The sequence below is a fragment of the Rhizobium sp. EC-SD404 genome, assembly GCF_902498825.1.
Lineage (GTDB): Bacteria > Pseudomonadota > Alphaproteobacteria > Rhizobiales > Rhizobiaceae > Georhizobium.
Map to the genome: position 1 here is coordinate 3,587,692 of NZ_LR701459.1, position 56,858 is coordinate 3,644,549.

Genomic DNA, 56,858 nt, shown 5'->3' on the forward strand with positions numbered 1-56,858 from the left:
AGGAGCGCCAAGGGTTCCAAATTTTGCGGATCTGTTTTACCCGTGTGGGTAACGTTACCCGTGTGAGTAATCACTCGATAAAACGAGCGTCGCAAGGCAGCAAAACGCCGGTAAAAACCGCCTCACGGATACCCGTGCCGCAGTTGTAGGTAACGAGGAAAGCGTCTTCGGGGAGCTGTTCGAAGCTGACGATGAGGTCGTTCCGGACCCATAATTCGACGCGCTCGGGCAATTCCTCGCGATCTACTTCACAGTGCAGAAGCAAGGATGTGAGAACATGGAAGCTCTCCCCTAGATGATGTCATGTATATCGCCTGGCTCGACTATCTCGTAGCCCAATTTGCGAGCCATTCCGGATGCGTCATTACGGGTCCACCATGTACCTGACTTCCCAAGGGCGCGGCGTTGCTTTCGCTCTTTTGTCCAACCAGACGCTCCGACCAGAGCCTTATTGATCTGCTGGTACAGCTGTTGGGTCGTCAGGCAACGCTCCGACTGCCCGAGAAACACCTTGGCCACGTCCGAGGTTCGGAAGACGGTGCGACGCACCATGATCTTGGACTTGGTTTCTTCCTCCTCATCGGGGAAGGCGGCCCTAAGGCGGACGTATTCCGCTTTAAGAGCTTGTTGCGTCAGCGGCTCGTTGGCCCAAAGCTGGATCTGCTCGCGAATCTCCTCGTGCAGGTCATTGAAGCGGTCATCCGCTTGCTTCAACTTGAACGCTGCGAGTGCGGCCCCGGTGAGCGTCAGCGACAAGACGCCTTCCGGCTGCGCCGCGCGCATCTGCAGCGATCCGACCGATAGCTGGTTGCGCTCGGGGCGCCGGCCGTCTAGGTCCATCCAGTCGACCACGAAACGCTCGATCGCAGCTGCGATGTCGTAGGCGCGGCAGAAGTCGCCGACGACGCAACGTCTCGCAAGCGGGTCTTCGACCTTATCGGCGCGCTTGCGAATTTCATCTTCTTCGCCACTCTTCGGCAGGTTGTTGAGGTCGGTCCAAACGCCGAAGCGCTTGGTGATTTTCTCCAAGGCGTCGTCAACGTCGAACAGCTCGCCGTCATTGTCATGAAATAAGAAGTGCTTCTCGTCGTCCTTCGAGCATGTCGGTAGTAGCATCATCTGCGCCGGCCGGTAGGATGCCGGATCGACCAGCTTCATTTCCTCGTCCATCAACCAGCCGATATAGCGGATGATGGCTACATACTCGACGACGGAGACCTGACGAGAGAGTGGGATAAAGAAATGGAGGCGCGGGTCTTCGGGCGTGTGCCTGCGCGACGAGTGGCAAAGGAATTTGTAGTCGGACATCCCGAAAACGCCCTGCTGAACCCTCATCGGCAAAGCCGGACCGGCGTAGTTGACGTCGATCGTCGCGAGATCGCGTAGCTTGATGATGCGCTCGTTCCTCCACACGCTTTCGCACTGTGCGCCTGAAATCCATCCAGCCTTTGATTTGAGTTTGCCTCGTTCGGCCTTCGACATCCTGTCGAAAGCTCTTCGGTTCTCGCCTGTGACGAGCGGCTGGCGCACCAGATCTTTCAACTGCGCGTAAGTGCCGAACTTGTTGGTCGCTCTGGCAAAGTTTCGGTCTGAGCCAACGGCCCATGAAAGTTTAAAATCGTCGTGCTGAGCCACGGCTTACCTGTTCTTCGGATTCTGGTTTAAAAGTTAGCCTTGCAATGACGCGCAGAAGGTCCTCGCTGCATTGCGGCGCCAGTCGTTGCTATTCTGGCCGCTCGGCTAATGATCGTCAGCGGCCGGGCCCGGCCTTGCTTCATCTAGATGCGCAACCCATTCCTTCAGATCGACCAGCCTGTATCGGCATGCCCGCCCAATGCGGACGACGCGCGGCGTACCGGGCGTGTTGAAGAAACGCCATTTCTCAAGAGTTGACACGCTGAGACCGAGAATGGCTGCAGCCTCCTTTGTCTCGACCAACAGTGGAGCGAGAGGATAGGCGGGAGTCGCTGCGTCAGCCGTTTTTAACGGCTGGCGGGCCTGTGACGGACTGGGTTTCATTGGATGGCTCCGTTCGTGATGGAGCCGTATTGTGACGGATCGTCCGATAGTATCGAGCGCCCTGCCGGCAGACGCATAATTTTCCAGCGGACGCATTTTCTTTGCGACGTCGTCAGTCGATGCTCCGTTAAATGCGCGAAGACTGATGCACCGCGTGCAGAGGCTAAACCAGAGCGAATCCAGACGAGCGTTGAGGGATAGGCTTGATCGGTCAATTCCGCGTCGCCGCCTCTGCTGAATGACAAGCTATTCAGCCAAGAACGTGCTGATCAGGAAGAGACGCGTCTGTTGCTTCAGTGTTCGCGTCCTTGTTGGCACTTCAAGAATTTAGGACAAGGAATGTTGCGCAGCGATATGGCACCGCCACTCAGCCACCGCTCTCGACTGCCGCGGACGACCCATTTTTCAAAATAGAACTTGCGGGCGACCGCCCTACTTTTTGCTCATTTCGACCAGGTTTTTATAAAATGAACTTTTCGAAACAGTCTTCTCTATTGTCTCGACAGTAAACATATTTTTTTTATATGGATTTATTGGGAGGTCTTGACACTCCGCAATAGAGTTTGCAATTTTTCGAGGCGAAAGCTTGCCGGATTTGAAGCAGAATTTGCTGATATCGCCAGTAGCAATCCTTCGCTCCAGAAAATTGTCAATAAACGGGATCAACTCGTGAACCGTCCGCTCGTATCGGGCAACGCCACCTAAACGAGCGATTTCTCGTGGATCTTTGTGTGGGGGTTCCTCCGGCTTGTCCGGCGTCATTTCAGGCAGATAAGAAGAGAGTTCCGGGTCGTGTTCTGCCGTTTCTAGCCAATGCGGCTTCAAACCTGCTGCCTTAGCTTTGCTGATGAGCGTGGCGACGCTCAAAGTACTCAGATCATTTATCGTCGACAGCCGTGCCTTCGCTTTTTCGACTGCATCTTTGCGCTCAGAATAAAAATCAATCAGTCTTTGCTCACCCTGCGGCATGTCCAGACCTGGCAAGCAGCGAAGCTCTATTCCGTCCTCTCGCGTCGCGTTGTCGACTGGAAACTCCGGATCAAGTCCTGACAAAATATGAGCCGCCTCGTTCAGGCTCCAGTTGCCTCGCTCGAGATAGAGCTGCAGCCGAAAAAGCCTGAACCGCAACTGCTTTTGGCGTCGTCGCTCTTGCGAGTTTCTGCCGTCAACGACACTGAAGATGTCGAATTCATCCGAGAACTGATCGATCAAATCGTCAGTCATGCCGACCTCCTCAGCTGGACGACCTTGGCGTTAGCGTTGAGCGATGTCTCAATCGATCCGGCAATGGCATTGGCTGCCTGACGCAGCGGATCCGTCGCCAGATGGGCGTATCGCGCAGTTGTCTTCGGATCTGAATGACCCAACAGTCCGCCGATCAAAGGCAAGCCCAAACCACCGCCAGCACCGAAGGACGCGAAGGAATGGCGCAGGTCATGAAGGCGCAGCCCGTCCAGCTCTGCGCGGGTCGTGACGAGTTTCCAGGGTTTTTTCAGATCAGCGCGCGGCCGTTCGTCAGGAGCGCCGGCGCTGTCCGAGGCGATGACATACCGGCCGATGCGAGGCAGGCCCAGGATGAGATCGAATGCTGCATCAGAGAGCACAACCGCCTTTTTGCCGGTTTTGGAATCGGGCAGAAGCAAAATCCGACGGTCCCGGTCGACATGCGTCCACTCCAGATTGAGTACCTCGCGCAGACGCATGCCGGTAAAGATGAGCAGCCGAAGGGCGCCGGCAACATGGGGTGTAATGAATGTGCGGCGCTGCTTCGGGATATGTTTGGCGGTGGGTTTGGTTTCATCGACGACCCATTCGATGCCGACGGTCTCGGCCTCAGTGATCGCCGCGCCGAGCCGCCCCAACTCCTCGCGTGACAGGAAGCGTTCGCGCCCGACCTCTTCGAATTTCTCGATGCGCGTCACGGGATTGCGATGATCTTCCGGGACGAAGCCCGTGTCTGCCGCCCAGTTGAAGACGGACGAAAGAATCCGGATGGCCTGGTTGGCGACATAGGTGCCGCCACGCACCGTCGACGACGAGGCCCGCTTCTTCGCACCTGACCGGCGCGGTTCGCGGGCCTTCTCTGCGATGTCGCTGTGCATCCGCGCAATATCCTGACGTGTCAGCGAGACGGCCCGTTTTGATGCGATCCGTGGATAGACATGCGTTTCCAGCACCTGCCGGTAATGGGCAGCAGTGCTGGCCTTTCGCTTGGCCAGAATGTGCCGCTTGAACCAGGCTTCAGCGACATCCTTGAGGGTGTCGCCCGCCCGCTCTTCGGCGCGCTCCGCCGCCGGGTCAGCACCTAGCCGGACACGGGCGAGAATGTCTTTTGCATAAGACCGTGCAATTTCTGGCGTCATGGTCTCGTCGGCGGTCCCGAGTGTCAGGCGGCGCTTTGCAGCACCGCGCCCACCTGCACCGGCACGATACTCGCAGATCCACGACGCTTTTCCCGACGGAAAGACCCTGAGGCCAAAACCACCCAGCTCCGTGTCCCAGTAGGTCGTGACTTTTTCGACCGGCCCGATCGCGGCAACATGACGACGGCTCAGTTTCAGTGTCGGCATTTCAGAACATCTCCCGTCTGCTGCGCGGTGCTCGAGTCACCACCGAGTCACCACCGTGCATTGAATTGGGAGAATAGGCGGTCAAATTCAATATGGGAATATGCAAATTAAATCAGTTGGTTAATGCAAGATCAGGCAACTAGGTGAAAGGCCATGAAAGGCCAAAAATCAAGCTACGAATCTGGGGGTCAGAGGTTCGAATCCTTTCGGGCGCGCCATTCAACAGCCTTTCCACTTATGTGTGTTTCGGCGTGCAGCGTTGAATTGGCCGACGCATGCCATCCTGACAGATGTTCTCGTGGTGAGAGCGATAGCTGTGCTCTTTGTGCTTTCAAACGACTTCGCTTCATCGTAGATCGGCACGCGTTGCGCGATGGGCAGACGGCGAAGCTGCCTTCCGAGCATCCGGACAATCGAGAGCTGACGCATGCGACCGGTGAAGGCATTTATCGACAGCCGGCTCTCAGGGGTTGCCCGTATCGAGACCGTGTTCTGGCGCGACATGCTGCTGACGGGAACGAGCGTGACACTCGCGACATTCGTCGCCGCCATGATGCTGCTGGCGCAGGACTACCCGACGCCTCTGATCCTCGTGATCTACTTCATCGCCATGCCTTATAACATCTTCATCACGATCTCCGTCTGGAGAGGCGCGGTTCAGGCGGGTGCAGCAAGGCAAACATTTTATCGCACGATCGCCGCGCTCTGGCTTGTCATCACGACGCTGCTGTGACTTGAGCGCCAAGGGTTCGCTCAGCGTAACGGCTGAGGGGCCGCCTCTTGCAGCAGCATTTTCTCCAGTTCCATCGTCGCGCGGGTACGGTGGCGGTCGCTGTGGCGGATGACGAAGAATTGACGTTCCGCGCCTTCGAGCGGAAGCATCACCACGAGGCCGGCTGCGGATGCTGCCATGGCTGCGCGTTCGGACAGGACGGTCGCACTGCGCCCCGCTATGATCGCCGCTAGAACCGCTTCGTTGGAGGGCAAATCGAGCGTCACCCTGAGTTCGTCGAGCGCGCTGCCCCTGTCCTCCAGCCAGTCCTCGAATTCGGCGCGCGTGCCCGAGCCGCGCTCGCGCAGGATCCAGTCGCTTTCCTTCAACTTTGCGATGGGCGCCTTGCCGGCGGTCGCGAATGGATGGCCAGGCGCAACCACGACGACGAGTTGATCGGTCGCCACCACCTCAGTGGTCAGATGCGGCCGCGCGACGGATGATTCGACAACGCCCAAATCTGCCTTGCCCTCCATCACCGCGAGGGCGACCTGCGTCGTGTTGGCGACGGTCAGTTCGATCGCCACGCCCGGATATCGTTCATGAAAGCGCACCAGCCGCTCCGGCAGCCAGTAGCTCGCGACCGTCTGACTGGAATGAATACGAACCCGGCCCGTCGTGGTGTCGGCGACGTCGGCCAGCATCAACGCTGCAGTGTCGGCCGCGGCCAGCACTGCCTCTGCCTGCGGCACCAGCAGGCGGCCCGTTTCCGTCAGCTCGATGCGGCGTCCGACACGATCGAAGAGCCGAACGTCGTGGCGCGTCTCGAGCGCGGCGATCGCGGCGGAAACGGCCGATTGCGTCAGGTGAAGCGTCTCTGCGGCGCGCGTTACGTGCTGATGGGTGGCGACCGCCAGGAAAATACGCAGCTGCTCGAGTGTCATGTGATTTCTCCCAACAGCAGCATTAACAAATAAAATCGAACGAACATACAAACACTATTCGATGGATCGATCGAATGCTGCGGGTGGATAAGGGGCGATCGCTACACCGAGACCAAGCGCCTTCATGTCCATTGCACCTCAGCCCGCACCTGTCGTTTCCAGCCAGCGCAAGGATGGCATCGCCGGACGCGACAGATTGGCGGGGCCAAAGCGCATCCTGCCTGGGCTGGCATTGAGCTTCGGGATCGCGGCGCTGGCTTACGGACTCGTCGCCGCTTCCGGGCTGTCGTTTCTCAGCCCTCTGATCGTGGCCATCGTGCTCGGCATAAGCATCCGCCTCGTCATCCAGCAGCCCATCGCGGCGGAACCGGGGCTTCAGTTTGCTCTTCGGCCAGTGCTCCGCTTCGCGATCGTGTTGCTGGGTCTGCAGCTGACGATCGCACAAGTCGTCTCCGTGGGAGGACGCGGCGTTCTCATCATCCTGGCCACGGTGATTGCCTGCTTTCTCTTCACGCGCATGGCCGGACGCCTGCTCGGTGTCGACCGCAGACTGGCCGAACTGATCGCCGCCGGCACGTCCATCTGCGGCGCCTCGGCCATTCTCGCCACGAACACAGTGACGCGCGGCACCGATGAGGACGTCGCTTACGCGGTTGCCTGCGTGACGCTCTTCGGATCACTGTCGATGATCCTGTTTCCGATGGTCGCTGCTTTGAGCGGGATGGGAAGCGACGATTACGGGCTCTGGACCGGAGCGGCGATCCATGAGGTGGCGCAAGTTCTCGCCGCGGCGTTCCAGGGCGGCGAACAAGCGCTGGAAAGCGGCACGATCGCCAAGCTCAGCCGCGTGATGCTTCTGGCGCCACTGGTGCTTTCGCTCGGCTACTGGGCCGCTTGGCGCGATGGTGAACGGCGGGACGTCGACGGCGGGGTAGAAGCCGGACAGGCACGGGTGCCTATGCCCTGGTTCGTGCTGGGCTTCCTGGCGATGGTGGTGCTGAACAGCGCAATCTCAGTGCCCGCGGCCGTGACCACCGGCGCTTCGGCAGCGACATCGATGCTGCTCGCTGCAGCGATGGCAGCGATGGGTCTGATGACCGACATCGGCAAACTGAAAGCCAAGGGACTACGCCCGCTTGCGCTGGGCGCGGTCTCCTGGGTTTTCATCTCGGTGACGGCGTTCGTCTTGATCGCAATCTGATGTTCAGTCTGACGCTCAGGCCGGGGTGGTTTCGCCAGGCTTGAACACGAGCGCGACGCCGTTCAGGCAATGCCGCTTGCCGGTCGGCTGAGGACCATCGTCGAAGATATGGCCGAAATGACCGCCGCAGCGGCGGCAGTGGCATTCCGTGCGGGTCATGAACAGCGAATTGTCGGCCTTCGTGCCGATAGCATCCGGCAATGCATCCCAGAAGCTCGGCCAACCGGTTCCGCTGTCGTACTTCGTCGTGGACGAATAGACGGGAAGATCGCAGCCGGCGCAGTGGAAGAGGCCCGCGCGCTTTTCTTCGTTCAGCGGGCTGGTGAATGGCCGCTCGGTCGCCTCTTCGCGCAGCACGGAATACTGCTCGGGGCTGAGCATCGCGCGCCACTCCTCTTCTGTCCGCGTCAGCTCGAAAGTGCCTTCAGGGGCAGCATGGGCTTCCATGCGCCGTGTGATCGAAAATCCGATGCCGGAGGCAATTGCCAGCGCGGCTCCCGAAAGCAGAAAATTGCGTCGCGTCATCATGATCACTCCTCTGCGGGCCCAAATCGCAACCGCTGTCTTGAAACGAATATACGCACTGGCCAGACGGAAGGCGAATTACGCTTCTTCAACTGCGCGTGACGAGCGTTTCGCATTCCTGGGGCGCGAAGGTCCCCTCCGCCATGCGTTGGAGTGCGTTGGGTGCTCACATGACGGAGGGTGCAGGCCGCGCCGCATCCGGACAGCATGGCAGCGGCGGACCTGATGGGGTTCGCGCTTCGATGTACGGGGGCGGTTCTCAGAAAGTTTCAGCCGCGTGCAGCAAATTTTTCAAGGGCCACAGCAATCGACAAAGGAACCCTATCAGGGACGCCGGACTTCGCCGCTTGCGATCACCGGGCCGGTCGGCTGTCCCGTCGGCGAGCCACCCTGCGGCTCGAGGCTGACGGCCAGCACGGCGCCTTCGGAAAGCCGCGCGCGCATCGGCGCCTCGATAACCATCACGCCTTCGCCATCCTGCCCGACGACGCCGAGCGAAACGGGCGCAGCATCGGCGGTCTCGATCAGCCACAGTTCCATCACGCGGGCATCGTCGGCGCTGAGCGAGGCAGCCATCAGCTGCATGCGCCCGGATGTACCGTCATACTGGGCGACGAGATCGACCGGCGCATCGCCGACCGCGGACAGTTCCGCAATCAGGGCGTTCGGCGCCTGTGCCGACCAGCTTCCCTGCCAGAGCATCGCGCCAAGCGCGAGCACGGCGATCAGCGAGGCTGCGGCAAGTCCTTGCCATAGTCCAACGGATTGCCAGAGAGACGCGAAACGTCCGGGCCGTGCGGCTGGAACACCGAATATCCGGCCTTCTATGCGAGCAAAAAGTTCGCGTGGCGGGGAAGACGCAGGAAGAGCCTCGTCGATGGCAGCGAAGTCCGTCTGCCAGCGCGCGACAAGTTCGGCAAACGCCGGATCGCGCGCGATGCGAGACTCGAGTTCCTTGCGCAGCGCCAAATCCTGGACGCCGAGGGCGTATTCGCCGGCGAGTGTCTCGTCGTCGCCATCCCACATATCCGTGTCGTCGTCACCGGCCGCGTTCATCGTTCCAGGCATTCTCTCAGCTTCATGAGCGACCTGCGCAGCCAGGTTCGCATCGTGTTCAGCGGCACGCCATAATGGCGCGCCAGTTCTTCGTAACTCAAGCCCTCCACATAGGCCTTGAGCACCGCTTGGGCCCTGTCCTCCGGCAGCTCCTGCAGACAGTCCTCGATCCGCCGTCCCTCGCTTGCAGCCAGGGCCGCCTCTTCGGGATTACGGGACGGATCGGCGACGGCAATGGCATCGTCAATGTCGCGTGCAATCGGCTTGCGCGCCCTGATAACGTCGATGGCGTGATTGCGGGCGATCGCCGACAACCACGTCATGGCGCCAGCACGGCCGCTCGCAAACCGATCAGCCCGCTGCCAAACCTTCACGTAAACTTCCTGCAGTGCCTCTTCGGCCTCAGCCCGATCAACCAGAATACGCAGGCAGACCGCAAAAAGTTTCGGACTGGTTTTGCGGTAGAGTTCGGCAAAGGCTGATCGGTCGCCCAGGGCGACTCGAGCGATCAACGCTTCCATGTCCTGCGTCATTGCCTTGCCAGTTCCGTTTGCGCGCTCTTCTGATGTAGCGCAGATGCAAGTCAATAACAGCCACGTCCTGGCCCGGCGGCCGGTACAGCACATTGCGGCGCGGGGGCAATCCGTCTAAAAGCCGGCAAACCTCAAGGGGACCCGAGAGCACGACATGGCAGACGGCGAGAACAATAGCCAGATCAAAGCGGAACTGCTGTCGCAGGCACTCCCCTACATGCAGCGCTACGAGAACCGCACGATCGTCGTCAAATATGGCGGACATGCGATGGGCGACGCTGCGCTGGGCCAGGCTTTCGCCCGCGACATCGCGCTTTTGAAGCAGTCCGGCGTCAATCCCATCGTCGTCCATGGTGGTGGACCGCAGATCGGCGCGATGCTGACGAAGATGGGCATCGAATCGAAATTCGAAGGCGGTCTGCGCGTCACTGACCAGAAGACGGTCGAGATCGTTGAGATGGTGCTGGCAGGGTCCATCAACAAGGAAATCGTCGCGCTCATCAACGCCGAGGGCGAGTGGGCGATCGGTCTCTGCGGCAAGGACGGGAACATGGTGTTCGCCGAGAAGGCCAAGAAGACCATCATCGATCCGGACAGCAATATCGAGCGGGTTCTCGATCTCGGATTTGTCGGCGAAGTGGTCGAGGTCGACCGTACGCTTCTCGACCTTCTGGCGAAATCGGAAATGATCCCCGTGATCGCCCCCGTCGCTCCGGGCCGCGACGGGCACACCTACAACATCAATGCCGATACCTTTGCCGGCGCCATCGCAGGCTCGCTCAACGCGACGCGCCTCTTGTTTCTCACCGACGTTCCGGGCGTGCTCGACAAATCCGGCGAGCTGATCAAGGAACTGTCGGTCGCCCAGGCGCGCGCGCTGATAGCCGACGGCACGATTTCCGGCGGCATGATCCCGAAGGTCGAGACCTGCATCCAGGCTATCGAAGCGGGCGTCGAAGGCGTCGTCATCCTGAACGGCAAGGTCGCCCATTCGGTGCTGCTCGAGCTTTACACCGAGCATGGCGCCGGGACGCTGATCGTCCGCTAGACCCCACTTCTCGCCAAGGTCAGTTTCGGCCCGGCAGCACCCTGTCGGGCGGGCGGTGGCCATCGACGAAGGCGCGGATGTTGATGATGACCTTCTCGCCCATGTCGATGCGGCCTTCGACCGTCGCCGAACTCATGTGGGGCAGGAGCACGACGCGTCCGCTTTCTGCGAGCTTGATCAGTTTTGGGTCGACCGCCGGTTCGTGCTCGAACACGTCCAGCCCGGCGCCCGCGATCGCGCCGTCCTTCAGCGCCTGGATCAAGGCGGCCTCGTCGATGATCCCGCCACGGGCCGTGTTGACGATATAGGCCCCCGGCTTCATCAGCGCGATTCGCCGCGCAGATAGGAGATGGAACGTCGCCGGCGTCGACGGGCAATTGACGGACACGATGTCGACCCGTGCCAGCATCTGATCGAGACTGTCCCAATAGGTCGCCTCGAGTTGATCTTCGGTCTGCTGGCTGACGCGCCGGCGGTTGTGATAGTGGATCGACAGGCCGAACGCCTTCGCGCGGCGCGCCACTGCAGTGCCGATTCGGCCCATGCCGACGATGCCGAGACGCTTGCCCCAGATGCGGTGGCCGAGCATCCAGGTGGGCGACCAGCCCTGCCAGGATCCATCGTCGGCCGTCAAAATCTGCGCGCCTTCGGTCAGGCGACGGGGCACAGCCAAAATTAGGGCCATGGTCATGTCGGCCGTGTCTTCGGACAAGACGTTCGGCGTGTTGGTCACGGTAATGCCGCGCTTGGCCGCAGCGTCGATGTCGATGTTGTCGACACCATTGCCGAAATTGGCGATCAGTTTCAGGTTTTCGCCGGCCTGTTCGATGATCGCCGCATCGATGCGGTCGGTCACCGTCGGCACGAGCACGTCGCTCTCGCGCATGGCGGCGACGAGCTCGGGCTGGGTGAGCGGGCGGTCCTCGATGTTGAGATGCGCATCGAACAATTCGCGCATGCGCGTTTCGACCGGGTCGGGGAGTTTGCGCGTAATGAAGACCTTAGGCCGCTTCCGGTTCGCCATCTTGTATCAGGCCCCTTCTTGTTGAGAGCGCGTTAACCAAACTCAGCGACACTTTCTCCCTGGAACCTCGCTTCTACCAGACAGCCCGGCGATGACAAACAAAAGTCGGAGCGGTCTCGCGCTCTGACTGCAACGTCGGAGCAGGTTGGAAGCGCAAGGCTCGATCGGCACCCTTGGGAGTTGAAAATCTTGCGTAAGTCGATGATTGCAAAACTTCTGCCCACGCTCGTGCTCACGCTGGCGATGACAGCAGGGGCGACGCTTGCGCAGGCGCAATCGACCAACCGTGGAGCCAGCGGCCTGCCGCTGCCGCGGTTCGTCAGCCTCAAGGCGGCGAAGGTCAACATGCGTATCGGGCCGGGGATCGATTACGCCATCTCATGGCGCTACACCCGCTCCGGCATGCCCATGGAAGTCATTCAGGAATACGACAACTGGCGCAAGGTCCGCGACGCGGAAGGCGCCGAAGGCTGGATCAACCAGGCGCTGCTTTCGGGCGAGCGCACCGCGATCGCTGCGCCGTGGATGCGCAATCGGGGCGAGGATGTCTACGTCGAGATGTATGGCGACCGCGAAACCCGCGGACGCCTCGTCGCCAAGCTCGCGCCCGGCGTCGTTCTGCACGTTAATGGATGCGATGGAAACTGGTGCGAAAGCACGGTCGATGGTGCATCTGGATGGGTCTCCCAACAGGAGATCTGGGGCGCCTATCCGGGCGAAGCCTTCCGCTGAAACGAAAAAGGATCGGCGCTTCGCGACGATCCCTGCAACCGATTACCCTGTCGGAATGGACTAGGTCTTTTTCCGCAGCCGGATGATCACGTCCACATGGGCGATTTCCATGCCCTCGGGTGGCTCGGGCAGATTGCCGACCTCGACGTCGCCCGTATCGATGTCGAGCACTTCGCTGTCGCCTTCGACGAAGAAATGGTGATGGTCCGACGTGTTGGTGTCGAAGTAGGTCTTGGCCGTTTCGACCGCGAGAACGCGCAGCATGCCCGCTTCGGTGAACTGATGGAGCGTGTTGTAGACGGTCGCGAGCGAGACCTGGACGCCGGCGCGAACCGCTTCCTCGTGAAGGTCCTCAGCGGTCAGATGCCGGTCGCCCTTGGCAAACAGCAGCCCGCCCAGCGCAATGCGCTGCCGCGTCGGTCGCAGACCTGCGTCGCGCAGGCGGACATCGATCGAGCGCGTCGGGCAAGATATGGCTTCCATGGCATTCGGCGTCGCGGTCATGGCACTCTTTATCAAGGACAATCCTTGCTACGGATATAACTTTTCCGGCAAGCGCATGCAATAGAGCCCACTTTCACGCGCATCGACACCCGGCCCGAGCGCCTCGCGCACTGGTGCTTGGGATAAAGTTCGGTTAAGCGGTGAGCGCGAATTGCCGAGGGTTCAATCCCGCGGCAACGGTATGATAGGTTCGGCCGCTCCTCTCGAACTGACGTAGGGGAAGATTTCGAGCGAGCGGCACGCCGAGGAGATGCAAGCCTTCATGGATAAGAAATCCAGTTACGATTACGAGGACATCCTGCGATGCGGCCGTGGGGAGCTGTTCGGACAGGGCAACGCGCAGCTTCCGCTGCCGCCGATGCTGATGTTCGACAGGATCACCGAGATATCGGAAACGGGTGGTGAGTTCGGCAAAGGCTTCGTGCGCGCGGAGTTCGACATCAAGCCGGATCTCTGGTTCTTTCCGTGCCACTTCCAGGGCGACCCTGTCATGCCCGGCTGCCTCGGCCTCGACGCCATGTGGCAGTTGACCGGCTTTTTCCTCGGCTGGCTCGGTGAGCCCGGCCGTGGACGGGCGATCTCCACCGGCGAAGTGAAGTTCACCGGCATGGTCACGCCCGAGACGAAGCTCGTCGAATACGGCATCGACTTCAAGCGCGTGCTGCGCGGCCGCCTCGTGCTCGGTATCGCCGAAGGCTGGCTGAAGGCGGATGGCGAGACCATCTATAAGGCCAGCGACCTCAGAGTCGGCTTGTTCAAGGACAAGACCGCCTGAGACCAAAGCTTGGCGCGGGTGGGACTGGCCCGACGATGCGGCCAGTCTACCGAACGGATGACAGAAGGAATTTCCAGATGAGACGTGTGGTTGTGACCGGGATCGGCATCGTGTCCTCGATCGGCAACGATCAGGAGGCGGTCACGCAGTCGCTTCGGGACGCCCGTTCGGGCATCTCCCGCTCCGAGGACTTTGCCGAACACGGCTTCCGCTGCCAGGTCTGGGGTTCGCCCAAGATCGATACGAGCGAGCTGGTGGATCGTCGTGCAGCCCGCTTCCTTTCGCAGGGCGGCGCCTGGAACCACGTCGCCATGCAGCAGGCGATCGACGATGCCGGGCTCGATCAGGGCGACATCACCAACGAGATGACCGGCATCGTGATGGGCTCGGGCGGCCCGTCGACCCGCACCATCGTGGAAGCGGCCGACATCACCCTCAAGAACGGCAGCCCTAAGCGCATCGGACCGTTCGCGGTGCCGAAGGCCATGTCGTCCACCGCTTCGGCGACGCTCGCCACCTGGTTCAAGATCCACGGCGTCAACTATTCGATCTCGTCGGCATGCTCGACGTCGGCGCATTGCATCGGCAACGCGGCCGAGCTCATCCAGCTCGGCAAGCAGGACATCGTCTTTGCCGGCGGCCACGAGGACCTGCACTGGTCCATGTCGAACCTCTTCGACGCGATGGGCGCGATGTCGTCCAAGTACAACGACACGCCGGAATCCGCCTCGCGCGCCTATGATGCCAATCGCGACGGTTTCGTCATCGCCGGCGGCGCCGCCGTTCTCGTGATGGAAGAGCTGGAACACGCCAAGGCCCGCGGCGCGAAGATCTACGCAGAACTCGTCGGCTACGGCGCAACATCGGACGGTTACGACATGGTCGCGCCATCCGGCGAAGGTGCCGTGCGCTGCATGCGCCAGGCGCTGAAGACGGTCGACGGCGCGGTCGACTACATCAACACCCACGGTACGTCGACGCCCGTCGGCGACAGCAAGGAAGTCGGCGCGATTCGCGAAGTCTTCGGGGACAAGATCCCCTTCATCTCGTCGACCAAATCGCTCACGGGCCATTCGCTCGGCGCCGCCGGCGCACAGGAGGCGATCTACTCGCTCCTGATGATGCAGGCGGGTTTCCTCGGAAAGAGCGCCCATATCGAGACGCTCGATCCCGAGTTCGAAGGCATGCCGATCCTGACAGAACGCAAGGACGATTTGCAGATCGATCGGGTTCTTTCGAACTCCTTCGGCTTCGGCGGAACCAACGCGACGCTGGTCTTCCAGCGTTACGAAGCGTGAGGGCAGGATCGATCGCATGAAGACCGACATCATGAACGGAAAGCGCGGCCTCATCATGGGGGTCGCCAACAACCATTCCATCGCCTGGGGCATCGCCAAAGCGCTGCGCGCCGCCGGCGCCGAACTCGCCTTCACCTATCAGGGCGATGCTTTCGGCAAGCGCGTGAAACCGCTCGCCGCCGAACTCGGCTCCGATATTCTTTTGCCCTGCGACGTTGAGCAGATCGAAACGGTCGATGCCGTGTTCGATACGCTGAAGGAAAAATGGGGCACGCTCGACTTCGTCGTGCACGCTATCGGCTTTTCGGACCGCAACGAACTGAAGGGGCTCTATGCCGACACCTCTCGGGAGAATTTCTCCCGCACCATGGTGATCTCGTGCTTCTCCTTCACCGAAGTTGCCAAGCGCGCTGCCGCGATGATGACGGAGGGCGGTTCGCTGCTTACGCTCACCTATGCCGGCTCGACCCGCGTCATGCCCAACTACAACGTCATGGGCGTCGCCAAGGCTGCGCTGGAAGCCAGCGTTCGCTATCTTGCCGCCGACTACGGTCCGAAGCAGATCCGCGTCAACGCGATCTCGGCGGGCCCCGTTCGCACGCTGGCAGGCGCCGGCATTGCCGATGCGCGGGTCATGTTCAGCTACCAGGCGCGCAATTCGCCTATGCGGCGCACCGTGACGATCGATGATGTCGGCTCGTCGTCGCTCTACCTTCTCTCCGACATGTCTCGCGGCGTGACGGGCGAGGTTCACTTCGTCGATTCGGGCTACCACATCACGTCGATGCCGGTGCTCGACGAACTGAAGCGGCAGGACCCCGAAGAGGGCGAATAAGGAACGGTTCGAAGAGCAGGCAAGTAACGCGTAGTAAGCGGCAAACGTTCACGCACACGTTACCAATTTGTAATCTTCGTCATCCTTGAATCGCCATATTCCCAGAGCCAAATCTACGTCATCGGCAACACGAAATTTGCCGCTGTCCGGCTCTACTGGCTTGTCCCCCGCCACTGCCGGACACAGGGACAAAGGCCTCATCCCCCCTCTCCGGGCCTTTGTCCGATTTATAGGAAGCCGTCGCGACACCGCCCCCCGTCGCGGCGGCTTTTCTTTTGGCCCGACGCGGCTATGGTCCCACGCAAATCAGTTGTCTGAAATTCTGCGAGGATCCGTCCCATGTCCCTTTCCGCACCTGCGCTTGAGCGCGCCGACGCCAACCTTCCCGCAAGCCTGGAGCGTCTGTTCGACCTCATCCGCATTCGCTCCATTTCCACTGATCCCGCCTATAAGGACGAATGCCGCAAGGCAGCGACCTGGCTGGTCGCGGAACTGTCGGCGATCGGCTTCGAGGCATCGGTGCGCGACACACCGGGCCATCCGATGGTGGTGGCGCACAACGACGAAGCGGGCACGGATGCGCCGCACGTCCTCTTCTATGGCCATTACGACGTCCAGCCCGTCGACCCGCTGAGCCTGTGGGAGAACGATCCGTTCGAACCTGCCGTGCGCGAAGCAAAGTCCGGCCGCAAGGTCATCACCGGCCGCGGCTCCGCCGACGACAAGGGCCAATTGATGACCTTCGTCGAAGCCTGCCGCGCCGTGCGCGAAACCGCCGGAAAGCTGCCGGTCCGTGTCACGATCCTGTTCGAAGGCGAGGAAGAATCCGGTTCGCCTTCGCTCAAGCCGTTCCTCGAAGCCAATGCGGCCGAGCTCAAGGCCGATTTCGCGCTCGTCTGCGACACCAACATGTGGGACGCGGAAACACCGGCAATCTCGGCTGGCCTGCGAGGGCTCGTCGGCGAGGAAATCACCATCACCGCGGCCGACCGCGACCTGCATTCGGGCTATTTCGGTGGGGCGGCCGCCAATCCGATCCACATCCTCGCATCGATCCTCGCCGAAATGCGCGATGCGGACGGCCGGATCACGATCCCCGGCTTCTACGACGGCGTCGAGGAAACCCCGGACGAGATCAAGGCGATCTGGGACAAGCTCGGGCGTTCGGCCGAAGACTTTCTCGGCGAAGTCGGGCTGAAGCAGCTTGCCGGCGAAAAAGGCCGATCCGTGCACGAACTCACCTGGGCGCGACCGACCGCGGAGGTGAACGGCATCTGGGGCGGCTATACGGGCGAAGGCTTCAAGACCGTCATCGCGGCGGAAGCTTCGGCAAAGGTCTCGTTCCGCCTCGTCGGCGCACAGGATCCGGCAAAGGTGCGTGCCGCTTTCCGGAATTTCGTCCAAGAGCGCATTCCGGCTGACTGCTCCGTCAGCTTCCACGAGCATGGGGGCTCGCCGGCGATCCAGCTCCCTTACGATTCACCGCTTTTGAACACGGCCAAGGATGCGCTTTCGGGCGAGTGGCCGAAGCCTGCCGTGATGATCGGCATGGGCGGCTCGATTCCGATCGTCGGCGATTTCCAGAAGCTGCTCGGCATGGATTCGCTGCTGGTCGGCTTCGGTCTCGCCGACGACCGCATTCACTCGCCGAACGAGAAATACGAGCTGACATCCTTCCACAAGGGCATCCGGTCCTGGATCCGGATCATGGAAGCGCTGGCGACGAAGCAGGCCTGAGGCGGCCTAAGTCGGCCTGAGCCGGCTCCCGTCCTATTCGCCGGGAACCATGCGGTCGGCTTTTTGCCGGCCGCCATTATCCGAAAGCCTCGCCCAAGAAGGCCGTTCGAACAGGAAGCGGCCCCAGCCGGTCCACTGGACGATCATGTAAAAGACGATTGGGCCGCTGACCGCCGCGATCCAGACGAGCAGCGATATCGTGCCGACGTCGTCGATGATTCCGAGACGGATCAATATGACGCGGGCGATCGCCATCGGCAGGAAGAAGGCGAGATAGATCACGATCGAATGTGCCCCGATCCAGCGCAGACCGTTCGACCATGAGACACGGGCGAGCAGGCCGGACATCGCCACTACGGCGAGCGTGCCCAGCGCGCCGGCCAACAGCGAGATGCCGGGCAGGTCGGCCCATTTCGCCGCCTTGTCCTCCCAGGTGAAGGCCTGCGCGTAGCCTGTGAGCGCAGACGGGGCGACCCCGAAGGCCAGCGCCGTGTTGACCAAGGCCCAGACGCCAAGCGCGCCGGCGGTCAGTGCCCCGTTGCGCGCCGTCCAGCCTTCGAAGGCAAAGACCCGCGCCGCAAGCGCGTAACCTGCGAAGAAATAGACATAGCGCGCGGCAAATTCGTCGAAAATGACGCTGCCGGTGGCGATCGGCATGATTTCCATGACCGCCGCCCAGGCGAGCACGAGCCAGACCGGCAAGCCTTTCACGAGCCGCGTGAACAGAAAGAAAACCGGCAGGATATAGATGAACCACAACGTACCGAAGGGCTGAAGGAATGCCGTGAGGTACGCGCCGAGCGCAGCGCCCGCCCCTTCTTCCATGGCGATGCCCGGTCCCTTGAATGCAAACTGGATCGTGAGCCACAGCACGTAGAAATAGGCGAAGTGCACGACCTTCCGGTCGATATAGCGGCCCCACGGCGCATCGATGGTGCGCGCGAGGAACAGCCCCGAGATCAGGAAGAAGGCCGGCATACGGAACGGCCGGCAGAATTCGACGACCGGATGCAGCCAGCCGGGAACGCCCATGGCCGCCTCGACACCGAGCACGGAGTGCATCATCACGACCAGCAGGATGGAAATGCCCTTGGCATGGTCCACCCAATCGACACGGGCGGGCCAATCGACGCGGGCGAGGTCGTGCGGTGCATGGATCGTCATGTCGGTCGTCTCCAATCTATGGAGCGACACTAACCCCGGGTCTCTTGGCAATTGCTAAAGGCGGGCGCCACGCGGCCCATCAACGATCTGTGTGGTTAAGGCGCCGTTGCGGGGGTCGGGCGAATTGGAGCGGTCGTTTGAGGCCGCGGTGCTGCTGGGGTCTCTGAAGGGCCAGTCGCAGCCGGCGCTGCGGCCCGCGTTCGGGCAGCGGCACCCGAAGGCGGCATGGGAGGCCCAACGACTGGCGCGGGCTCGGATGTCCCGGTCGGACGAGTCGTGGCCGGCGCGGGGTTGCGGCGCACGCCTGCCGGCTGTTGCGGTGACGACGCTGCCGCTGCGTCAGCCGGCGTGGCCGGGGCCGCTGGGGCGATCCCAGGCGTGTTCGCGGCTGGATAGTCTGGGGTGGCAGGCATCAGCGCAGCGGGGGTGGTCGGCGCCGTGGTGACCGGCGGGATCGTGGCTGGCCTGGTTCGGACCTGGCCCGGTGGCGGTGCGACCTCGCCGGGCGGCACCGGCGGCTCGTCTTCCTGGCCATCGAACCAAGCGCGCGCCCATTCCGGCACCGCGCATTCGTAGAGATAAGTGACCATCGAGGTTGCCTGGGCTTCGTTGTCGATCTCGGACACGAAGCGGCGCACGCCCCAGCGATAGCCGGCGCCGAGCGCATACTGGCCGACGCAGCGATAGACGCGCGTCTGGACCGAGAAGCTCTCGCGATACTCCCACAGGAAGCCGGCAAGGCGCACGGCGAGACCATAGCAGCCGGCAGTCGGGCCACAGGCCGTACTGAGCGAGGTTCCAAGCCGCTCCATGATGCCAGCCCGCTCGGCAGCCGGCAGGTTTTCCGGCTCGGTTTCGCCGGTCGAGGCACAAGCGGAAAGGGCGATACTGGTCGCCAGAAGCAAGGGTAGGGCAATCAAACGCACGGCAGGGCCTCGGGGCAAGGGCATGGTTCGAAGCGCGACGGCACGCAACCATTGCACCCTCCTTGCCTGCGAATGGTGGCCATCGCGTGATCGCGCAACACCGATCTTGCCAAGGGCGACAAAATCGGCACGCTGGAAGGCCGGCCGATGAGGGGCCCATGTACTTGCTCGCAACGCTGCTCTAGTCCACCCCATGCTTCAAATTCGTCGGACCTTCCTTCACGCCCCCTGCTCCACGGGCCTCATCGTCGGCACGCTGTTCTTCGCAGCTTCGCTGACACCAAGCCTGTTGCCGCGCGACTTCGTCATGCAGGGCATTCTCTCCGGCTGCTCCATGGCGGCCGGATACGGGATCGGAAGCTTCGGGAGATGGCTCTGGTCCTATCTTGAAATGCCGGAGCTCGACGAGGCCGGCACACGGCGGGCGCTGCGCGTCGTCTCGGTCCTTTGCGGCATCTTCGCCTTCATTTACCTCTGGCTCGCCTCAGATTGGCAGAACGCCATACGCCGGCTGATGGAATTGCCACCGGTCGACACGGTCCAGCCCTTTCGCGTGGGCCTCATCGCGCTCGCGATCTTCGCGTTGTTGTTGCTGATCGCGCGCGTCTTCAAGACGGTGAATCACGTCTTCGCGCAAAAGCTGAAAACCTTCATCCCGCGGCGGGTCTCGAACGTGCTCGGCCTCATTCTGGCGGCGGCCGTGTTCTGGGCGCTGGTCGACGGCGTGCTTTTCCGTTTTGGCTTGCGCGCCGCTGATGCCTCGTTCCAGCAAATCGATGCCCTCGTCGACGATGCGCTTGCGCGCCCGCAGCTCGCCCTCAAGACCGGCAGCCAAGCATCGCTGGTCAGCTGGGAGGATCTTGGAAACCGGGGCCGCGAATTCGTCGCGACCGGGCCGAGTGCCGAGGAGATCACGGAGTTCACCGGCGATAGCGCCATCGAAGAGCCCATCCGCGTCTTCGTCGGGCTGAATTCTGCCGAGACGATCGAGGAGCGGGCCCAGCTGGCACTCGACGAACTGATCCGCGTCGACGCCTTCGAGCGCACCAACCTCGTCATCATCACGCCGACGGGCACTGGCTGGGTGGATCCCGCCGCCATGGATACGCTCGAATATCTGCTGCGCGGCGACGTGGCGAGCGTTGCCGTCCAGTATTCCTACCTGACGAGTTGGCTGTCTCTGCTTTTCGAGCCGGGGTACGGCGCCGATACGGCAAGCGCGCTCTTCGATCTCGTCTACGACTACTGGCGCGAGCTGCCGAGCGACCAGCGGCCCAATCTCTATCTCTATGGCCTGAGCCTCGGCGCGCTGAACTCGAACCTCTCCGTCGATTTCTACGACGTGATCGGCGACCCGTTCCAGGGCGCGCTCTGGAGCGGGCCTCCGTTTTCCACGCAAACCTGGCGTGATCTGACGGCCGATCGCAATCCCGGGAGTCCGGCCTGGTTGCCTCGGTTCAGAGATGGCTCGATCGTGCGCTTCACAAACCAGACCAATACGCTCGACGAGGCACAAGCGCCCTGGGGGCCTCTGCGTATCGTCTATCTACAATATGCCAGCGACCCGGTAACGTTCTTCGATCCGCCGAGCGTCTACCGCGAGCCGGCCTGGATGCAGGAGCCGCGCGGTCCGGACGTCGCCGACGAATTCCGCTGGTTTCCGGTCATCACTTTCCTGCAGCTGACCGTCGATCTCATGGCCGCAACGACCGCCCCGATCGGCTACGGCCACGTCTATGCGCACGAACATTATATCGATGGCTGGATGGAAGTGACCGAGCCGCAGGGCTGGACGCCGTCGGACGTCGACCGGCTGAAGGCGTTCTTCATCGACAAGAGGCAAAGCACCGGCACCTGAAATCCGGGCAAGAAAAAAGCGGGGTCTTTCTAGAACCCCGCTTCCTCAACGATCAGCCGTGGCTGCCAGTACATCCGTGGTCAACCCGTGCGGATCGTCAGCCGCGCACTCGACACCACCCAAAACCCGGCCCGAAGGCCGTACCCAAGTGGTGGAGCGCGCGGCGTTGGACCTGAGATGGGAAGAGGTGCGCAGTTTTGCAAGGGGCAGCTTAGGCGGTCCGTCTTCACCCCCAACGCAGCCACGTCTATTTCCTTGGATCGGCTGCCAGTTGATACCGCTCGAAGCCGATCACCACCCCAAGCGCAAGGATCAGCGGAATAATGAGGTAGAGCAGTCGAAAGACAACAAGCGCGGCCAATACGGCCACAGGATCCATCTCTGGCAGGCCGGTGATGAAAACAAGCTCCAACACGCCCATGCCACCCGGCGCATGCGAGATCAGCGCGGCGGAAAAGGAGACGAGGAAGATGCCGAGGATGATGAGGTAACCGGGATTTCCTTCCGCCGGCAGCGCAAAGTAGATGATCGCGGCTGCCGCAGCCAGCTCGACCGGAGCGACCAACAGCTGTCTCCAGACGACCGGAAGTCGTGGATAGAGAAGCTCGAACGAACCGATGCGCAGCGGGCGCAGGCCGAACCAGCTGCCCGCAACATAGACCGCGACCAGACCGAGCAGGATGGCGCCCGTCGTGGTGGAGGCCGTCACCGGAAGCACATCGACGAATCGCTCCGTCAGCGAAGGCTCCAGCAAAAGCACGATGCCGGCGAGCAGGATGGTGCCGAGCGCGAAGGTGAACGAACAAAAGGCGACGAGCACGCCGATCTCGGACGTCGTCAGCCCGCGGGAAGAATAGGCACGGTACCGCACGACCGCGCCTGATATGACCGAAGCACCGATATTGTGCGACAGTGCATAGGTGGTGAAGGAGCACACCGTGATGAAACGCCACGGCACCGAACGCTTCAGATGCATGAGTGCCAGATGGTCGTACCAGGCGAGCGCAAGGTAGGCGGCAAACGTCGCGCAGATCGCCAACATCCAGTCCAGCCCTGAAATCGCAGCGATGGTGTCGCCAAACTCGGCGAATGAGAGCCCGCGCAACTCCTTCGATAAGAGCCAGATGGAAAATATCACAGCGGCGAGACCGATTACCGCCCAAATCTTGTTCTTCAACGATCTTTCCCTGATTTCGCCCGGAAGGAGACGCCGGGATCATCACTCAATCATCGGGCGGCCACGGGCACGCCATGCCGATGATTATGGATAGCGCTGGATGCATGATCATCGTGGCCACGGCGTGACTCGTCATGAGCGCGGGACGGTTGAAGCCGCCTGGTTGGCTCGCGGCACCATCCTTAACCGCACCTTAAATCGCCTCAATTAGAATTCACAGGCCTATTTCTGCATGAAACAAAGAGTTGCTTACTGATGGCCCCAATACGCAGCACCGGCAGGCGGATCGAGCCTTCGCTCGACGGCGCTCGGGCGGCCGGCAACAACGATTTTCGCGTCGAACGCAACGACCGCGTGAGTGGTGGCGGCCGAACTGCCGCAACGGGCAAGCGCAGCACCGGATCATCCAGCCGCAGAGCCGGTGGTGGCAGTGGCGGCAATGGCGGTGGCGGGCGGCGCGGGCGTAAGCAGCGGCGCGGCCTTTTCGGCATGATGCGCACGCTGGTCTACTGGTGCTTCGTTCTCGGCATCTGGGGAGCGCTCGGCGTCGGCGGCATCGTCGCCTATTACGCCGCGCAGATGCCGAACGCATCGACCTGGAGCATTCCCGACCGACCGCCCAATGTCCGCATCGTCTCGGTCGGCGGCGACGTTCTGGGCAATCGGGGCGCGACAGGCGGCGAACAACGCGGGCTCTCGGAAATCTCGCCCTATATCCCGCAAGCGGTGATGGCCATCGAGGATCGACGCTTCCAGAGCCATTTCGGCATCGACCCGATCGGACTGGCACGCGCCATGATCACCAACTTGGCGGCAGGCGATGTCGTCCAGGGTGGTTCGACCGTCACGCAGCAGCTGGCCAAGAACCTGTTTCTGACGCCCGAGCGCACGGTCGAACGTAAGGTGCAGGAAGTGCTTCTGGCGCTTTGGCTCGAGCATGAATTCACCAAGGATCAGATCATGGAAATGTATCTGAACCGGGTCTATTTCGGCTCCGGCGCCTATGGTGTCGAGGCCGCCGCGCGGCGCTATTTCGACAAGACCGCCGACGAGGTCACGCTTGCCGAAGCCGCTCTTCTCGCCGGGCTCTTGAAGGCACCTTCGCGGCTTTCGCCCGCGCGCGATCCGCAGGCTGCCGAAGAGCGCGCCCAGGTGGTGCTGCAAGCCATGCGCGATTCCGGCTATGTGACCGACGCCGAAGTCACCACCGCCATGACGCAATCACCGACACGCGCGCCGAGCTTCTGGACGGGTGCCGAGCACTATGTCGCCGATGCCGTGATGGACCAGCTGACCGAAGTGATCGGGGCGGTCGAAACGGATCTCATCGTCACCACCACGATCGATTCGCAGCTGCAGGAGCTCGCCGAAGACGCGGTCGTCGACGCGATTTCCACGCGTGGCACGGAGCTCGTCGTGAGCCAGGGCGCGCTGATCTCGCTCGACGCGACGGGCGCAGTGCGCGCCATGGTCGGCGGCTACGACTATGCGAAAAGCCAGTTCAACCGCGTGACGGATGCGCGCCGCCAGCCGGGTTCGGCCTTCAAGCCGTTCGTCTATGCCAGCGCGCTGGAAATGGGCTTCGGGCCCTATTCGGTCCGCCAGGATGCGCCGATCCAGATCGGCAACTGGTCGCCGGAGAACTACGATCAGAAGTTTCACGGGCCGCTGACACTCGCCCAGGCGCTCGCCCGCTCGACGAACACCATCGCTGCGCAGCTCGTCATGGAAACGGGACCGGAAAATGTCGTTGCGCTCGCCAATCGGCTCGGCATCAAGTCCACGCTGACGCCGAACGCATCGATTTCGCTCGGCACGTCAGAAGTCACCCTGCAGGAGCTGACCGCCGCCTACACACCGATGATGAACGGCGGGTACAAGGCCGATCCCTACATGATCGAGCGCGTCGAGACGCTGGACGGCGAACTGCTCTATCAGCGCACCGCCACGCAGCCCGAACGGGTGCTGGACGGCGATGTCGCGGCCATGATGAACGCGATGATGGCCGAAGTGGTGCGCTCGGGAACCGGGAGAAACGCCCAGATCGACGGCTGGCTGCCGGCCGGCAAGACCGGCACGACGCAATCTTTCCGCGACGCGCTGTTCGTCGGCTACACGAGCAATCTCGTCACCGGCGTCTGGTTCGGCAATGACGACGGCACGTCCATGAACCGGGTCACCGGCGGCGGTTTGCCCGCCGAAACCTGGCAGGCGTTCATGAGCGGCGCTCATCGCGGCGTGCCGCCTGCTCACCTGCCCGGCGTTCGTCCCGATGGCGTGATCGACCAGGGTCCAGGCTTCGGCCCCGTGCCGCCCGACGGCGTCGGCGACATCATCGCGGGAGAGGACGATCCTTCCGGCTGGGGCATCGACATCCTCGGTGGATCGGCACGCGTCACCTCGCCCCGAATCAACGAGGGAGCGCCGGTGCCACCGGCTTCCGTCGGCGAAGGCAACTGGGACGCACAGCCGACAGGTGCCACGCAACCGCGCACCACGACGCTGCTGGACCTGATCCTCGGCAATTGAGCCCGCGAAACCGCTGATCGACCGGCGCCTCGGTGCCGGTTTGGTGTGCGTGCGTCTCATGGCTCGTCCAGTGCCTTGCAGTCTAAAAATCCCGTTCTTATATACGCCGAAACCTGCTTGGCTCTGCTGCTGACGCCAGGCTCGCCACAACCGAACACCAATCCCGCTAGGGGCCGTCGCACGGAACGCCACAGAGGGTCCGGACGGCTCGCTTCAAGGAGAGAGAAGAACAATGGCTAAAGTTATCGGTATTGACCTCGGAACCACGAACTCCTGCGTCGCCGTCATGGACGGCAAGGACGCCAAGGTGATCGAAAACGCGGAAGGCGCGCGCACGACGCCGTCTATGGTTGCTTTTTCCGATGATGGCGAGCGCCTCGTCGGCCAGCCGGCAAAGCGCCAGGCGGTCACGAACCCCGAAAACACGCTTTTTGCGATCAAGCGCCTGATCGGCCGGACCTTCCAGGATCCGACGACGCAAAAAGACAAGGACATGGTGCCTTACAAGATCGTCAAGGCTGACAATGGCGACGCCTGGGTCGAAGCATCCGGCACGACCTATTCGCCTTCGCAGATCTCCGCGATGATCCTTCAGAAGATGAAGGAAACCGCTGAAAGCTATCTCGGCGAAAAGGTAGAAAAAGCCGTCATCACGGTTCCCGCCTACTTCAACGACGCCCAGCGCCAGGCCACCAAGGATGCAGGCAAGATCGCCGGCCTGGAAGTGCTGCGCATCATCAACGAGCCGACCGCTGCTGCGCTCGCCTACGGCCTCGACAAGAAGGACGGCAAGACGATCGCCGTCTATGACCTTGGCGGCGGCACGTTCGACGTTTCCATTCTCGAAATCGGCGACGGCGTCTTCGAGGTGAAGTCGACGAACGGCGACACGTTCCTGGGCGGCGAAGACTTCGACATGCGCCTCGTCGAGTACCTCGCAGCCGAGTTCAAGAAGGAACAGGGCATCGACCTGAAGAACGACAAGCTTGCCCTGCAGCGCCTCAAGGAAGCTGCCGAAAAGGCGAAGATCGAGCTGTCGTCCTCGTCGCAGACCGAAATCAACCTGCCGTTCATCACGGCCGACCAGTCGGGCCCCAAGCACCTGACGATGAAGCTTTCGCGCGCCAAGTTCGAAAGCCTGGTCGACGACCTCATCCAGCGCACCGTGGCTCCCTGCCGCGCCGCGCTCAAGGATGCCGGCATGCAGGCAGCCGAGATCGACGAAGTCGTTCTCGTCGGCGGCATGACGCGCATGCCGAAGGTGCAGGAAGTCGTGAAGTCGTTCTTCGGCAAGGAGCCGCACAAGGGCGTCAATCCGGATGAAGTCGTCGCGCTCGGCGCTGCCATCCAGGCCGGCGTTCTGCAGGGCGACGTCAAGGACGTCCTGCTGCTCGACGTGACGCCGCTGTCGCTCGGCATCGAGACGCTCGGTGGCGTCTTCACGCGCCTGATCGACCGCAACACGACGATCCCGACGAAGAAGTCGCAGACCTTCTCGACGGCCGAAGACAGCCAGAACGCCGTTACCATCCGCGTCAGCCAAGGCGAGCGTGAAATGGCGGCGGACAACAAGCTGCTCGGCCAGTTCGACCTGGTCGGCATTCCGCCGGCGCCGCGTGGCGTGCCGCAGATCGAAGTCACCTTCGACATCGACGCCAACGGCATCGTCAACGTTTCGGCCAAGGACAAGGGCACCGGCAAGGAGCACCAGATCCGCATCCAGGCATCTGGCGGTCTTTCCGACGCCGATATCGAGCAGATGGTGAAGGACGCCGAAGCCAACGCCGAAAGCGACAAGAAGCGCCGCGAAGGCGTCGAGGCGAAGAACCAGGCCGAAAGCCTGCTGCATTCGTCCGAAAAGTCGCTCAAGGATTATGGCGACAAGGTCTCTGCCGAAGACCGGAAGGCCATCGAGGACGCGATCGCGGATCTGCGGTCGGCTCTCGACGCTTCCGAGCCGGACGCCGAAGCCATCAAGGCGAAGTCGCAGACCCTTGCGGAAGTGTCGATGAAGCTCGGCCAGGCCATGTACGAGGCCAGCCAGGCTGATGCGGCCGCCAACGATGCCCAGCGCGATGCGGCGCAAGATGGGGATAACGTCGTCGATGCGGACTTCGAAGAGGTCAATGACGACGACGACAAGAAAAAGTCGGCTTAACTTCAACTGAGAGATCCCGGCAGCCAGCAAGGCGGCCGGGATCGTCAGACGTGTGGGGCTGGCATTAAATGGCGAAAGCAGATTTCTACGAGACGCTCGGGGTCCAAAAAGGGGCCGACGAGAAAGAGCTGAAAAGCGCCTATCGCAAACTTGCTATGAAGTACCACCCCGATCGCAATCCCGGCGATGCGGAGGCGGAGCGCAAGTTCAAGGAAGTCGGCGAAGCCTATGAAACGCTGAAGGACCCGCAGAAGCGGGCCGCCTATGATCGCTTCGGCCATGCCGCCTTCGAGCAGGGCGGTCCCGGTGGCTTCGGCGGCGGCGGTTTTGGCGGTGCGGGCGCCGGCGGCTTCTCCGATATCTTCGAAGACATTTTCGGCGAGATGATGGGTGGCGGCGGTCGCCAGCGTCGCTCCGGTGGCGGCGGAAGCGGCCGCGAGCGCGGTGCCGATCTTCGCTACAACATGGAAATCAGCCTCGAAGAGGCGTTCCACGGCAAGACCGCGCAGATCCGCGTTCCCTCCTCCATTCAGTGCGACAATTGCTCGGGTTCCGGCGCCAAGCCAGGCACGCATCCGACCACCTGCACCACCTGTTCGGGCAGCGGCCGCGTGCGGGCAGCGCAGGGGTTCTTCTCGATCGAGCGCACCTGCCCCACCTGCCAGGGCCGCGGACAGACGATCAACGATCCTTGCCCAAAATGCTCTGGCCAAGGACGCGTGACGGAAGACCGGTCACTGTCGGTCAACATTCCCGCGGGCATAGAGGACGGAACCCGGATCCGGCTTGCCGGTGAAGGCGAAGCGGGGCTCCGCGGCGGGCCGTCCGGCGATCTTTACATCTTCCTGTCGGTGAAGCCGCACGAGTTCTTCCAGCGCGACGGGGCCGACCTTTACTGCGCCGTGCCAATTTCGATGACGACCGCCGCGCTCGGTGGTCAGTTCGATGTCGTGACGCTCGATGGCACCAAGACGCGGGTCAAGGTTCCGGAAGGCACGCAGTCGGGCAAGCAGTTTCGCCTTCGCTCCAAGGGTATGCCGGTGCTGCGGTCGCAGCAGGCCGGAGACCTTTACATCCAGGTTGCGATCGAGACGCCGCAGAACCTGTCGAAGCGGCAGCGAGAGTTGCTCACCGAGTTCGAGCAGCTGTCGTCGAAGGAAAATAGCCCGGAATCTTCAGGCTTTTTCTCGCGCATGAAGGATTTCTTCGATACGCTCAGCAATTGATTGTCGGCTGCTTCCAGCAGTCGGTCATCCGTTGCGGGCCTTTCGGCTCGTTGTTGCACGGGGCATGAGCTTCCCTTAGGGAAGTCTGCTTCGCTTTAAGGAGAGGCGATCCTTGGCTCTCCGCCAACGGAAGAGGATATCGCCATGGTCGGCACTTTGACACGCAAGCTGTCCAAGCGCTTCGACGACGAGATCCGGTTTTTCAAAGGCTGGATGGATGGTCCGAAGGCCGTCGGATCGATCGTTCCCACTTCGGCCGTCACCTCCAAGCGCATGGCGAGCGTCGTCGACACGACCTCTGGACTGCCCGTTCTCGAACTCGGCCCTGGCACGGGCGTGGTCACCAAGGCCATCCTCGAACGCGGCATTTCTCCCAGCCAGCTCGTCTGCGTCGAATACTCCGACGATTTCGTCAGCCATGTTCAGCGGCTCTTCCCGGGCGTCAACGTGATCCAGGGCGATGCCTTCGATCTCGACACCACGCTTGGCCCGCTCGCCGATCAGACATTCGATTGCGTCGTGTCCGGCATCCCGCTCCTCAATTTTCCGATGCCCGAGCGCATCGCGCTGATCGAGGACCTTCTCGGCCGCATTCCAGCCGGTCGACCGGTCGTCCAGATCACCTACGGCCCCCGCTCGCCCGTTGCGCCCGGGCGCGGCAACTACGTGGTCGAGAAGCTGGATTTCGTGGTGCGTAACATTCCGCCCGCCCATCTCTGGCTCTACCGCCGCCCGATCTGACCCCATCACCTGCCTTTGCGATGACCCCCAAGATCCTCGTTTTCCCCGGCTCCAACCGAGAAGGCTCGTTCAATGCGAGCCTCGCCGCCGCTGCAGCCCACGTCCTGATGGCGAAAGGGGCCGACGTGACGCGCATCTCGCTGGCCGACTATCCCCTTCCGATCATGGACGAAGACCTTCAGAAGCGTGACGGTGTGCCCGAGAACGCGTTGAAGCTCGCTCGGCTCATCGCTTCGCAAGACGGGCTGTTCCTCGCCTGCCCGGAATACAATTCATCGATCCCGCCTCTGTTGAAGAACACGATCGACTGGGTCAGCCGCGTGTCCACTGACGCCGGGCGGCCGATGCGCGCCTGGCGCGGCCGGGTCGTCGCACTCGGCTCGGCATCCGACGGTCAGTTTGCAGGCATTCGCGGCCTTTACCATGTGCGGTCGGTGTTGATGAATGTCGGCGCGCAGATCGTCACTGAGCAGTGCTCGGTCTCGCGGGCTTCCACCGCCTTCACCGAAGACGGTCAGCTTGGCGACGAGCGCAACGCCCGCATGCTGGACGCCGCCTGCCAATCGCTCGTCGATCATTGCCGGGCGATCGCAAGCCGCTAGAGCCTTGCAGGGCAAGGCAACGCATGCCAGTAGAAGCCCAGAAAATTGCACGGCGAAATGGGCCAAGCGCGATGTCAGGACCCCGCACGAACCTCTCGACCGGCCCGGCCATCGCCGATCCGCGTGACAGGTTGATTGTCGGCCTCGATGTGCCGACGCTTCGAGACGCGGAAGCTATGGTCGCGGCGCTCGGCGACACGGTGTCCTTCTACAAGATCGGCTACCAGCTGGTCTTCGCCGGCGGCCTTTCCTTCGCCAGGGAACTCGCCGCGTCGGGCAAGTCGATCTTCCTCGACATGAAGCTTCACGACATCGACAACACCGTTGCCAAAGGCGTCGAGAACATCGCCCAGATGGGCATGACGATGTTGACCGTGCATGCCTATCCGAAGGTGATGCGCGCCGCCGTGCATGCTGCCAAGGGCTCCGGCCTCTGCATTCTCGGCGTAACGGTGCTGACGTCCATGGACGACACCGACACAAAGGAAGCCGGCTATGCATTGTCGCCGGCAGACCTCGTCAGCCGCCGGGCACAGCAGGCCGTCGACGCCGGTATGGGCGGTATCGTCTGCTCACCCGCGGAAGCAGAAGCCGTGCGTGCCATCATCGGCCCCGACATGGCGCTGGTGACCCCCGGCATCCGGCCACTCGGCGCCGACGCCGGCGACCAGAAGCGGATCACGACGCCGGCCGACGCCATCCGGGCTGGATCGAGCCATCTCGTGGTCGCCCGCCCCATCATCAAGGCAGACGATCCCAAGGCAGCGGCAAGCGCGATCATCGCGGAAATTGCCGCCGCCAACAGGCAGCACTGAAAAACGATCAGCATTCAACGAGGAGGAAAAGACCATGGCCAAGGCTTACTGGATTGCACGCGTGGATGTGCGTGATGCTGAGCGCTACAAGGACTACGTTTCGACCGCCAAGCCGGCTTTCGAGCGCTATGGCGCCAAGTTCCTGGTGCGCGGCGGCGATACCCATGTTCTGGAAGGCGGCGCACGCGCTCGCAACGTCATTATCGAGTTTCCTTCCGTCGCCGACGCGAAGGCGTGCTATGAAAGCCCGGAATATCAGGCAGCCGTAGCCATCCGTCAGGAAGTTGCCGATGCTGACATGATCGTCGTCGAAGGCTATGAAGGCTGATCGGCCGACCTAATTAAACCTCATCATCGCATTCACGGGAACGCGCTCACATGACGACGATAATGCCCCATCCCAAGCTGGTTACCGTGTTCGGCGGCAACGGATTCGTCGGGCGGCACGTCGTCAGGGCGCTGGCCAAGCGCGGCTACCGCGTGCGCGTCGCCTGCCGTCGCCCGGATCTTGCCGGCCACCTGCAGCCGCTCGGCGCAGTCGGCCAGATCATGGCCATGCAGGCCAATCTGCGCAATCGCCCGTCGATCGACCGTGCCGTCGAAGGCGCCGATCACGTGATCAATCTGGTCGGCATCCTGCATGAGACCGGCCGCAACATGTTCGATCCCGTACAGGAGTTCGGCGCACGAGCGGTTGCCGAAGCCGCCCGCGCCGCCGGCATTCCTCTGAGTCACATGTCGGCGATCGGCGCGGATTCGAAGTACTGGTCCGACTATGCCCGCACCAAGGGCAAGGCGGAGGAGGCCATTCGCGAGATCAAGCCGGACGCCCTCATCGTCCGCCCGTCGATCATCTTCGGGCCCGAGGACAATTTCTTCAACAAGTTCGCGGATATGGCGCGTCTTTCGCCGTTCCTGCCGCTGATCGGCGGCGGCCATACCAAATTTCAGCCGGTTTACGTCGCGGACGTCGCCGAAGTCTTTGCGCGCCACGTCGACGGCGCGATCGAAGGCGGCCGGACGCTGGAACTCGGCGGCCCGGAAGTGCTGACGTTCCGCGAATGTCTCGAGACGATGCTCAAGGTGATTCAACGCAAGCGCCGCTTCATCACCATCCCCTGGTATCCCGCATCGGTGCTGGGCGGCATCTTCAGCTACGTTCCGCTGATTACGCCCCCCTTCACGCAGGATCAGGTGACGCTTCTGAAGCGCGACAACGTGGTTTCGGAAGCGGCGAAGAGCGAGGGGCGGACGCTCGAGGGCGTCGGCATCAAGCCGACCCTGCTCGAAGTCATCCTGCCGACCTATCTCACCCGCTTCCGCGTCCAGGGCCAGTTCACCAAGCCCGACGGGCCGACGGCGCAGAACAGCAACTAGCGCTTGAGAGAGCGGATCCCGCAGATCCTCGAGATAGTCGCGACCTAGGCCGCCCACCAGAGGGCGGCCAGGCCAACCGTGCCGACAAAAATGCGCCAATAAGCGAAAGGCGCATAGCCGTGGCGCGATACGAAGTCGAGAAGCGAACGCACGACGACCACAGCCGAAACGAAGGCCGCCAGGAACCCTACGGCGATGATGGTGAAATCATCGGCATTGAGGATGTCGCGGTTCTTGATGAGGTCCAGCGTGAAGGCGCCGGCCATAGTCGGCATCGCCAGGAAGAACGAGAATTCCGCGGCCGAGCGCTTGTCGGCGCCGTTCAGCAGCGCTCCGACGATCGTGGCGCCCGAGCGCGACGTTCCGGGCACCATGGCGAGGCATTGGAAAAAGCCGATCTTCAGCGCCAGCGAAGCAGGAAACTGGGCGACGTCGGTGTAGCGAGGCGTCAATGCCATGCGGTCCACCCACAACAGGATGAAGCCGCCGACGATCAGCGACACGCAGATCACGACAGGCGTCTCGAACAGGACGGTCTTGATGAAATCATGGGCAAGAAAGCCGATACCAGCTGCCGGCAGGAAACCGAGCAGCACGATTGCGACGAATCGGCGTGATTCGTCGCTGGTCGGCAGCGACCGCGCGAGCCACCACAGCCGGTGGAAGTAGACGGTAAGAATAGCGAGGATCGCCCCCACCTGGATGAGAACTTCGAAGCTGTTGCCCGTGGAACTAAAGCCGATGGCACGGCCTGCGAGCAGCAGATGTCCGGTCGACGATACGGGAATGAACTCCGTCAGGCCTTCCAAAAGGCCAAGCAGAAGCGCTCCGATAATCGTTTGTTCACCCATGCAACTGTCCTGTGTTTTTCTTTGCCAAGCGTGGCGGAAGAGGCGCCGGCTTGTCTTCGATGGAGCGAGCCCCTATAGCTGCTTCGTCGGAAGCGTAGCCAGAAAAACATTAAAATTCGGGCATACCGACCGTTTCATGAGCTTTTGAAAGCCGTTTGCGTAATGCCGACACTCTACCACCATCCGATGTCGTCCGCTTCCCGGTTCATCCGTCTGGTGCTTGGCGAATACGGTTTCGAGTATGATCTGGTCGAAGAGCAGCCCTGGGAGGGCCGGCGCGAATTTCTTGCGCTCAACCCAGCGGGCACGCTGCCGGTTTTTCTGGACGATTCCATGCGGTCGCTCTGCGGCGCGGTCGTCATTTCCGAATATCTCGACGAAACGCATGGCGCGCTGAAGCGCGACAGGCGGCTTCTGGCCGAAAACAGCTTCCAGCGCGCCGAAATCCGGCGACTGGTGGAATGGTTCCTGGTCAAGATGGAGCAGGACGTGACGCGGCACCTCGCCCGCGAGCGTGTCTTCAAGCTTCAGATGCCGACGGCGCAAGGCGGCGGCGCACCCGATTCGAAGCTGATGCGCGCGGCACGCGGCAACATCCGCCAGCACATGAAATATCTCACCTGGCTCGCCGGGTCCCGGCCATGGCTTGCTGGCGACCGGCTGAGTTACGGAGATCTGGCGGCAGCGGCCTCGATTTCCGTCCTCGATTATCTCGGCGAAATCGACTGGAGCGAAATCCCCCAGTCCAAGGACTGGTACCAGCGCATCAAGTCCAGGCCGTCCTTCCGTCCGCTCCTCGTCGATCGCATCCGCGGAGTCACGCCGGCTTCGCACTACGCGGACCTTGATTTCTGACGCCGTCAAGCCTTGGATCGTCCAACCGTCTCACTAAATGAGCGGTAGGCGCGCCGGTGGGGTGCGGCCGGGGCAACAAGCGAAGCGGCAGATCAAGATGGCATCGCGCTTGGCCAATCGGCCATCGTCAAGCAGCACGAGTGACAGTCAGGCGACCGAGCTTGCTCGTATCATCCGCCAGGCCGCGCTTGCGGAAGGCTTCGACGCCGTGCGGATCGTTGCGCCCGACGCCATCGAAAGCGCTGCCGGGCATCTCGCCAGCTTCATTGCGGATGGCCGCCACGCGACCATGGACTGGATGGCGGACACCGCAGAGCGGCGCAGCGACCCCCGTGTCCTCTGGCCGGACGTGCGCTCCATCATCATGCTCGCGATGAACTACGGTCCCGAGCATGACCCTCTCGTCAATCTCCAATTCCCGGACCGCGCGGCGATTTCGGTCTATGCGCAGAACCGCGACTATCACGACGTCATCAAGGGCAAGCTGAAGACGGTCGCGCAGAAATTCGCCTCGCGCGCCGGCGCCGACGTCAAGGTCTTCGTCGATACCGCACCGGTCATGGAAAAGCCGCTCGCCGAGCAGGCGGGCCTCGGCTGGCAGGGCAAACACACCAATCTCGTCAGTCGCGAATTCGGATCCTGGCTGTTCCTCGGATCGATCTTCACGACCGCCGCACTCATTCCCGACGCGCCTGAGAATGATCACTGCGGCTCCTGCCGCGCCTGTCTCGACATCTGCCCGACCAACGCCTTTCCCGCGCCCTATCAGCTCGATGCGCGCCGATGCATCTCCTACCTGACCATCGAGCACAAGGAGACGATCCCCGAGGCGTTCCGCAAGGCGATCGGCAACCGCATCTATGGCTGCGACGATTGCCTGGCCGTCTGCCCGTGGAACAAGTTCGCGGAAACCGCGCGCGAAGCGAAGCTCCAGGCGCGGGACGATCTCAAGGCGCCGACCATCGCCGATCTGCTATCGCTGGATGACGGCACCTTTCGCCAGCACTTCGCCGGCTCACCGATCAAGCGCATCGGTCGAGACCGTTTTATCCGGAACGTGTTGATCGCAGCCGGCAACAGCGGCCTTGCCGAACTGTCGGCACATTGCGGCCCACTTCTCGCCGATCCGTCGCCTCTGGTCAGGGCTATGGCTGTGTGGGCCACGGCCGAGCTCGATGACGCGGAGACGCTGCGTCACAAGGCCGGACGCCATATCGAATCGGAAGCCGATCCCGTCGTGCGCGCTGAATGGGCGCGCGCGCTTGAACGGCGGACATTGCAGGAGACTATCTGATGAAACCCCGCTTGCTCATTTTTGGCGCCGGCTATTCCGGCCGTTCCATCGCAAAGGCTCTCGAAGGACGCGCGGACTGGATCGGCGGCACGACCCGCAGCGACGGGAAGTTCGAAGCGCTGCGCTCGTCCGGCATGGAACCCTTTCGGTTCGACGGCACGGCGCTTTCCGACGAGCTTGCGGCAACGATGCAGACGACGACGCATCTCGTGCAGTCGATCGCACCAGGCGAGATGGGCGATCCGCTGCTCGGCCTGATCGGCAACGATCTCAAGACCCATTTCCCGGCGCTGCGCTGGGTCGGGTATTTGTCGACGGTCGGCGTCTACGGAGACCACGAAGGCTCATGGGTGGACGAAGCTTCCGACTGCCATCCGGTGTCGGATCGATCGATCATGCGGCTGACTGCGGAAACCGCCTGGCGGGACGCGGGTGCAAGCGCCCATCTGCCGGTGGCCATCCTTCGCCTCTCTGGTATCTACGGGCCGGGCCGCAACGCCATCCTCAACCTCAGGAACGGAACAGCCAAGCGCCTGATCAAGCCGGGCCAGGTGTTCAACCGCATCCATGTCGAAGACATCGCCGGCGCGACGCGCCATCTGATGGCCCATGAGGCCGCCGGAATCTTCAATGTGACCGATGATGAACCGGCGCCGCCGCAGGATGTCGTGTCGTTTGCTGCCGAATTGCTGGGCGTGCAGCCACCGCCGGAACAAGATTTCGAGACTGCGGAACTTTCTTCCATGGCGCGGAGTTTCTACGGCGAGAACAAGCGCGTTTCGAACGTGCGATTGAAGGAAACTGGCTATCAGTTTCACTATCCGGAATACCGGGTCGCGCTTCGTTCCTTAGCAAATACGGAAAGATCGACCGGCAACCCTTTGCCGGCACAGTAATATTCCGATTCAGAGCGTGACCGGGCGTGCCCGGTTCTCGCCCCATTTGCCCCGTTCCTCGCAAGGATCAACGGGGTAATTGTTTATGAAATTTCTAAAGGTTTCGGCCGCAGTAGCCGCTATTGCTGCGATCGCACCCATCCTGCCGCCATCGTCGGGGAACATCGCTCAGGCGCAGGAACAATGCGGGCGGGCCTCTTGGTACGCACTGACGTCCATGACCGCTTCGGGCGAACAGATGGATCCAGGCAAGCTGACCGCCGCCCATCGCAATTTGAGCTTCGGCACCAAGGTCCGCGTGATCAATCAAAACAATGGCCGTTCGGTCGTCGTACGCATCAACGACCGCGGTCCTTTCATCAAGAACCGGGTCATCGACGTTTCCCGTGCGGCTGCCAGCGAACTCGGCTTCGTCAGCGCCGGCGTGACCAGCATCTGCTACCAGATCATCAGCAGCTGAACGGCATTCAGACGGACGACCGTGCCAGTTCGACGCCTCGGGCTGCCAATGCCGCGTCGAGGTCCGGCGCAGCCGCCAGAAGTTCTGCCGTGTAGGCATGCTTGGGCATCGCGAACACGTCGTTCGTCGCGCCTTCCTCGACGATCCGCCCGTCTTTCATCACCATCACCCTATCGGTGATCGCGCGCACGACGGACAGATCGTGCGAGATGAACAGGTAGGAAACCGATAGCCGGCTAGAAAGCTCGGCCAGCAGATCCAGGATCTGGGCGCGGATCGATACGTCCAGTGCAGAGACCGCTTCGTCCAGAATGACGAGCTTCGGCTCGACGATCAGTGCGCGCGCAACCGCAATGCGTTGACGCTGGCCGCCCGAGAATTCGTGGATGAAGCGCTTGCCTGCGTCGGCTGCCAGCCCCACAGCTTCGAGCACGGCACCGACTTTGCGGCGCCTCTCAACCTCTGACGGTTTCTCGCTCAAAAGATGTAGCGGCTCGGCAACGAGCCGATCCACGCGATGGCGTGGATTGAAGGACCCGTAGGGATCCTGGAAAACTACCTGGATCAACCGCCGCTGATCGGCCGCGGGTGGCTTTCCCGCCTGGGCGAAGGGTTTGCCGCGCAACGTGATCTGGCCGCCCTGCAGCACTTCCAGGCCGAGAAGAGCACGCGCCAGCGTCGATTTCCCACAGCCAGACTCGCCCACCAACCCGACATTTTCGCCCGGGAAGATGGCGAAGCTCACATCGTCGACGGCTCGCACGACCTTGGCACTGCCCGCGAACAGGGAATTCGGTACGTAGTCGCGCACCAGATTGTCGACCTTCAGCAGCGGAATGTCGCCCTGTTCCGGCACATAGGGCCGGCGTGCCGGCGCATGGCGCGAGGCGGCGAGAAGGCGCTGCGTATAGGGATGATCCATGCGCCTGAAGAGATCTTCGGTCGCAGCGCATTCGACGATCCGACCCGCCTCCATCACGCCGATCCGATCCGCTATGTCTGCAACGACCGCCAGATCATGGGTGATCAGCATGACGCCGATCCCGTCTTCGACCACCAACTGTTTAAGAAGGTGCAGAATCTGCGCCTGCGTCGTCACGTCGAGCGCCGTCGTCGGTTCGTCCGCGATCAGGAGCTTGGGCTTCAGCGCAATGGCGATGGCGATCCCGACGCGCTGGCGCTGGCCGCCGGACAATTCATGCGGATAGCGGTCGAGCGGGAAACGGTCGCTCGGCAACCCAACGCGCGCCAGCGTCGCGCGCGCGGTATCGAGCGCATCCTTGCGGCTTCGATCCGTGTGGATGCGGATCGTTTCGGCCACCTGCTGGCCGATGGTGTGCAGCGGATTGAGCGCCGTCATCGGCTCCTGGAAGATCATGCCGATCTCATTGCCGCGCAGATGGCACATCGTTTCTTCGGGCAGCCCGACCAGTTCGCGTCCGGCCAGTTTGATGCTGCCCGAGAGCTGAGCGCCGGCCGGCAGGAGGCGCATGGCGCTCATGGCTGTGAGCGACTTGCCGGACCCGGATTCACCGACAAGGCCGAAGATCGATCCGTGCGGGATCTCGAAGTTCACATCTTGGAGGATGGGTGTGCCGCCGATCGAGAGGCTGAGATCGCGGACGGCCAGCAGGGGTGCACCGCCACTCATCAGCGCCTCACCGCTTCCATGCGCGGATCGGTGAGATCACGCAGGCCATCGCCGAGCAGGTTGAGGCCGAGCACGGTCAGCACGATCGCCAGCCCCGGGATCACGGCCAGTTGTGGCGCCAACGCGATCATCGTCTGGGAGTCGGCAAGCATCCGGCCCCAGCTGGCGAGCGGCGGCTGGGCGCCGAGACCAACATAGGACAGACCCGCTTCGGCCAGGATGCCCAAGGAAAACTGGATCGTCGCCTGGACGATCAGAAGGTTCGCGATGTTGGGCAGGATATGCTCGAGAGAGATGCGGACCGCGCCCTTGCCGGCGACCCGCGCCGCCATGATGAAATCCCGCGTCCAAAGCGACAGAGCGCCCGCCCGCGACAACCGCGCGAAGACGGGGATGTTGAAGATGCCGATCGCCACGATCGCATTGACGGCGCCCGGCCCGAAAACGGCGGTGATCATGATGGCGAGCAGCAGCGCTGGGAAGGCGAAGACCAGATCGTTGAACCGCATGATGAGCTCGTCGATCCACCCACCGCGCCGTGCCGCCGCCCACATGCCGAGCGGCACCCCGATCACCATGCCGACGCCGACCGCGATCAGCGCCACGGCGATGGAGGTTCGGGCGCCCACCATGATCATCGACAGGAGGTCGCGGCCATAATGATCGGTGCCGAGCCAGTTCTGGGGCGATGGCGGCAGGAGACGGGCTGAAACGTTGAGCCGCGCGATGTCGGCGGGCGTCCAGACGAGCGAGACGAGCGCCAGGATGACGAAGATCGCCGTCAGGATGGCGCCGATAAGGAACGACGGATTGCGCAGGAACCGGCGCGTCCGGTGGGAGGACGCCGCGCTCATAGCGTGCCCCGTCGCAGGCGCGGATCGATGAAGGCGTAGGCGATGTCGACCAGGAAGGTGACGAGCGTGACGGCGAAGACCAGCAGAATCACCACGCTCTGCACCACGATCAGATCGCGTTGGGTGATGCCCTGGAACACCAGCCGGCCAAGGCCCGGTAGGAAGAAGACGTTCTCGATGATGATGGCGCCGGCCAGAAGGAAGGAGAACTGCAGACCGATGATCGTGAGCACGGGGATCAGCGCATTCTTGAAGGCGTGCCGCCGAAGCGCCTGGCCGCGCGAAAGCCCCTTCGCACGCGCCGTGCGGATATAATCTTCACCCAGCGTGTCCAGCAGCGCGGAGCGGAGAACACGCGCCAGGATCGATGCCTGCGGCAGGGCCAGCGCGATGGCCGGCAATGTCAGCGCCTTCATGGCCGGCACGAAGCCCGCCTCCCAGCCGGGGAAACCGCCGGCGGAAAACCAGCGCAGCGTGACGGAGAACAGAAGCACCAGAAGCATCGCGAACCAGAAGTTCGGCACCGCAATGCCGATCTGCGACAGCCCCATCACCGAGATGTCGCCTGCTGTGTTGTGCCGTCGCGCTGCGAACAGCGCCGCCGGTATCGCAATCACGATCGACAGCAACAGCGCGAGGAAGGCAAGCGGGAGCGACAGGCCGATCCGGTCGAGGATCAGCTGCGAGACCGGCACGCGGTAGGTGTAGGATTGGCCGAAATCACCGACCACCACCCCCCCGACCCACTCCAGATAGCGGAGCAACAGCGGCCGATCGAGGCCGAGTTCGCCGCGAAGAGCTGCAAGCGCCGCCGGGTCGGCATTCATGCCCATCATGAACTGGGCCGGATCGCCTGGCACGACGCTCATCAAAAGGAAGATGACGATGCTCGCGGCGAACATCGTCAGTGCAAGGACCAGAAGCCGGCGTGCGAGATATCTCAGCATGCGATCCTGCCTCGAGGCAGCGCCGCCTCTACAGCAGGCTGGTCGTTAAAGGCGACGCCCGTCATCTTCGGCCCCCCCCCGGCGTCGTGCGCTACTCCTCCCAGTAAACGCCGGTCATGTCGTTTGCCTGGGTCGGGGCATTTTCCCACATGCCCTTCAGCCGGGCATCGGCAACGCCTGTCTTCGGCAACTGGAACAGGAAGGCGTTCACGTAGTCGTCTGCGATCTGTTGCTGAGCCCGCTGCAGGATCTCGTTTCTGGCCGCCTCGTCAGACGTCTCGTCCAGCTCCGCCATGATCGCTTTGAAATCGTCGCTTTTATAGCGGAAATAATACTCGTCGCGGGCGTAGATGTTGATGTCCAGCGGCTCGGTATGGGATACGATCGTCAGGTCGAAATCTGCGTTGGTGAAGACCTGCTCCAGCCATTGCGCCCATTCAAGCGCCACGATCTCCGCCTCGATGCCTACCTCGCGCAGCTGCGAAGCAATAATCTCGCCGCCGCGACGGGCGTAGGACGGTGGCGGCAGCTTCAGCGTCACGCTGATGCCATCCGACAGGCCGGCCTCTTCGAGAAGCGCGCGCGCGCGCTCCGGGTCGTAGTTCGACTGCTCCGTCAGGTCGATGTAGGCGGGATGATGCGGTGCGAAATGGCTGCCGATCAGCGTGCCGTAGCCGAAGAGCGCGCCGTCGATCAGTGCCTGCCGGTCGATCGCATGGGCGATCGCCTGGCGCACGCGCACATCATCGAACGGCGCCTTGGAATTGTTGATGCCGAGAACCGTCTCGCCTTCGGTCGAGCCGATGATGACGGCAAAGCGCGGATCGGCCTCGAACTGGACCAGGTTTTCGGGCGCGGGGAAGTTCGGGAAGGCATCTATATCGCCGGCCATCATTGCCGCGAAAGCAGCCGTCGGATCGGCGATGAACTTGAAGGTGACCGTTTCAAGCGCAGGCGCATCACCCCAATAGGTGTCGGACCGGGTCAGCGTGACGCTGTCGCCCTGAACCCAGTTTTCGAAGCGGAACGGCCCGGTGCCGACCGGATTGGTGGCGTTCGATCCAGCACTTTCCTCTGCGACGATCACCGCATCGCCCCAGGCCAAGTTGAACAGGAAGGACCCGTTGGGTTCGCTGAGCGTCACCTCGACAGTCGCCGGATCGATCGCCTCGACGCTGGCGATGTCCTCGAACAACACCTTCTGCGCATTGGTCGAATCCTCGGCCATGGCACGGGTCAGCGTGAAGACGACGTCCTCCGCATCGAAGGCCGAGCCATCGTGGAAACTGACAGTCTCGGCGAGCGTGAAAATGTAGGTGAGCCCGTCGTCCGAAATCGACCATTCGCGCGCAAGTGCCGGAACGATCGTGCCGTCGGCGGCAAAGCGCGTCAGACCCTCGAACACGTTCGCGTAGACGACTTCGTCGATCGCTGCCGCGGCGCCTGCGGTCGGATCGAGGTTCGGCGGTTCCAGCTGCATGCCGATCGTGGCGCCCGTTTCCTGCGCGCCGGCCAAAGCGGTCGATGCGAGAAAAAGGGCCGCAGCCGCGGCACCGATGGCGAAACGCTTGCTCATGATCGTCACTCCGTTGATCCCGCCGGCCTTCTCACGGGCGTCATTTTCCAACCTTAGCCGAAGCGGCACCGCCGGCAAGCAGGTCTCCCAGCGCGACGGCCATGATCGTCGCGCTTTCCACCATGTCGTCGATGCCGACATACTCGTCAGGCTGGTGTGCCAGGTCGAGGATGCCGGGCCCGTAGGCAATACAGTTCTTGAGCTTGCCGATCCGGTCGATGTGCTTCTGATCGTAGGTCCCCGGCGAGACGACGTAGACCGGCGGACGCTTCAGCACCGTTTCGATGGCATCTGCAACGGCCATGACCACGGGCGCGTCGCGCTCGGTCATTGTCGGGCTCACCTGCCAAAGCTCCTTCAAGGCGTAATCGAAGTCCTTGCGGCCAGCCTTCAGACCCTCGAGAAGATCGACGATCTCGCCGCGTACCTCGTCGGCGTTCTCCTCGATCAAATAGCGTCGATCGATCACCATGCGGGCGGAATCCGGCACGCAGGCCGATGGGAAACCGGTGTAATCCGCGTCAAGCTCCGCCTGGCCACCATGGAGCGAATTGATGTTCATGGTGGAGTTGCGCGCGCCGTCCGGCACGACAGGCATGGATGTCGACTTGGCGGCGAGCTTCGGGAAGAGATCGTCCTCCATGGCGCGCATCACCGCCCCCATGTGGCGCACCGCGCAGTCGCCGAGAAACGGCATCGATCCGTGGGCGATCCTGCCTTTGGTCTCGATTTCGGCCCACCAGACCCCGCGGTGGCCGAGACAGACGCGGTCCTTGTTCAGCGGTTCGGGAATGATGACGTGCTGGACACGGTCCGGGGAGAAATAGCCTTTTTCGGCAAGCCAGGCGACACCGCCATAGCCGCCCGTCTCCTCGTCGGCCGTGCCGGAAATCTCGATGGCGCCGGCAAAATCCGGGTTCTCGGCAATGAAGGCTTCCGCCGCAATGATCGATGCGGCGAGGCCGCCCTTCATGTCGCAGGCGCCGCGCCCGTAGACGCGCCCGTCCTTGACGACCCCGCCGAAGGGATCGACGGTCCATCCCTTCCCCGTCTCGACCACGTCGGTATGGGAATTGAAGTGAACGCATTGGCCGGGCATGCGGCCTTCGCGACGCGCGACGATGTTCCAGCGGGGATGGCGCGTGCTGTCTCCCGGTGTTCCTTCAGCACGCAGCAACTCGATTGCGAAGCCGGAGGCAGACAATCGCTTGTCCAGATAGTCGCAAATATCACGGTAGTTTTCGCCAGGCGGGTTCAGCGTCGGAATGCGGATGAGATCCTGAGTCAACGCCACGAGATCGTCGCGCATCGTCTCGATACGGCCCGCCAGCCGCTCGGCGTTCCCGTTCCTTGATGTCACCCGCATTCAACTCCCGCATCACGCAACGGCAGTTGAACCGAGGCAGCCTGCGATTGCAAGAACCTATCGGATGACTGAAACCAGATCGCGATCGGGAAAGCAGGTCGGCGCACGCCCGGCACGGACCTGCCATTCGCCAATGGAGCGGCGCGTCTTGAAGCCGGGCAGACCGTCCGCGCCGCCCACATCGTAGCCGGCGCCTTCAAGTGCCCGCTGCATCGTCGCGATATCGGAACGCAGCATGCTGCCGACGTTGCCCCAGCTGCCGCGAAAACCGCCGGAGCCGTAGGCAATGCGATCACCGAGATTGCCTACGAAAAGCGCGTAATTGTCGGAGTTGTTGTATTCCTTGAAGACGTAGAAATTCGGCGTCACGATGAATTCCGGGCCGTGCCTGCCGGCCGGCACCAACATCATACCGGCGCCCCGGCGCTCGTTCTCGGGAAAGGCATTTCCGGAAATGCGGCGGATGCCCATCTGCTCCCACTCCGCAATCGGCCGGGCACGGTCTGGTCCTTCCTGCGCACAGGATACGCCGTCTGGAATGACGACCTCGAAGCCCCAGTCGCGGCCGCGCTGCCAGCCCTTTTGTGCAAGATAGTTTGCGATGGATGCGAGTGCATCAGGCACCGAGTTCCAGATGTCGCGGCGCCCGTCGCCATCGAAATCGACGGCATATTCCAGGTAGCTCGAAGGCAGGAATTGCGGCTGACCCATCGCGCCGGCCCAGGAACTTTTCATCGCGGCCGGTGAAATGTCGCCGCGTTCGAGGATCTGCAGCGCGGCGATCAGTTCACGGCGGAACAGGTCAGGACGGGTGGACATGAAGGCCTTGGTGGCCAGCACCCGAATGGCCGAATGCGGAATGGCCGCCTGGCCAAACCCCGATTCACGCCCCCAGATCGCGACCAGGAAATGACCGGGAACGCCATAGCGTGCCTCGATCTGGGCGAGTACCGGCTGATAGCGCTGGGCAAGCGAGCGTCCGCTGGACGCAAGCCCCTGGAGGCTCTGCTCGGAAAAATAGGCTGCGGGCGAGCGGAACTCTGCCTGTGACTGTTGGCGCTGCGCCGGTGGCGCACTGCCCGGCGCCACGAGGTCGGGCAGGTCCCAATCAAGCGTGATGCCACCGAAGGCCGCGGCGAAGGTCTGGCCCGACACGCCGACGCGCCCGGCCTCCGCTCGAATGTCGTTCTCCAGAAAGGCGCGAAACTGCGCTTCCGTGTCGCCGCGCGACTGGGCCGACACGGATGTCACCAACGCCACCATTGCGGCGAGTGCCGTCACGAATCTCAGGACCATCTGTTTCCCCCTGCCAACGCGAATCATCTGCACGAGCGTAACGAAGCGTGATGGCAGGCAGAAGGCCAAGCGGAACGAAGCCGCCGCCCATTCGTTTAAGGCGGCGTAGGGACACAAGAACAAAATATAGCGAACAACAACAAGAACAACGCCAACAGGAGTTCCTGATCATGACAACCCGTTTCACGAAAATCGCATCCGCGACGATCGTCGGTGCCGCACTTCTGGCATCCGGCGCAGCCTTTGCACAGACGACGGCCTCGGCTGTTGCCGACCTGAACATCCGCTCGGGCCCCGGCCCTCAGTTTCCCGTCACCGGCGTCATCAACACCGGCGAACAGGCAACGGTGAATGGCTGCCTCGAAGGCTCCAAGTGGTGCCAGGTCTCCGGCGCAGGCGGTGAAGGTTGGGCCTATTCCGACTACCTCGCAGCCGATCTTTCCGGCGAAACCGTCGTCGTGACGGAGCGCTACCAGGACGTCGGCGTACCCGTCACGACCTATGATGACGGCCTTGCCGAAGACGGTGCTGTCATGGGCGGCGCCAGCGGCGCGGTCGCTGGCGCACTGATTGCAGGTCCGATCGGCGCAGTCATCGGCGGCGTTGCAGGCGCAGCAGCCGGCGGCACCACCGGTGGCGTGATTGATCCGCCGGAAACCGTCACCACCTACGTCACGAGCAACGCTCCGGAGCCGATCTACCTCGATGGCGAAGTCGTCGTTGGTGCACAGGTTCCCGACACGGTCGAACTGATCGAAGTGCCTGACTACGAATATCGCTACGTGAACGTGAACAGCCAGCCGGTTCTGGTCGACCCGTCCAGCCGTCAGATCGTTTACGTCTATCGCTAAGCGACAATAGCGGTTCTTGCGTCCGAAATGCCGCTGCGGGTCTCCCGTGGCGGCATTTTTTCGTTTGAAGCCCGGTCAGAAGTTGGTGCGTGCGCGAAGAGCGGCCGAGAGAGTGCCTTCGTCAAGGTAATCGAGTTCACCTCCCACGGGCACGCCATGAGCAAGCCGGGTGATCTTCACCTCCATGCCGGCCAGGCGATCGGTGATGTAGTGGGCGGTCGTCTGCCCTTCGACCGTCGCATTGACGGCCAGCACGATTTCCACGATGCCGCCGGCCGCGACCCGCTCGACGAGGCCAGAAATATTCAGGTCGTCCGGCCCGATGCCATCGAGTGGCGATAGCGTTCCGCCGAGCACGTGATAGGCGACGTTCATGGCGCCGGCGCGCTCCAGCGCCCAGAGATCCGCGACATCTTCCACCACGATGATCACCGACTGATCCCGCTGCGGATCGGCGCAGACGGCACAGGGGTCGGTGGTATCGACGTTGCCGCAGCGCGAGCAGACGCCGACCTTGTCGCGCGCTACCGCCATCGCATCGGCAAGCGGCGCGAGCAGCGGTTCCTTCTTCTTGATGAGGTGCAGGGCCGCACGGCGCGCAGACCTAGGCCCCAGGCCCGGAATGCGGGCCAAAAGCTGGATCAATCGCTCGATTTCGGGGCCGGTGACGCGTTTTGCCATGGGCCGTTGTCTAGCCGATCACCGGTTCGATGAACAGGCGGTCGAACGGTGTGTCCGGCCTAAAAGGGGAGCTTCATGCCGGGAGGGATCGGCAAGCCGGCAGTCAATTCCTGGGTGCGCTTCTGCAGCTCTGTCTCGGCCTTGCCCTTGGCATCGTTGTGGGCCGCAATGATCAGGTCTTCGAGCACTTCGATTTCCTCTTCCTTGAAGAGGGTCGGATCGACCTTCATGCCCAGCATGTGGCCCTTGCCGTTGAGTTTGACGGTCACGAGGCCGCCGCCTGCCGTGCCTTCGACTTCGAGCGCTGCAATCTCTTCCTGCAGGCTGCCCATCTTGTCCTGCATTTCCTTCAACTTGCCCATCATGCCCATGATGTCGCGCATCGCATCGTCTCCATTCTTGTTTTTCGTCGTCGGCTTTTGCTCGTTCAGTCGTCGCCCGCGTCGTCGGCGTCGGCGTCGGGGAGGATGTCACCTTCGGCGGATTGCGGCGCGATCTCGGCGTCCGCATCTCCTTCGGTCGAAATACGGACGTCGGTGATCTGCGCACCGGGAAAGCGTGCGAGAATCGCCGCGACATCGGGATCCTCACGTGCATCCTTGACGAGGAGATTGCGCGCGCCGGTTTCCTGCTCGGCAAGCGTTGCCTCGCCCTCTTCGCGGCTGAGCATCACGATCCAGCGGCGGCCGGTCCACTTTTCGAGCGCGACGCTCAGATCGTTGAGAAAGGTTTTCGGAGCTTCGCCCCCGACGGCCGCTTCGATCCGGCCGGGCTCGATGCGAACCGGCCGCAATGCGGTTCGCAAAAGGACTTTCAGCCGTATGTCCCGGTTCTCGTCGGCCAGCGCGACGATCTCCGCGAGAGTGGTCGGGCCCGTCCAATCGTCGGCGTCCGATTGTTCTGCAGGCGTGGTCTCTGCTGCGGCTTCGCTCACGGGCTGCGGAGTGGGAGCTTGCGCAGGCGACACTTCCCGCTGCGGTTCGGGTGTCGATTCGACAGTTCGCAGGATCGCACCGTTCTGACGTGGCTGTTGCTGCGGCAGGGTCCGCATCTGCGGCTGCGCGACCTGCAATGCCGCCGACACCGACGCGGATGCCCCGCCACCGCCCGTGGGTCGGGAGGGCGCTGCGTTGGTCGCACGGCCTTCCGCAGAAGGCTCGTCGGCACGTTCCAATGCGCGGCGCGCGGCATCTTCGGGCGACGGCAGGCTCGCCGCATGGGCCAGCCTGATCAGCACCATTTCCGCGGTCGCGTAAGGACGGTTCGAGGCTTCCGTCTCGGTGATGCCCTTGAGCAGCATCTGCCACAGACGCGACAATACGGGCACGCCGAGTGCAGAGGCGAAATCGGCGCCGCGGGTCCGCTCGGTTTCGGACAGCGATGGATCGTTGACCGCTTCCGGCACGAATTTCAGCCGCGTGACCAGATGCGTGAAATCGGCAAGGTCGGTCAGCACCACGGGCGGATTGGCGCCGGCTTCATATTGGCCCGCAAATTCCGAAAGCGCCGCAGCGACATCGCCGCGCGCCACATGTTCGAACAAGTCGACGATGCGGCCGCGATCGGCAAGGCCGAGCATGGAGCGAACGGCTTCCGCTTCGATCCGGCCGCCGCCATGGGCGATCGCCTGGTCCATCAGCGACAGGCCGTCGCGCGCCGAACCCTCGGCAGCTCGCGCGATCATGGCGAGCGCCAAATCTTCGGCGGGCACATCTTCGGCCTCGGCGACACGGCGGAAGTGATCGACGAGGAGGCCCACATCGATGCGCCGCAGGTCGAAGCGCTGGCAGCGCGACAGGACCGTGATCGGCACCTTGCGGATTTCAGTCGTCGCGAAAATGAACTTCACATGCGCCGGCGGCTCTTCCAGCGTCTTCAGCAGACCGTTGAAGGCCTGCGTCGAGAGCATGTGCACTTCGTCGATGATGTAGACCTTGTAGCGCGCGGAAACGGGCCGGTAGCGCACCTGCTCGATGATCTCGCGGATGTCGTCGATGCCGGTATGCGAGGCCGCGTCCATCTCGATCACGTCGACGTGGCGGCCTTCGATGATCGCGCGGCAATGTTCGCCGAAAACGCGCAGATCGATCGACGGCTCGTGCACCGTATCGGTTTCGTAGTTGAGCGCGCGCGCCAGGATGCGCGCCGTCGTGGTCTTGCCGACACCCCGGACGCCGGTCAGCATATAGGCCTGGGCGATGCGTCCGGACTGGAAGGCGTTGGTGAGGGTCTGCACCATCGGCTGCTGGCCGATGAGATCGTCGAAATCGCGCGGCCGGTATTTGCGGGCGAGAACGCGATATTCTCCGCCGGTCGCTTCGGCGGACGTGTCCTTGTCCCACATGCTGCGCTCGATGCCGCTCATCGGCCGCACTGCGTCCCGTCTGCACGGCGATCGATCGGTGCGGTCATGGCGTCTTCCGTCATCCTCGCTGGGGTTGCCGCCATCTTGGCCCTGCCGAGACCCGGGCGTCAACGCGGTTGGCGTCGCCTGGAACCTCTCGAGCCACAAAGTGCCGCGAATGGTGCGGACCAGGCGGTCAAGGTGGGAGGCTGGCACGATGACCCGTACCGTTCCTCGTTGGGGCTGCTTCCTTCCGGACCTGACCCGGTTGGCGAGTGGTTCGTCCACCACCAACCTCCCGGCCCGGATATCGTTCAAAGGCTTGCCAATTGCAAGGCGGCGCGCGAAAAATGCGGCAAGGCCGTTCGCACATCCGCACGCGCCGGGCACGGAGTAACGCGTATGGCATCCTTCACGCTGGACGAGCGGCTCGAGAACGACAGCATCGCCATGGCGAGCCTCGGTCTTTGCCAGGTGCGGCTGATGAACGACGCCCGCTGGCCCTGGATCATCCTGGTGCCGCAGCGCGACGGGATGACCGAACTGCACGATCTCTCGCCGCTCGACCAGACGATGCTCACCTTCGAGCTCGGCATGGCCGGCAAGGCGCTGAAGGAAGCGACCGGCTGTCTCAAGCTGAACATCGGCGCGCTTGGCAACCATGTGCGCCAGCTCCATATGCATGTGATCGCCAGAAACGAGGGCGACGAGGCATGGCCGGGCCCGGTCTGGGGTGTCGGCACTCGCGACCCCTATGCCAAAGACGACGCCCGCAGCCTCATCGCATCCATTCTCGCAAAGCTTTGACCCACCCCATGGCATCTTTCTTCGACGGAACCGGCGCCGAACCCAGCGCGCGCGTCGCCTTTGCCGGAAACCGGCTGCAACGGCTCTCCGAAAAGCGTCCCGCAGACTGCGTGGAGCAGGCATTGTCGGCGCCAGACACCCGCGTGTTCGGCTTCATCGGCGGCAAACTTCTTCTCGACAACCGGCAAAACGAGCCGCAGGCGGGTCTCTCGTTGAGCGCCTTCGAGGCGCTGTCGCCCGATCGCTCAAACGCCATTCTGCTCGGCTTCGACAAAGGCGTCGCGCAGGTCGCGATGCCGCTCAAGGCCGATGTCGAGACGCTGCCCGAAGGACTCGAAGCGCTCGCGCCGCGTGGGCTCTACCTGAAACATCTGCTGCCGGACGAGACCGTCGGCATCGTCGCGCAAGGCGCGGCGATGGTGAACTGGACGCTTTCGTCGCAATTCTGCGGGGTGTGCGGCGGCCGAACCGTCAGCGAGGCCGGCGGCTACCGCCGTCGCTGCCCCGAAACGGAAGGCGGCTGCGGCACGACTCTCTTTCCGCGCACCGACCCCGTCGTCATCATGCTGGCCATCGACGAAGCCGAGGATCGCTGCCTGCTCGGACGCAGCCCGCATTTCCCACCCGGCTTCTATTCCTGCCTCGCCGGCTTTCTGGAGCCGGGCGAAACGATGGAAGACGCGGTCCGGCGTGAAACCCACGAGGAGGCCGGCATCTCGATCGGGCAGGTGCGCTACCATGCCAGCCAGCCCTGGCCGATGCCGCATACGATGATGGTCGGCTTTTATGCGCAAGCGCTGTCGACGGACATCGCCATGGACGGTGACGAACTGGAAGACTGCCGCTGGTTCACGCGGCAGGAGGCCGTGCGCCTTTTAGAGCGAATCGAGGGCGAACTGACAACGGCGCCGGATGGCACCATCGCCAACCGGCTCTTGCGCGACTGGGTGGCGCGGAGCTAAGCCCGACCACCGCCGTTTGCGGCGCTATTTGGCCGTTTGTACCTGAACCTGCTCCAGTTCCTCTTCCGCCATCTGGGTGACGCGGAACGGGTGTGCCGGGTAAACCCCGAGAATCTTGATCTCGCGCGAGAAGAAGGCAAGTTCCTCAAGCGCGCGGGCGAGATTGTCGTCGTCCGGATGTCCCTGAACGTCGGCATAGAACTGGCTGGCGAAGAACTTGCCGCCCAGCTGATAGCTCTCGAGCTTCGTCATGTTCACGCCGTTGGTCGCGAAACCGCCCATCGCCTTGTAGAGCGCGGCCGGCAGATTGCGCACCCGGAAGATGAACGTCGTCACCATCAGGTCGTTGCTCGACCCGCGAGGCGCCCATTGAGCCTCTCGGGAGAGCACGATGAACCGGGTGACGTTGGTTTCGGTATCCTCGACATTCTCCGCGATGATCTTCAGTCCGTAGAGATCGGCTGCGAGCCTCGGTGCGAAGGCGGCCATGGTCGGGTCGCCGCGCTCAGCGACGAGCTTTGCCGCACCGGCCGTATCGCCGGCCACCACGGGCTTCCACTTGTTTTCGCGAACGATCCGCCGGCACTGGCCGAGCGCGTGGATGTGGCTATGGACCGTCTTGATATCGGCGATGTCGGCGTCGGGCAGGACCATCAGTTGAAAATGGATCGGCATGAAATATTCGCCGACGATGTGCAGCGCGGATTCCGGCAGGAGATGGTGGATATCCGCAACGCGCCCGGCGATCGTGTTTTCGATCGGGATCATGGCGAGGTCGGCCGTGCCCGCCTCCACGGCAGCGAACGCATCTTCGAAAGTCGCGCAGGGCAGCGGCTCCATGTCGGGAAACATGTCGCGGCAGGCCATGTCGGAATTGGCGCCGAATTCGCCCTGGAAGGCGATTTTGCCGGTCATCTCGGTCATTGATTGTCCTTATCAGTCCTTGGCGAGCAGACGCCGCGCCTTTGCAAGATCCGCCGGGGTGTCGACGCCGAGCGGGACCGTGTCGACGATCTCGACATCAATGCGCATCCCGGCTTCCAGCGCGCGCAGCTGCTCGAGCTTCTCGCGCAGTTCGAGGGGCGAAGGACCGAGCGCGACGAAACGGGTCAGCGCCTCGCGCCGATAGGCATAAAGCCCGACGTGATGATAGAGCGGGCCCTCGCCATGCGGTGCGGTCGCACGGGTGAAATAGAGTGCCCGAAGACGGTTGGGGGCGATCTCGGTGCCGACGACCTTTACCACATTCGGATTGGTGCGCTCATCGTCCTCGGTGATTTCGACGGCGAGCGTCGCGATGTCGACCGCTGGATCGTCGAGCGGACGGAGTGCAGCCGCAACACTCTGTGGATCGACGGTCGGCAGATCGCCCTGAAGATTGACGATGCGCTTGATGCGACCCTCGGGATCGAGCGTCTGCAGCGCTTCGGCGATGCGATCGGAACCCGACTGATGTTGCGTGCCCGTCATGATGAAGCGAAACCCGGCGGCCTCAACAGCCTCGCGCACGTCATCGGTGTCGGCGCAAACGGCAACAGGGCCGATCTTGGCTTCCATCGCCCGCATGGCAACCTGGACGATCATCGGCAGCCCACCGATCGGCGCCAGCGGCTTTCCCGGCAAACGGGTGGAGGCCATTCTTGCCGGAATAAGCACGATCGTTTCGCGAGCTTCTTGTGTCGTCATGATTTCCCAGGCCGGAAGGGCGAAAAAGTGTCAAAAAGTCTCAGGCAGGCTGCGACAAACAGTGTTGCAAGCCCTGTGCAAAAGACATAGGTTCCGCGCGAATTCAAGAAGGCCCCTGTCGCAAGGGCAGTGGCGCATCGGAGCTACGGAATGAACTCCTCCTATCTGAACATGGCCGCCGGCGCATTTCTCGGCACAGTTTTTGTCGTTATGTCGGTGTCGCTCGTGTCGGAGTCGTTGTTTCACGCCGAAGCGCCTGAACAAGAAGGCTTCGTTATCGAGGTCGCCGAGGCCGAGACGGGCGATGGCGGCGGTGCTCCGCAGGCGACGCCGATTGCAAACCTGCTGCAGACGGCCGATGCCGCTGCCGGCGAAGCATCCTTCGCCAAGTGCCAGGCTTGCCACACCGTCGACGAAGGTGGCGCGAACCGCGTCGGCCCGAACCTCTGGGGTGTCGTCAACCGTCCGATCGCCAGCCACGAAGGCTTCAGCTATTCGGCCGCAATGACGGAGTTCTCCGAAGGCGGCGAAGTCGTCTGGGACTACGAACACCTTGCCGGCTTCCTTGCCGCACCGCGCAGCTACATCCAGGGCACGGCCATGAGCTTTGCCGGCCTGACGCGCGAAGACGAGCTTGCCAACGTCATTGCCTATTTGCGCGAACTTTCCAGCGAGCCGGCACCGTTGCCGGAGCCCGTCGAGGTTGCCGAAGCACCTGCCGAGGGCGCTGAAGGCGGCGAAGGCGAAGCAGCCGCTGCCGAAGGCAGCCCGGCGCTCGCGATGCTCGCCGATGCTGACGCCGCAAACGGCGAATCGATCTTCCGCCGCTGCGCCGCATGCCACGGCGTCGAAGAAGGTGGCGCCAACCGCGTCGGCCCGAACCTCTGGGACATCGTTGGCAACACGGTGGCCAACAATGAGGGCTTCTCCTATTCGTCCGGCATGGTCGAATACAGCGAAGGTGGCGCCAAGGTCTGGGAATTCGCCAATCTCGACGCCTTCATCCTCGCACCGCGCGAAGAAGTTCCGGGCACGTCGATGGGCTTTGCCGGTCTTCCAAACGATAGCGACCGCGCCGACCTCCTTGCCTATCTCGCAACGCTTTCCAGCGAGCCTGTAGAATTGCCGGCAGCTGGTGGCGAAGAAGCCGCCGCTCCCGCCGAAGGCGAGGCAGCACCGGCCGAAGGCGAAGAAGCACCTGCGGAAGAAGCCGCGCCTGCTGAGGGCGAAGCTCCTCCTGCTGAGGGCGAAGCTGCTCCTGCAGAAGATGAAGCAGCGCCGGCCGAGGACGCGGCACCCGCCGAAGAAGGTACCGCTCCCACCGAAGCACCTACGGACGCCGAGCCCACCGGCGATGGAGCAGCCGTTCCCGCCGAAGGCGAACCGGCCGACACCGACGCTGCCGCGCCTGCCGATGATGCGACCGAAGGCGACGAGGCTGCCCCTGCCGAAGGCGCAGCGCCTCCCGCGGACGAGGAAGCTTCGGCTGCTGCCGGTGGCGCTGTTGCACTCATCGCTTCTGCTGATGTTGCTCTCGGCGAAGAAGTTTTCCAGGAATGCTCGGCCTGCCACACTGTAGATGAAGGCGGCGAAGCGCTTGTCGGTCCTAATCTCTGGGGTGTCGTCAACCGTGACGTCGCCGGCGTCGAGGGGTTCGAATATTCCGAGAACTTCGTGGACTATGGTGGCGAAGGCGCTGTTTGGGACTACGCCCTGCTCGACCAGTTCCTCGCTGCACCAATGGACGAAGTCGAAGGCACCTACATGGCCTATCCTGGGGTCGTCGAGGATGACCGTCGTGCGGCCGTGATCGCCTATCTGCGCACGCTGGCCGAAACGCCTGCCGAACTTCCCGCCGAATAAGCGGCTTCAACTTCCACTCGTTTCAAAAGCCGGGGCCCTCGCTCCGGCTTTTCGATTCAAGGCCACACCGTCAAGGCCAAAACCAAGCTTCGCTTCACGACCGCGTGACAGGGCCCAGCCTGTTCTTTGTCACAATTTTGCTTATTGTCGTGTGGTGCAACGCATGAGGAGACCTGCATGATCGCAGCCTGTGGCAAGACTTCAAAGCAGCGCATCGCCGTCGCGGCACTCGGGGCCATCCTGATGCTGGCGAACGCCGCTTCCCCCGTCGTCGCACAGGAGGATGAGGCCCGGCAGTGGCGCCACGGCGCAGCCCTCATCGGCGATCCCAAATATCCGGCAGATTTCCCGCATTTCGAGTATGTGAACCCCGAGGCACCCAAGGGCGGAACGCTCCGCCTGTCGACCTCGGGTTCGTTCGACACCTTCAACCCGCTGCTGGCACGCGGCGAAGTGGCGACCGGGCTCAACCTCGTCTACGAAACGCTCATGGAGCGCTCCCAGGACGAGGCATCCGCCGAATACGGGCTGCTGGCCGAAGCGCTGAGCTATCCCGACGACTATTCCTCCGTCACCTTCCGGCTTCGCGAAGGCGCGCGCTGGCACGATGGCGAGCCGGTCACGCCGGAAGACGTGATCTGGAGCTTCGAGAAGGCGATCGAACTCGATCCGCAGCGGCAGTTCTACTACCAACACGTCACCGGGGCCGAAGCCACCGGTGAACGGGAGGTGACCTTCACCTTCGACGAGGCGAACAATCGTGAATTGCCGCAGATCGTCGGACAGTTGCTCATCCTGCCGAAGCACTGGTGGGAAGGCGAAGGTCCCAAAGGACAACCGCGCGACATCGGCACAACCACGCTGGAGCCGCCGCTCGGTTCGGGCCCCTACCGGATCTCGGCCTTCAATCCCGGCGCCGACGTCACCTATGAGCGGGTCGAGGACTATTGGGGCGCAGACGTTCCGGCGCGCGTCGGCACGAACAATTTCGACCGCATCAGCTACATCTATTTCGCCGATCGCAACGTTGAGTTCGAGGCCTTCAAGGCCGGCAATTTCGATTATTGGGTCGAGAACGCCGCCATTCGGTGGGAAACCGGCTATGATTTCCCCGCCGCCAATGACGGCCGCATCGTGCGCGAGGAACTGGAAAACCCGTATCGCGCCTCCGGCCAGCTCGTCGGCTTCATTCCCAATCTGCGCCGCGAAAAGTTCCAGGACGAACGCGTGCGCCGCGCACTGAACTACGCGTTCGATTTCGAAGAACTCAACCGCACGATCTTCTTCGGCGCCTATGAGCGGGTGGACAGCTATTTCTTCGGGACGGAACTGGCGTCTTCGGGCCTGCCGCAGGGCGAGGAGCTGGAAATTCTGGAAAGAGCCCGCGACCAAATCCCGGCGGAAGTGTTCGACACGGAATACACCAATCCCACCGGCGGAAATCCGCAGGCGCAACGCGAAAACCTACGCGAAGCCGTGCGGCTGTTTTCGGAAGCCGGCTATGAAATCCAGAACAACCGGATGGTCAATTCGGAGACCGGCGAACCTTTCTCGTTCGAGATCATCCTCAACGGACCGACCATCGAGCGCGTCGCCCTGCCCTGGAGCGAGAACCTCCGCCGCATCGGCGTTGCCGTCAGCGTGCGCACGGTCGAGCCGTCGCAATATATCAACCGTATCCGCTCGCGCGACTTCGACGTGATCTATGCCGGCTGGGGCCAGTCCCTGTCGCCCGGCAACGAGCAGTGGGAATATTGGGGCGGACGGTCGGCCGACCGCGAAGGATCGCAGAATTTCGGCGGCATCGTCGATCCGGGAATCGATGCCCTGATCCGCGAAGTCGTCTTCGCAGACGACCGCGACACACTCATCGCGGCGACGCGGGCTCTCGACCGCGTCCTGCTCGCCCATGATTACGTCATCCCGACCTACACGGCGCGTGCTGCCCGCATCGCCTACTGGGACAAGTTCGCTCGGCCCGAGCTTTTGCCTGAATATTCGATCGGCTTCCCCGATGTCTGGTGGTCGAAAGACGCCGAAGGCGGCGATGAGGGCTGAGCCAATGCCCTCCCGTGACGGTCGGCACGCACTGAACCGGCGCCAGTTTCTCACGGGCGCCGCGGCGACGGCGGCCGCGCTGTCGCTGCCGATTTCGATCAGCGGCGCCTTTGCCGCCAATCCAACCGGCCAGCGGCTGCACGGGCTCTCCGCTTTCGGGGAGCTCAAATACGCAGCCGACTTTGCCCATTTCGACTATGTGAACCCGCAGGCCCCGAAAGGCGGCCGGTTCCACACTGCCGTTGCCAACTGGCTCTACAACCAGAACCCACAGACCTTCAACACGCTGAATACATTCGTGCTCGCCGGCGATGCGCCACCGCGCATGACCATGTGCTTCGATACGTTGATGGTGTCGGCGCTCGATGAACCGGATGCTCTCTATTGCCACGCGGCCGAGTGGGTCGAGATTGCCGAAGACCGCAATTCGGTCCGTTTCGGCCTGCGCGACGGCATCCTGTTCCATGACGCGACACCGCTGACGGCAGGGGACGTTGCCTTCTCGCTGCAATTGATCAAGGAGAGCGGCCACCCCGACCTCTCGTCTGCACTTATGTCCATGGTCAGGGCCGAGGCGATCGACGATCGTACGGTGGAGGTCGGCTACGATGGCCAGCAATCCGGACGGGCCATCCTCGCGCTCACTTCCATCCCAATTCTGTCGCAGATCTATTATTCGGCTAACGACTTCAATGCATCTTCGCTGCACGTGCCGGTTTCCTCCGGTCCATACAGGCCGAGCCGCGTCGAGTCGGGTCGCTTCATCGAATATGAGCGCGTTCCAGACTACTGGGCGACGGACCTGCCGACCGGGAGGGGCCTTGCCAATTTCGACGTCATCCGGATCGAATTCTATGCGGAGCGCACGGCCGAATTCGAAGCCTTCAAGAAGGGCGACATTCATTTCCGCCAGGAATCGACCGCGCAGGTGTGGTCAACCGGCTATGAGTTTCCAGCCGTCACCGATGGCCGCGTGCTGAAACAGGAGTTTCCGCGCGAAACGCGCCCATCGATGCAGGCTTGGGCGCTGAACCAGCGGCGAGAGCCGTTCGACGATATCCGAGTGCGCGAGGCGGTTAGCCTCTGTTTCGATTTCGAGTGGACCAACGACAAGCTGTTTTACGGGGTCTACGCGCGCTCGCAGTCGCCCTTCGAGAACTCCGAGTTCAAGGCCGAAGGCCTGCCCACGGGCGCGGAACTGGAATTGCTGAATGGCTTGAAGAGCCCTCTGCCTGACGGCGTTTTGGGCGAGCCACGGGTGGCGCCGCTCTCGGATGGCTCAGGCCGTGATCGAAGACTTCTGCAGCGCGCCGTCGAGCTTTTGCGCGAAGCAGGCTTTGCGCAGCAAGGCGGCCGGCTCTTGCGCGATGGTCGGCCCATCGCGCTGGAAATCCTTATCCAGGCGACGGTGTTCGAACGGCTTCATGCGGGCTTCATCCAGAACCTGCGCCGGATCGGCATCGATGCGTCGCTT

At 62.7% G+C, this 56,858-nt stretch carries 51 protein-coding genes and 1 other RNA gene (1 of these 52 running past the window's edge); 27 read left to right on the top strand and 25 right to left on the bottom strand.

Annotation, left to right across the window (positions count from 1 at the left end):
- Positions 1-291: 291 nt before the first annotated feature.
- The 3 genes from GC125_RS18075 to GC125_RS18090 form a co-directional block, all read right to left on the bottom strand.
- A complete protein-coding gene (locus GC125_RS18075; RefSeq protein ID WP_151986925.1) occupies positions 292-1,635 on the bottom strand; it encodes a hypothetical protein in 1,344 nt (447 codons plus the stop codon).
- 816 nt (positions 1,636-2,451) lie between these two features.
- A complete protein-coding gene (locus tag GC125_RS18085) occupies positions 2,452-3,243 on the bottom strand; it encodes a hypothetical protein (protein ID WP_151986927.1) in 792 nt (263 codons plus the stop codon).
- Positions 3,240-4,589 (bottom strand): tyrosine-type recombinase/integrase, encoded by a 1,350-nt coding sequence (locus tag GC125_RS18090; protein WP_151986928.1) that lies wholly within the window; start codon positions 4,587-4,589, stop codon positions 3,240-3,242. The genes GC125_RS18085 and GC125_RS18090 overlap by 4 nt, the downstream gene beginning before the upstream one ends.
- Positions 4,590-5,016: 427 nt before the next feature.
- On the opposite strand from GC125_RS18090, the gene GC125_RS18095 reads away from it, so the two are divergent.
- On the top strand, positions 5,017-5,322 hold the full coding sequence (locus tag GC125_RS18095) for a hypothetical protein (protein ID WP_151986929.1): 306 nt from the start codon (positions 5,017-5,019) through the stop codon (positions 5,320-5,322).
- A 20-nt stretch (positions 5,323-5,342) separates the two neighbouring features.
- Here the strand turns inward: GC125_RS18095 and GC125_RS18100 are convergent, their stop codons facing one another.
- Positions 5,343-6,245 (bottom strand): LysR family transcriptional regulator, encoded by a 903-nt coding sequence (locus GC125_RS18100; protein WP_151986930.1) that lies wholly within the window; start codon positions 6,243-6,245, stop codon positions 5,343-5,345.
- 124 nt (positions 6,246-6,369) lie between these two features.
- Here GC125_RS18100 and GC125_RS18105 point away from each other — a divergent pair, with 124 nt between their 5' ends.
- A complete protein-coding gene (locus tag GC125_RS18105) occupies positions 6,370-7,446 on the top strand; it encodes a YeiH family protein (protein WP_151986931.1) in 1,077 nt (358 codons plus the stop codon).
- A 15-nt stretch (positions 7,447-7,461) separates the two neighbouring features.
- Here GC125_RS18105 and msrB read toward each other — a convergent pair whose 3' ends face one another.
- The 3 genes from msrB to GC125_RS18120 all read right to left on the bottom strand — a co-directional run bounded on the left by msrB (position 7,462) and on the right by GC125_RS18120 (position 9,548).
- Positions 7,462-7,971 carry a peptide-methionine (R)-S-oxide reductase MsrB gene (gene msrB, locus GC125_RS18110; RefSeq protein WP_151988065.1) on the bottom strand — a complete coding sequence of 170 codons (510 nt, stop codon included), beginning with the start codon at positions 7,969-7,971 and terminating at the stop codon, positions 7,462-7,464.
- Positions 7,972-8,295: 324 nt separating this feature from the next.
- Positions 8,296-9,027: an anti-sigma factor gene (locus GC125_RS18115; RefSeq protein WP_199864639.1), complete on the bottom strand. Its 732-nt coding sequence runs from the start codon at positions 9,025-9,027 to the stop codon at positions 8,296-8,298.
- Positions 9,024-9,548: a sigma-70 family RNA polymerase sigma factor gene (locus GC125_RS18120; RefSeq protein ID WP_353617096.1), complete on the bottom strand. Its 525-nt coding sequence runs from the start codon at positions 9,546-9,548 to the stop codon at positions 9,024-9,026. Before GC125_RS18120 ends, GC125_RS18115 begins: the two co-directional genes overlap by 4 nt.
- 166 nt (positions 9,549-9,714) lie before the next feature.
- Between GC125_RS18120 and argB the strand changes: the two genes are divergently transcribed.
- Positions 9,715-10,608, top strand: a complete 894-nt coding sequence (gene argB / locus GC125_RS18125) for an acetylglutamate kinase (RefSeq protein WP_151986934.1) — start codon at positions 9,715-9,717, stop codon at positions 10,606-10,608.
- 19 nt (positions 10,609-10,627) lie between these two features.
- Here argB and GC125_RS18130 read toward each other — a convergent pair whose 3' ends face one another.
- The gene (locus GC125_RS18130) at positions 10,628-11,632 is read right to left on the bottom strand and encodes a 2-hydroxyacid dehydrogenase (RefSeq protein WP_151986935.1); all 1,005 of its coding nucleotides are present in this window, start codon (positions 11,630-11,632) and stop codon (positions 10,628-10,630) included.
- A 201-nt stretch (positions 11,633-11,833) separates the two neighbouring features.
- On the opposite strand from GC125_RS18130, the gene GC125_RS18135 reads away from it, so the two are divergent.
- Positions 11,834-12,364 carry an SH3 domain-containing protein gene (locus tag GC125_RS18135; protein ID WP_151988067.1) on the top strand — a complete coding sequence of 177 codons (531 nt, stop codon included), beginning with the start codon at positions 11,834-11,836 and terminating at the stop codon, positions 12,362-12,364.
- A 60-nt stretch (positions 12,365-12,424) separates the two neighbouring features.
- On the opposite strand, the gene irrA is transcribed toward GC125_RS18135, so the two are convergent.
- Positions 12,425-12,847 (bottom strand): iron response transcriptional regulator IrrA, encoded by a 423-nt coding sequence (irrA, locus tag GC125_RS18140; RefSeq protein WP_151988069.1) that lies wholly within the window; start codon positions 12,845-12,847, stop codon positions 12,425-12,427.
- Positions 12,848-13,130: 283 nt separating this feature from the next.
- Between irrA and fabA the strand changes: the two genes are divergently transcribed.
- The 4 genes from fabA to GC125_RS18160 all read left to right on the top strand — a co-directional run bounded on the left by fabA (position 13,131) and on the right by GC125_RS18160 (position 17,513).
- Entirely contained in the window at positions 13,131-13,643 is a 513-nt protein-coding gene (gene fabA / locus GC125_RS18145; RefSeq protein ID WP_151986936.1) for a 3-hydroxyacyl-[acyl-carrier-protein] dehydratase FabA, read from the top strand.
- 77 nt (positions 13,644-13,720) lie between these two features.
- Positions 13,721-14,941, top strand: coding sequence for a beta-ketoacyl-ACP synthase I (gene fabB, locus GC125_RS18150; RefSeq protein ID WP_151986937.1), 1,221 nt, complete (start codon positions 13,721-13,723; stop codon positions 14,939-14,941).
- 16 nt (positions 14,942-14,957) lie between these two features.
- Positions 14,958-15,776 (top strand): enoyl-ACP reductase FabI, encoded by an 819-nt coding sequence (gene fabI, locus GC125_RS18155; RefSeq protein WP_151986938.1) that lies wholly within the window; start codon positions 14,958-14,960, stop codon positions 15,774-15,776.
- Positions 15,777-16,115: 339 nt separating this feature from the next.
- Positions 16,116-17,513 (top strand): dipeptidase, encoded by a 1,398-nt coding sequence (locus GC125_RS18160; protein ID WP_151986939.1) that lies wholly within the window; start codon positions 16,116-16,118, stop codon positions 17,511-17,513.
- A gap of 33 nt (positions 17,514-17,546) precedes the next feature.
- Here the strand turns inward: GC125_RS18160 and GC125_RS18165 are convergent, their stop codons facing one another.
- Both GC125_RS18165 and GC125_RS18170 read right to left on the bottom strand, forming a co-directional pair.
- Positions 17,547-18,677, bottom strand: a complete 1,131-nt coding sequence (locus tag GC125_RS18165) for an acyltransferase family protein (RefSeq protein ID WP_151986940.1) — start codon at positions 18,675-18,677, stop codon at positions 17,547-17,549.
- 95 nt (positions 18,678-18,772) lie between these two features.
- Positions 18,773-19,603: a hypothetical protein gene (locus tag GC125_RS18170; protein WP_151986941.1), complete on the bottom strand. Its 831-nt coding sequence runs from the start codon at positions 19,601-19,603 to the stop codon at positions 18,773-18,775.
- Between the two features lie 193 nt (positions 19,604-19,796).
- Between GC125_RS18170 and GC125_RS18175 the strand changes: the two genes are divergently transcribed.
- Positions 19,797-21,461 carry an alpha/beta hydrolase gene (locus GC125_RS18175; protein ID WP_151986942.1) on the top strand — a complete coding sequence of 555 codons (1,665 nt, stop codon included), beginning with the start codon at positions 19,797-19,799 and terminating at the stop codon, positions 21,459-21,461.
- Between the two features lie 247 nt (positions 21,462-21,708).
- Here GC125_RS18175 and GC125_RS18180 read toward each other — a convergent pair whose 3' ends face one another.
- Positions 21,709-22,638 carry a lysylphosphatidylglycerol synthase domain-containing protein gene (locus GC125_RS18180; RefSeq protein ID WP_286165570.1) on the bottom strand — a complete coding sequence of 310 codons (930 nt, stop codon included), beginning with the start codon at positions 22,636-22,638 and terminating at the stop codon, positions 21,709-21,711.
- Positions 22,639-22,893: 255 nt separating this feature from the next.
- On the opposite strand from GC125_RS18180, the gene GC125_RS18185 reads away from it, so the two are divergent.
- The 8 genes from GC125_RS18185 (at position 22,894) to GC125_RS18220 (ending at position 32,086) form a co-directional block, all read left to right on the top strand.
- The gene (locus tag GC125_RS18185; protein WP_151986944.1) at positions 22,894-25,167 is read left to right on the top strand and encodes a transglycosylase domain-containing protein; all 2,274 of its coding nucleotides are present in this window, start codon (positions 22,894-22,896) and stop codon (positions 25,165-25,167) included.
- Between the two features lie 232 nt (positions 25,168-25,399).
- On the top strand, positions 25,400-27,325 hold the full coding sequence (dnaK, locus tag GC125_RS18190; RefSeq protein ID WP_151986945.1) for a molecular chaperone DnaK: 1,926 nt from the start codon (positions 25,400-25,402) through the stop codon (positions 27,323-27,325).
- A gap of 68 nt (positions 27,326-27,393) precedes the next feature.
- Complete coding sequence (gene dnaJ / locus GC125_RS18195) at positions 27,394-28,551, top strand: molecular chaperone DnaJ (RefSeq protein WP_151986946.1); 1,158 nt, start codon at positions 27,394-27,396, stop codon at positions 28,549-28,551.
- Between the two features lie 144 nt (positions 28,552-28,695).
- Positions 28,696-29,292: a phospholipid N-methyltransferase PmtA gene (gene pmtA / locus GC125_RS18200; RefSeq protein ID WP_151986947.1), complete on the top strand. Its 597-nt coding sequence runs from the start codon at positions 28,696-28,698 to the stop codon at positions 29,290-29,292.
- Positions 29,293-29,312: 20 nt separating this feature from the next.
- Positions 29,313-29,894, top strand: coding sequence for an NADPH-dependent FMN reductase (locus GC125_RS18205; protein WP_151986948.1), 582 nt, complete (start codon positions 29,313-29,315; stop codon positions 29,892-29,894).
- Between the two features lie 71 nt (positions 29,895-29,965).
- A complete protein-coding gene (gene pyrF, locus GC125_RS18210) occupies positions 29,966-30,709 on the top strand; it encodes an orotidine-5'-phosphate decarboxylase (protein WP_151986949.1) in 744 nt (247 codons plus the stop codon).
- Positions 30,710-30,743: 34 nt separating this feature from the next.
- A complete protein-coding gene (locus GC125_RS18215) occupies positions 30,744-31,037 on the top strand; it encodes a DUF1330 domain-containing protein (protein ID WP_126006897.1) in 294 nt (97 codons plus the stop codon).
- Positions 31,038-31,087: 50 nt separating this feature from the next.
- On the top strand, positions 31,088-32,086 hold the full coding sequence (locus GC125_RS18220) for a complex I NDUFA9 subunit family protein (protein WP_151986950.1): 999 nt from the start codon (positions 31,088-31,090) through the stop codon (positions 32,084-32,086).
- Positions 32,087-32,130: 44 nt separating this feature from the next.
- Here the strand turns inward: GC125_RS18220 and GC125_RS18225 are convergent, their stop codons facing one another.
- Positions 32,131-32,937 carry an undecaprenyl-diphosphate phosphatase gene (locus GC125_RS18225; protein WP_151986951.1) on the bottom strand — a complete coding sequence of 269 codons (807 nt, stop codon included), beginning with the start codon at positions 32,935-32,937 and terminating at the stop codon, positions 32,131-32,133.
- 162 nt (positions 32,938-33,099) lie between these two features.
- On the opposite strand from GC125_RS18225, the gene GC125_RS18230 reads away from it, so the two are divergent.
- The 4 genes from GC125_RS18230 (at position 33,100) to GC125_RS18245 (ending at position 36,442) form a co-directional block, all read left to right on the top strand.
- Positions 33,100-33,792 carry a glutathione S-transferase family protein gene (locus tag GC125_RS18230; RefSeq protein WP_151986952.1) on the top strand — a complete coding sequence of 231 codons (693 nt, stop codon included), beginning with the start codon at positions 33,100-33,102 and terminating at the stop codon, positions 33,790-33,792.
- Positions 33,793-33,889: 97 nt separating this feature from the next.
- Positions 33,890-35,086 (top strand): tRNA epoxyqueuosine(34) reductase QueG, encoded by a 1,197-nt coding sequence (queG, locus tag GC125_RS18235; RefSeq protein ID WP_151986953.1) that lies wholly within the window; start codon positions 33,890-33,892, stop codon positions 35,084-35,086.
- Positions 35,086-35,982, top strand: a complete 897-nt coding sequence (locus GC125_RS18240) for an SDR family oxidoreductase (RefSeq protein WP_151986954.1) — start codon at positions 35,086-35,088, stop codon at positions 35,980-35,982. The genes queG and GC125_RS18240 overlap by 1 nt, the downstream gene beginning before the upstream one ends.
- Positions 35,983-36,067: 85 nt before the next feature.
- Complete coding sequence (locus GC125_RS18245; RefSeq protein ID WP_151986955.1) at positions 36,068-36,442, top strand: septal ring lytic transglycosylase RlpA family protein; 375 nt, start codon at positions 36,068-36,070, stop codon at positions 36,440-36,442.
- A 7-nt stretch (positions 36,443-36,449) separates the two neighbouring features.
- Here GC125_RS18245 and GC125_RS18250 read toward each other — a convergent pair whose 3' ends face one another.
- From GC125_RS18250 to GC125_RS18275, 6 genes are all read right to left on the bottom strand, one after another.
- Positions 36,450-38,093, bottom strand: a complete 1,644-nt coding sequence (locus GC125_RS18250; protein WP_151986956.1) for an ABC transporter ATP-binding protein — start codon at positions 38,091-38,093, stop codon at positions 36,450-36,452.
- A complete protein-coding gene (locus tag GC125_RS18255; protein WP_151986957.1) occupies positions 38,093-38,947 on the bottom strand; it encodes an ABC transporter permease in 855 nt (284 codons plus the stop codon). Before GC125_RS18255 ends, GC125_RS18250 begins: the two co-directional genes overlap by 1 nt.
- Entirely contained in the window at positions 38,944-39,894 is a 951-nt protein-coding gene (locus GC125_RS18260) for an ABC transporter permease (RefSeq protein ID WP_151986958.1), read from the bottom strand. Before GC125_RS18260 ends, GC125_RS18255 begins: the two co-directional genes overlap by 4 nt.
- Before the next feature lie 91 nt (positions 39,895-39,985).
- Positions 39,986-41,470, bottom strand: coding sequence for an ABC transporter substrate-binding protein (locus GC125_RS18265; RefSeq protein WP_151986959.1), 1,485 nt, complete (start codon positions 41,468-41,470; stop codon positions 39,986-39,988).
- 40 nt (positions 41,471-41,510) lie between these two features.
- Complete coding sequence (locus tag GC125_RS18270) at positions 41,511-42,830, bottom strand: acetylornithine deacetylase/succinyl-diaminopimelate desuccinylase family protein (protein ID WP_286165571.1); 1,320 nt, start codon at positions 42,828-42,830, stop codon at positions 41,511-41,513.
- Between the two features lie 63 nt (positions 42,831-42,893).
- Complete coding sequence (locus GC125_RS18275) at positions 42,894-44,132, bottom strand: lytic murein transglycosylase (protein WP_151986961.1); 1,239 nt, start codon at positions 44,130-44,132, stop codon at positions 42,894-42,896.
- Positions 44,133-44,302: 170 nt separating this feature from the next.
- Here GC125_RS18275 and GC125_RS18280 point away from each other — a divergent pair, with 170 nt between their 5' ends.
- Positions 44,303-44,983 (top strand): DUF1236 domain-containing protein, encoded by a 681-nt coding sequence (locus tag GC125_RS18280; RefSeq protein ID WP_151986962.1) that lies wholly within the window; start codon positions 44,303-44,305, stop codon positions 44,981-44,983.
- A 75-nt stretch (positions 44,984-45,058) separates the two neighbouring features.
- On the opposite strand, the gene recR is transcribed toward GC125_RS18280, so the two are convergent.
- From recR to ffs, 4 genes are all read right to left on the bottom strand, one after another.
- Positions 45,059-45,664: a recombination mediator RecR gene (gene recR / locus GC125_RS18285; RefSeq protein WP_151986963.1), complete on the bottom strand. Its 606-nt coding sequence runs from the start codon at positions 45,662-45,664 to the stop codon at positions 45,059-45,061.
- A gap of 59 nt (positions 45,665-45,723) precedes the next feature.
- Positions 45,724-46,047, bottom strand: coding sequence for a YbaB/EbfC family nucleoid-associated protein (locus GC125_RS18290; protein WP_151986964.1), 324 nt, complete (start codon positions 46,045-46,047; stop codon positions 45,724-45,726).
- Between the two features lie 44 nt (positions 46,048-46,091).
- A complete protein-coding gene (locus GC125_RS18295; protein ID WP_502706074.1) occupies positions 46,092-48,029 on the bottom strand; it encodes a DNA polymerase III subunit gamma/tau in 1,938 nt (645 codons plus the stop codon).
- A gap of 180 nt (positions 48,030-48,209) precedes the next feature.
- An RNA gene (gene ffs, locus GC125_RS18300) (signal recognition particle sRNA small type) lies at positions 48,210-48,307 on the bottom strand.
- Between the two features lie 103 nt (positions 48,308-48,410).
- Here ffs and GC125_RS18305 point away from each other — a divergent pair.
- Together GC125_RS18305 and nudC are read left to right on the top strand one after the other, a co-directional pair.
- On the top strand, positions 48,411-48,815 hold the full coding sequence (locus GC125_RS18305; protein ID WP_151986965.1) for an HIT domain-containing protein: 405 nt from the start codon (positions 48,411-48,413) through the stop codon (positions 48,813-48,815).
- Between the two features lie 8 nt (positions 48,816-48,823).
- Positions 48,824-49,777: an NAD(+) diphosphatase gene (gene nudC, locus GC125_RS18310; RefSeq protein WP_151986966.1), complete on the top strand. Its 954-nt coding sequence runs from the start codon at positions 48,824-48,826 to the stop codon at positions 49,775-49,777.
- A gap of 24 nt (positions 49,778-49,801) precedes the next feature.
- Here nudC and GC125_RS18315 read toward each other — a convergent pair whose 3' ends face one another.
- Both GC125_RS18315 and GC125_RS18320 read right to left on the bottom strand, forming a co-directional pair.
- The gene (locus GC125_RS18315) at positions 49,802-50,701 is read right to left on the bottom strand and encodes a prephenate dehydratase (RefSeq protein ID WP_151986967.1); all 900 of its coding nucleotides are present in this window, start codon (positions 50,699-50,701) and stop codon (positions 49,802-49,804) included.
- 12 nt (positions 50,702-50,713) lie between these two features.
- Positions 50,714-51,463 (bottom strand): 3-deoxy-manno-octulosonate cytidylyltransferase, encoded by a 750-nt coding sequence (locus tag GC125_RS18320; protein WP_151986968.1) that lies wholly within the window; start codon positions 51,461-51,463, stop codon positions 50,714-50,716.
- A 150-nt stretch (positions 51,464-51,613) separates the two neighbouring features.
- On the opposite strand from GC125_RS18320, the gene GC125_RS20100 reads away from it, so the two are divergent.
- From GC125_RS20100 to GC125_RS18345, 3 genes are all read left to right on the top strand, one after another.
- Complete coding sequence (locus GC125_RS20100; protein WP_199864640.1) at positions 51,614-53,326, top strand: c-type cytochrome; 1,713 nt, start codon at positions 51,614-51,616, stop codon at positions 53,324-53,326.
- Positions 53,327-53,503: 177 nt separating this feature from the next.
- Positions 53,504-55,384, top strand: a complete 1,881-nt coding sequence (locus GC125_RS18340) for an extracellular solute-binding protein (RefSeq protein WP_151986969.1) — start codon at positions 53,504-53,506, stop codon at positions 55,382-55,384.
- Between the two features lie 4 nt (positions 55,385-55,388).
- Positions 55,389-56,858, top strand: the 5' portion of a protein-coding gene (locus GC125_RS18345) for an extracellular solute-binding protein (RefSeq protein ID WP_151986970.1). It continues 423 nt past the right edge of the window; the window shows 1,470 of its 1,893 coding nt (coding positions 1-1,470); its start codon is at positions 55,389-55,391; its stop codon lies off the right edge, out of view.

What these genes read in the sequence shown, in the direction of transcription:
- GC125_RS18085 (WP_151986927.1), bottom strand. Translation starts at nt 3,243, where the DNA reads ATGACTGACGATTTGATCGATCAGTTCTCGGATGAATTCGACATCTTC.
- GC125_RS18090 (WP_151986928.1), bottom strand. Translation starts at nt 4,589, where the DNA reads ATGCCGACACTGAAACTGAGCCGTCGTCATGTTGCCGCGATCGGGCCG.
- GC125_RS18095 (WP_151986929.1), top strand. Translation starts at nt 5,017, where the DNA reads ATGCGACCGGTGAAGGCATTTATCGACAGCCGGCTCTCAGGGGTTGCC.
- GC125_RS18100 (WP_151986930.1), bottom strand. Translation starts at nt 6,245, where the DNA reads ATGACACTCGAGCAGCTGCGTATTTTCCTGGCGGTCGCCACCCATCAG.
- GC125_RS18105 (WP_151986931.1), top strand. Translation starts at nt 6,370, where the DNA reads ATGTCCATTGCACCTCAGCCCGCACCTGTCGTTTCCAGCCAGCGCAAG.
- msrB (WP_151988065.1), bottom strand. Translation starts at nt 7,971, where the DNA reads ATGACGCGACGCAATTTTCTGCTTTCGGGAGCCGCGCTGGCAATTGCC.
- GC125_RS18115 (WP_199864639.1), bottom strand. Translation starts at nt 9,027, where the DNA reads ATGAACGCGGCCGGTGACGACGACACGGATATGTGGGATGGCGACGAC.
- GC125_RS18120 (WP_353617096.1), bottom strand. Translation starts at nt 9,548, where the DNA reads ATGGAAGCGTTGATCGCTCGAGTCGCCCTGGGCGACCGATCAGCCTTT.
- argB (WP_151986934.1), top strand. Translation starts at nt 9,715, where the DNA reads ATGGCAGACGGCGAGAACAATAGCCAGATCAAAGCGGAACTGCTGTCG.
- GC125_RS18130 (WP_151986935.1), bottom strand. Translation starts at nt 11,632, where the DNA reads ATGGCGAACCGGAAGCGGCCTAAGGTCTTCATTACGCGCAAACTCCCC.
- GC125_RS18135 (WP_151988067.1), top strand. Translation starts at nt 11,834, where the DNA reads ATGATTGCAAAACTTCTGCCCACGCTCGTGCTCACGCTGGCGATGACA.
- irrA (WP_151988069.1), bottom strand. Translation starts at nt 12,847, where the DNA reads ATGGAAGCCATATCTTGCCCGACGCGCTCGATCGATGTCCGCCTGCGC.
- fabA (WP_151986936.1), top strand. Translation starts at nt 13,131, where the DNA reads ATGGATAAGAAATCCAGTTACGATTACGAGGACATCCTGCGATGCGGC.
- fabB (WP_151986937.1), top strand. Translation starts at nt 13,721, where the DNA reads ATGAGACGTGTGGTTGTGACCGGGATCGGCATCGTGTCCTCGATCGGC.
- fabI (WP_151986938.1), top strand. Translation starts at nt 14,958, where the DNA reads ATGAAGACCGACATCATGAACGGAAAGCGCGGCCTCATCATGGGGGTC.
- GC125_RS18160 (WP_151986939.1), top strand. Translation starts at nt 16,116, where the DNA reads ATGTCCCTTTCCGCACCTGCGCTTGAGCGCGCCGACGCCAACCTTCCC.
- GC125_RS18165 (WP_151986940.1), bottom strand. Translation starts at nt 18,677, where the DNA reads ATGACGATCCATGCACCGCACGACCTCGCCCGCGTCGATTGGCCCGCC.
- GC125_RS18175 (WP_151986942.1), top strand. Translation starts at nt 19,797, where the DNA reads ATGCTTCAAATTCGTCGGACCTTCCTTCACGCCCCCTGCTCCACGGGC.
- GC125_RS18185 (WP_151986944.1), top strand. Translation starts at nt 22,894, where the DNA reads ATGGCCCCAATACGCAGCACCGGCAGGCGGATCGAGCCTTCGCTCGAC.
- dnaK (WP_151986945.1), top strand. Translation starts at nt 25,400, where the DNA reads ATGGCTAAAGTTATCGGTATTGACCTCGGAACCACGAACTCCTGCGTC.
- dnaJ (WP_151986946.1), top strand. Translation starts at nt 27,394, where the DNA reads ATGGCGAAAGCAGATTTCTACGAGACGCTCGGGGTCCAAAAAGGGGCC.
- pmtA (WP_151986947.1), top strand. Translation starts at nt 28,696, where the DNA reads ATGGTCGGCACTTTGACACGCAAGCTGTCCAAGCGCTTCGACGACGAG.
- GC125_RS18205 (WP_151986948.1), top strand. Translation starts at nt 29,313, where the DNA reads ATGACCCCCAAGATCCTCGTTTTCCCCGGCTCCAACCGAGAAGGCTCG.
- pyrF (WP_151986949.1), top strand. Translation starts at nt 29,966, where the DNA reads ATGTCAGGACCCCGCACGAACCTCTCGACCGGCCCGGCCATCGCCGAT.
- GC125_RS18215 (WP_126006897.1), top strand. Translation starts at nt 30,744, where the DNA reads ATGGCCAAGGCTTACTGGATTGCACGCGTGGATGTGCGTGATGCTGAG.
- GC125_RS18220 (WP_151986950.1), top strand. Translation starts at nt 31,088, where the DNA reads ATGACGACGATAATGCCCCATCCCAAGCTGGTTACCGTGTTCGGCGGC.
- GC125_RS18225 (WP_151986951.1), bottom strand. Translation starts at nt 32,937, where the DNA reads ATGGGTGAACAAACGATTATCGGAGCGCTTCTGCTTGGCCTTTTGGAA.
- GC125_RS18230 (WP_151986952.1), top strand. Translation starts at nt 33,100, where the DNA reads ATGCCGACACTCTACCACCATCCGATGTCGTCCGCTTCCCGGTTCATC.
- queG (WP_151986953.1), top strand. Translation starts at nt 33,890, where the DNA reads ATGGCATCGCGCTTGGCCAATCGGCCATCGTCAAGCAGCACGAGTGAC.
- GC125_RS18240 (WP_151986954.1), top strand. Translation starts at nt 35,086, where the DNA reads ATGAAACCCCGCTTGCTCATTTTTGGCGCCGGCTATTCCGGCCGTTCC.
- GC125_RS18245 (WP_151986955.1), top strand. Translation starts at nt 36,068, where the DNA reads ATGAAATTTCTAAAGGTTTCGGCCGCAGTAGCCGCTATTGCTGCGATC.
- GC125_RS18250 (WP_151986956.1), bottom strand. Translation starts at nt 38,093, where the DNA reads ATGAGTGGCGGTGCACCCCTGCTGGCCGTCCGCGATCTCAGCCTCTCG.
- GC125_RS18255 (WP_151986957.1), bottom strand. Translation starts at nt 38,947, where the DNA reads ATGAGCGCGGCGTCCTCCCACCGGACGCGCCGGTTCCTGCGCAATCCG.
- GC125_RS18260 (WP_151986958.1), bottom strand. Translation starts at nt 39,894, where the DNA reads ATGCTGAGATATCTCGCACGCCGGCTTCTGGTCCTTGCACTGACGATG.
- GC125_RS18265 (WP_151986959.1), bottom strand. Translation starts at nt 41,470, where the DNA reads ATGAGCAAGCGTTTCGCCATCGGTGCCGCGGCTGCGGCCCTTTTTCTC.
- GC125_RS18275 (WP_151986961.1), bottom strand. Translation starts at nt 44,132, where the DNA reads ATGGTCCTGAGATTCGTGACGGCACTCGCCGCAATGGTGGCGTTGGTG.
- GC125_RS18280 (WP_151986962.1), top strand. Translation starts at nt 44,303, where the DNA reads ATGACAACCCGTTTCACGAAAATCGCATCCGCGACGATCGTCGGTGCC.
- recR (WP_151986963.1), bottom strand. Translation starts at nt 45,664, where the DNA reads ATGGCAAAACGCGTCACCGGCCCCGAAATCGAGCGATTGATCCAGCTT.
- GC125_RS18290 (WP_151986964.1), bottom strand. Translation starts at nt 46,047, where the DNA reads ATGCGCGACATCATGGGCATGATGGGCAAGTTGAAGGAAATGCAGGAC.
- GC125_RS18295 (WP_502706074.1), bottom strand. Translation starts at nt 48,029, where the DNA reads ATGAGCGGCATCGAGCGCAGCATGTGGGACAAGGACACGTCCGCCGAA.
- GC125_RS18305 (WP_151986965.1), top strand. Translation starts at nt 48,411, where the DNA reads ATGGCATCCTTCACGCTGGACGAGCGGCTCGAGAACGACAGCATCGCC.
- nudC (WP_151986966.1), top strand. Translation starts at nt 48,824, where the DNA reads ATGGCATCTTTCTTCGACGGAACCGGCGCCGAACCCAGCGCGCGCGTC.
- GC125_RS18315 (WP_151986967.1), bottom strand. Translation starts at nt 50,701, where the DNA reads ATGACCGAGATGACCGGCAAAATCGCCTTCCAGGGCGAATTCGGCGCC.
- GC125_RS18320 (WP_151986968.1), bottom strand. Translation starts at nt 51,463, where the DNA reads ATGACGACACAAGAAGCTCGCGAAACGATCGTGCTTATTCCGGCAAGA.
- GC125_RS20100 (WP_199864640.1), top strand. Translation starts at nt 51,614, where the DNA reads ATGAACTCCTCCTATCTGAACATGGCCGCCGGCGCATTTCTCGGCACA.
- GC125_RS18340 (WP_151986969.1), top strand. Translation starts at nt 53,504, where the DNA reads ATGATCGCAGCCTGTGGCAAGACTTCAAAGCAGCGCATCGCCGTCGCG.